The 44,278-nt window shown below is 60.4% G+C and carries 52 protein-coding genes (1 of these 52 cut by a window edge); 31 read left to right on the top strand and 21 right to left on the bottom strand.

Translation table 11 applies throughout. The features are described 5' to 3' along the window. Nucleotides 1–421: 421 nt before the first annotated feature. From dmpG to AC3WJW_RS03230, 4 genes are read right to left on the bottom strand one after another with little or no spacing between them, the layout of a single operon-like run. Complete coding sequence (gene dmpG / locus AC3WJW_RS03245; protein WP_429383326.1) at nucleotides 422–1,456, bottom strand: 4-hydroxy-2-oxovalerate aldolase; 1,035 nt, start codon at nucleotides 1,454–1,456, stop codon at nucleotides 422–424. A 13-nt stretch (nucleotides 1,457–1,469) separates the two neighbouring features. Then, nucleotides 1,470–2,378, bottom strand: a complete 909-nt coding sequence (locus AC3WJW_RS03240; RefSeq protein ID WP_428606739.1) for an acetaldehyde dehydrogenase (acetylating) — start codon at nucleotides 2,376–2,378, stop codon at nucleotides 1,470–1,472. Between the two features lie 18 nt (nucleotides 2,379–2,396). Then, entirely contained in the window at nucleotides 2,397–3,188 is a 792-nt protein-coding gene (locus AC3WJW_RS03235) for a fumarylacetoacetate hydrolase family protein (RefSeq protein ID WP_493725091.1), read from the bottom strand. Next, complete coding sequence (locus AC3WJW_RS03230) at nucleotides 3,185–4,027, bottom strand: alpha/beta fold hydrolase (RefSeq protein ID WP_493725090.1); 843 nt, start codon at nucleotides 4,025–4,027, stop codon at nucleotides 3,185–3,187. The genes AC3WJW_RS03235 and AC3WJW_RS03230 overlap by 4 nt, the downstream gene beginning before the upstream one ends. 270 nt (nucleotides 4,028–4,297) lie before the next feature. Here AC3WJW_RS03230 and AC3WJW_RS03225 point away from each other — a divergent pair, with 270 nt between their 5' ends. Further along, nucleotides 4,298–5,068, top strand: coding sequence for an SDR family oxidoreductase (locus AC3WJW_RS03225; RefSeq protein ID WP_493725089.1), 771 nt, complete (start codon nucleotides 4,298–4,300; stop codon nucleotides 5,066–5,068). A 106-nt stretch (nucleotides 5,069–5,174) separates the two neighbouring features. Next, on the top strand, nucleotides 5,175–5,672 hold the full coding sequence (locus tag AC3WJW_RS03220; protein WP_493725088.1) for an SRPBCC family protein: 498 nt from the start codon (nucleotides 5,175–5,177) through the stop codon (nucleotides 5,670–5,672). 175 nt (nucleotides 5,673–5,847) lie between these two features. Here the strand turns inward: AC3WJW_RS03220 and AC3WJW_RS03215 are convergent, their stop codons facing one another. From AC3WJW_RS03215 to AC3WJW_RS03170, 10 genes are all read right to left on the bottom strand, one after another. After that, complete coding sequence (locus AC3WJW_RS03215; protein ID WP_493725087.1) at nucleotides 5,848–6,282, bottom strand: nuclear transport factor 2 family protein; 435 nt, start codon at nucleotides 6,280–6,282, stop codon at nucleotides 5,848–5,850. Beyond that, the gene (locus AC3WJW_RS03210) at nucleotides 6,279–6,668 is read right to left on the bottom strand and encodes a steroid Delta-isomerase (RefSeq protein ID WP_493725086.1); all 390 of its coding nucleotides are present in this window, start codon (nucleotides 6,666–6,668) and stop codon (nucleotides 6,279–6,281) included. The genes AC3WJW_RS03215 and AC3WJW_RS03210 overlap by 4 nt, the downstream gene beginning before the upstream one ends. Further along, nucleotides 6,669–7,871 (bottom strand): acetyl-CoA C-acyltransferase, encoded by a 1,203-nt coding sequence (locus tag AC3WJW_RS03205; protein WP_493725085.1) that lies wholly within the window; start codon nucleotides 7,869–7,871, stop codon nucleotides 6,669–6,671. Nucleotides 7,872–7,900: 29 nt separating this feature from the next. Next, nucleotides 7,901–8,359, bottom strand: coding sequence for a MaoC family dehydratase (locus tag AC3WJW_RS03200; protein WP_493725084.1), 459 nt, complete (start codon nucleotides 8,357–8,359; stop codon nucleotides 7,901–7,903). A 2-nt stretch (nucleotides 8,360–8,361) separates the two neighbouring features. After that, the gene (locus AC3WJW_RS03195) at nucleotides 8,362–9,144 is read right to left on the bottom strand and encodes an SDR family oxidoreductase (protein ID WP_493725083.1); all 783 of its coding nucleotides are present in this window, start codon (nucleotides 9,142–9,144) and stop codon (nucleotides 8,362–8,364) included. Between the two features lie 13 nt (nucleotides 9,145–9,157). After that, on the bottom strand, nucleotides 9,158–10,351 hold the full coding sequence (locus AC3WJW_RS03190; protein ID WP_493725082.1) for an acyl-CoA dehydrogenase family protein: 1,194 nt from the start codon (nucleotides 10,349–10,351) through the stop codon (nucleotides 9,158–9,160). Further along, nucleotides 10,348–11,520 (bottom strand): acyl-CoA dehydrogenase family protein, encoded by a 1,173-nt coding sequence (locus tag AC3WJW_RS03185; RefSeq protein WP_493725081.1) that lies wholly within the window; start codon nucleotides 11,518–11,520, stop codon nucleotides 10,348–10,350. Before AC3WJW_RS03185 ends, AC3WJW_RS03190 begins: the two co-directional genes overlap by 4 nt. A gap of 150 nt (nucleotides 11,521–11,670) precedes the next feature. Next, nucleotides 11,671–13,080 (bottom strand): ArnT family glycosyltransferase, encoded by a 1,410-nt coding sequence (locus AC3WJW_RS03180; RefSeq protein ID WP_493725080.1) that lies wholly within the window; start codon nucleotides 13,078–13,080, stop codon nucleotides 11,671–11,673. A 3-nt stretch (nucleotides 13,081–13,083) separates the two neighbouring features. Then, complete coding sequence (locus tag AC3WJW_RS03175; protein ID WP_493725079.1) at nucleotides 13,084–13,362, bottom strand: lipid-A-disaccharide synthase N-terminal domain-containing protein; 279 nt, start codon at nucleotides 13,360–13,362, stop codon at nucleotides 13,084–13,086. Then, complete coding sequence (locus tag AC3WJW_RS03170; protein ID WP_493725078.1) at nucleotides 13,359–14,099, bottom strand: glycosyltransferase family 2 protein; 741 nt, start codon at nucleotides 14,097–14,099, stop codon at nucleotides 13,359–13,361. The genes AC3WJW_RS03175 and AC3WJW_RS03170 overlap by 4 nt, the downstream gene beginning before the upstream one ends. A gap of 303 nt (nucleotides 14,100–14,402) precedes the next feature. Between AC3WJW_RS03170 and AC3WJW_RS03165 the strand changes: the two genes are divergently transcribed. After that, on the top strand, nucleotides 14,403–15,047 hold the full coding sequence (locus tag AC3WJW_RS03165) for a YceH family protein (RefSeq protein ID WP_493725077.1): 645 nt from the start codon (nucleotides 14,403–14,405) through the stop codon (nucleotides 15,045–15,047). A 212-nt stretch (nucleotides 15,048–15,259) separates the two neighbouring features. Here the strand turns inward: AC3WJW_RS03165 and AC3WJW_RS03160 are convergent, their stop codons facing one another. Together AC3WJW_RS03160 and AC3WJW_RS03155 are read right to left on the bottom strand one after the other, a co-directional pair. Next, nucleotides 15,260–15,778, bottom strand: coding sequence for a cupin domain-containing protein (locus AC3WJW_RS03160; RefSeq protein ID WP_493725076.1), 519 nt, complete (start codon nucleotides 15,776–15,778; stop codon nucleotides 15,260–15,262). Nucleotides 15,779–15,787: 9 nt separating this feature from the next. Next, nucleotides 15,788–16,606 carry a shikimate 5-dehydrogenase gene (locus AC3WJW_RS03155; protein WP_102701864.1) on the bottom strand — a complete coding sequence of 273 codons (819 nt, stop codon included), beginning with the start codon at nucleotides 16,604–16,606 and terminating at the stop codon, nucleotides 15,788–15,790. Between the two features lie 246 nt (nucleotides 16,607–16,852). Between AC3WJW_RS03155 and AC3WJW_RS03150 the strand changes: the two genes are divergently transcribed. Further along, a complete protein-coding gene (locus tag AC3WJW_RS03150; protein ID WP_218485282.1) occupies nucleotides 16,853–17,218 on the top strand; it encodes a hypothetical protein in 366 nt (121 codons plus the stop codon). 606 nt (nucleotides 17,219–17,824) lie between these two features. Here the strand turns inward: AC3WJW_RS03150 and fdxA are convergent. Next, nucleotides 17,825–18,148 carry a ferredoxin FdxA gene (gene fdxA, locus AC3WJW_RS03145; RefSeq protein WP_007970729.1) on the bottom strand — a complete coding sequence of 108 codons (324 nt, stop codon included), beginning with the start codon at nucleotides 18,146–18,148 and terminating at the stop codon, nucleotides 17,825–17,827. 142 nt (nucleotides 18,149–18,290) lie between these two features. Further along, nucleotides 18,291–20,870: a DNA mismatch repair protein MutS gene (gene mutS / locus AC3WJW_RS03140; RefSeq protein WP_218476639.1), complete on the bottom strand. Its 2,580-nt coding sequence runs from the start codon at nucleotides 20,868–20,870 to the stop codon at nucleotides 18,291–18,293. Nucleotides 20,871–21,080: 210 nt separating this feature from the next. On the opposite strand from mutS, the gene AC3WJW_RS03135 reads away from it, so the two are divergent. The 22 genes from AC3WJW_RS03135 to recX all read left to right on the top strand — a co-directional run bounded on the left by AC3WJW_RS03135 (nucleotide 21,081) and on the right by recX (nucleotide 38,644). Further along, the gene (locus AC3WJW_RS03135) at nucleotides 21,081–21,815 is read left to right on the top strand and encodes a LexA family transcriptional regulator (RefSeq protein ID WP_493725075.1); all 735 of its coding nucleotides are present in this window, start codon (nucleotides 21,081–21,083) and stop codon (nucleotides 21,813–21,815) included. 492 nt (nucleotides 21,816–22,307) lie between these two features. Continuing rightward, nucleotides 22,308–22,658: a phage holin family protein gene (locus AC3WJW_RS03130; RefSeq protein ID WP_007971119.1), complete on the top strand. Its 351-nt coding sequence runs from the start codon at nucleotides 22,308–22,310 to the stop codon at nucleotides 22,656–22,658. Between the two features lie 47 nt (nucleotides 22,659–22,705). Next, nucleotides 22,706–23,230 (top strand): hypothetical protein, encoded by a 525-nt coding sequence (locus tag AC3WJW_RS03125; protein ID WP_493725074.1) that lies wholly within the window; start codon nucleotides 22,706–22,708, stop codon nucleotides 23,228–23,230. Nucleotides 23,231–23,233: 3 nt separating this feature from the next. After that, nucleotides 23,234–23,845, top strand: a complete 612-nt coding sequence (locus AC3WJW_RS03120) for a phage baseplate assembly protein V (RefSeq protein ID WP_493725073.1) — start codon at nucleotides 23,234–23,236, stop codon at nucleotides 23,843–23,845. Nucleotides 23,846–23,856: 11 nt separating this feature from the next. Beyond that, nucleotides 23,857–24,189, top strand: a complete 333-nt coding sequence (locus tag AC3WJW_RS03115) for a phage baseplate protein (protein ID WP_429391195.1) — start codon at nucleotides 23,857–23,859, stop codon at nucleotides 24,187–24,189. Beyond that, entirely contained in the window at nucleotides 24,186–25,181 is a 996-nt protein-coding gene (locus tag AC3WJW_RS03110; protein ID WP_493725072.1) for a baseplate J/gp47 family protein, read from the top strand. Before AC3WJW_RS03115 ends, AC3WJW_RS03110 begins: the two co-directional genes overlap by 4 nt. After that, complete coding sequence (locus AC3WJW_RS03105; RefSeq protein WP_493725071.1) at nucleotides 25,178–25,813, top strand: phage tail protein I; 636 nt, start codon at nucleotides 25,178–25,180, stop codon at nucleotides 25,811–25,813. Before AC3WJW_RS03110 ends, AC3WJW_RS03105 begins: the two co-directional genes overlap by 4 nt. Then, nucleotides 25,814–28,123 (top strand): phage tail protein, encoded by a 2,310-nt coding sequence (locus AC3WJW_RS03100; RefSeq protein ID WP_493725070.1) that lies wholly within the window; start codon nucleotides 25,814–25,816, stop codon nucleotides 28,121–28,123. 53 nt (nucleotides 28,124–28,176) lie between these two features. Continuing rightward, complete coding sequence (locus AC3WJW_RS03095) at nucleotides 28,177–28,605, top strand: phage tail protein (RefSeq protein ID WP_493725069.1); 429 nt, start codon at nucleotides 28,177–28,179, stop codon at nucleotides 28,603–28,605. 91 nt (nucleotides 28,606–28,696) lie between these two features. Beyond that, nucleotides 28,697–28,906: a hypothetical protein gene (locus AC3WJW_RS03090; protein ID WP_493725068.1), complete on the top strand. Its 210-nt coding sequence runs from the start codon at nucleotides 28,697–28,699 to the stop codon at nucleotides 28,904–28,906. 1 nt (nucleotide 28,907) lies between these two features. Beyond that, nucleotides 28,908–30,074: a phage tail sheath protein gene (locus AC3WJW_RS03085; protein WP_493725067.1), complete on the top strand. Its 1,167-nt coding sequence runs from the start codon at nucleotides 28,908–28,910 to the stop codon at nucleotides 30,072–30,074. Further along, entirely contained in the window at nucleotides 30,074–30,580 is a 507-nt protein-coding gene (locus AC3WJW_RS03080) for a phage major tail tube protein (RefSeq protein WP_493725066.1), read from the top strand. Before AC3WJW_RS03085 ends, AC3WJW_RS03080 begins: the two co-directional genes overlap by 1 nt. Nucleotides 30,581–30,671: 91 nt before the next feature. Further along, on the top strand, nucleotides 30,672–31,256 hold the full coding sequence (locus tag AC3WJW_RS03075) for a phage tail assembly protein (RefSeq protein ID WP_493725065.1): 585 nt from the start codon (nucleotides 30,672–30,674) through the stop codon (nucleotides 31,254–31,256). A gap of 128 nt (nucleotides 31,257–31,384) precedes the next feature. Continuing rightward, nucleotides 31,385–33,709 carry a phage tail tape measure protein gene (locus tag AC3WJW_RS03070; RefSeq protein WP_493725064.1) on the top strand — a complete coding sequence of 775 codons (2,325 nt, stop codon included), beginning with the start codon at nucleotides 31,385–31,387 and terminating at the stop codon, nucleotides 33,707–33,709. After that, entirely contained in the window at nucleotides 33,709–34,092 is a 384-nt protein-coding gene (locus AC3WJW_RS03065; protein WP_007971137.1) for a phage tail protein, read from the top strand. Before AC3WJW_RS03070 ends, AC3WJW_RS03065 begins: the two co-directional genes overlap by 1 nt. Continuing rightward, entirely contained in the window at nucleotides 34,085–34,297 is a 213-nt protein-coding gene (locus tag AC3WJW_RS03060) for a tail protein X (protein WP_102699352.1), read from the top strand. The genes AC3WJW_RS03065 and AC3WJW_RS03060 overlap by 8 nt, the downstream gene beginning before the upstream one ends. A 9-nt stretch (nucleotides 34,298–34,306) precedes the next feature. After that, nucleotides 34,307–35,323: a phage late control D family protein gene (locus tag AC3WJW_RS03055; RefSeq protein WP_493725063.1), complete on the top strand. Its 1,017-nt coding sequence runs from the start codon at nucleotides 34,307–34,309 to the stop codon at nucleotides 35,321–35,323. A gap of 41 nt (nucleotides 35,324–35,364) precedes the next feature. Continuing rightward, nucleotides 35,365–35,928, top strand: coding sequence for a glycoside hydrolase family 19 protein (locus AC3WJW_RS03050; RefSeq protein ID WP_493725062.1), 564 nt, complete (start codon nucleotides 35,365–35,367; stop codon nucleotides 35,926–35,928). Continuing rightward, a complete protein-coding gene (locus AC3WJW_RS03045; protein ID WP_493725061.1) occupies nucleotides 35,910–36,446 on the top strand; it encodes a lysis system i-spanin subunit Rz in 537 nt (178 codons plus the stop codon). The genes AC3WJW_RS03050 and AC3WJW_RS03045 overlap by 19 nt, the downstream gene beginning before the upstream one ends. 79 nt (nucleotides 36,447–36,525) lie before the next feature. Beyond that, a complete protein-coding gene (locus AC3WJW_RS03040; RefSeq protein ID WP_104450815.1) occupies nucleotides 36,526–37,026 on the top strand; it encodes a CinA family protein in 501 nt (166 codons plus the stop codon). A gap of 83 nt (nucleotides 37,027–37,109) precedes the next feature. Next, nucleotides 37,110–38,168: a recombinase RecA gene (recA, locus tag AC3WJW_RS03035; RefSeq protein ID WP_007971148.1), complete on the top strand. Its 1,059-nt coding sequence runs from the start codon at nucleotides 37,110–37,112 to the stop codon at nucleotides 38,166–38,168. An 8-nt stretch (nucleotides 38,169–38,176) separates the two neighbouring features. Then, nucleotides 38,177–38,644 carry a recombination regulator RecX gene (gene recX, locus AC3WJW_RS03030; protein WP_007971150.1) on the top strand — a complete coding sequence of 156 codons (468 nt, stop codon included), beginning with the start codon at nucleotides 38,177–38,179 and terminating at the stop codon, nucleotides 38,642–38,644. Nucleotides 38,645–38,689: 45 nt separating this feature from the next. Here the strand turns inward: recX and AC3WJW_RS03025 are convergent, their stop codons facing one another. Further along, entirely contained in the window at nucleotides 38,690–39,808 is a 1,119-nt protein-coding gene (locus AC3WJW_RS03025; protein WP_493725060.1) for an LOG family protein, read from the bottom strand. A 481-nt stretch (nucleotides 39,809–40,289) separates the two neighbouring features. On the opposite strand from AC3WJW_RS03025, the gene AC3WJW_RS03020 reads away from it, so the two are divergent. After that, a complete protein-coding gene (locus AC3WJW_RS03020) occupies nucleotides 40,290–40,484 on the top strand; it encodes a hypothetical protein (protein WP_493725059.1) in 195 nt (64 codons plus the stop codon). Here AC3WJW_RS03020 and AC3WJW_RS03015 read toward each other — a convergent pair whose 3' ends face one another. Continuing rightward, a complete protein-coding gene (locus AC3WJW_RS03015) occupies nucleotides 40,485–40,907 on the bottom strand; it encodes a PA3611 family quorum-sensing-regulated virulence factor (RefSeq protein ID WP_493725058.1) in 423 nt (140 codons plus the stop codon). Nucleotides 40,908–41,095: 188 nt separating this feature from the next. Here AC3WJW_RS03015 and AC3WJW_RS03010 point away from each other — a divergent pair, with 188 nt between their 5' ends. The 3 genes from AC3WJW_RS03010 to AC3WJW_RS03000 all read left to right on the top strand — a co-directional run bounded on the left by AC3WJW_RS03010 (nucleotide 41,096) and on the right by AC3WJW_RS03000 (nucleotide 43,162). Continuing rightward, nucleotides 41,096–41,854 carry a tRNA-uridine aminocarboxypropyltransferase gene (locus AC3WJW_RS03010; RefSeq protein WP_493725057.1) on the top strand — a complete coding sequence of 253 codons (759 nt, stop codon included), beginning with the start codon at nucleotides 41,096–41,098 and terminating at the stop codon, nucleotides 41,852–41,854. A 218-nt stretch (nucleotides 41,855–42,072) separates the two neighbouring features. Continuing rightward, nucleotides 42,073–42,723, top strand: a complete 651-nt coding sequence (gene erdR, locus AC3WJW_RS03005) for a response regulator transcription factor ErdR (protein ID WP_007971156.1) — start codon at nucleotides 42,073–42,075, stop codon at nucleotides 42,721–42,723. Nucleotides 42,724–42,799: 76 nt separating this feature from the next. Beyond that, nucleotides 42,800–43,162 (top strand): diacylglycerol kinase, encoded by a 363-nt coding sequence (locus AC3WJW_RS03000; protein ID WP_015093791.1) that lies wholly within the window; start codon nucleotides 42,800–42,802, stop codon nucleotides 43,160–43,162. Here the strand turns inward: AC3WJW_RS03000 and AC3WJW_RS02995 are convergent. Beyond that, nucleotides 43,159–44,085 (bottom strand): LysR family transcriptional regulator, encoded by a 927-nt coding sequence (locus AC3WJW_RS02995; protein WP_033047456.1) that lies wholly within the window; start codon nucleotides 44,083–44,085, stop codon nucleotides 43,159–43,161. The two genes, AC3WJW_RS03000 and AC3WJW_RS02995, sit on opposite strands and share 4 nt — an antisense overlap. 145 nt (nucleotides 44,086–44,230) lie before the next feature. On the opposite strand from AC3WJW_RS02995, the gene fpr reads away from it, so the two are divergent. Next, on the top strand, nucleotides 44,231–44,278 hold the start of the coding sequence (gene fpr / locus AC3WJW_RS02990; protein WP_003443014.1) for a ferredoxin-NADP reductase. 732 nt of this gene lie beyond the right edge of the window; 48 of the gene's 780 nt are visible here — the first part of the coding sequence; it begins with the start codon at nucleotides 44,231–44,233; its stop codon lies off the right edge, out of view.

The following is a 44,278-nucleotide window of genomic DNA, read 5'->3' as shown; positions in this document are numbered from 1 at the left end:
CTTGCCCGCGAAGAGGCCGGCACAGCCAACATCCATGGTGCCTGACACGCCGCCATCGCGAGCAAGCTCGCTCCCACAATGGGACGGGGCAGCTTCAAATTGATCGGCTAGTCCATTCGGACGAAGCCGCTCACCATCCGCCGCCCTAACCTGTCTCTACAACAATAAAACCGTGTCGAGACCCACCATGCGCAAATCCACTTGTGCTCTATTCATCATCGTCTGTGCAGGCGCGTCCACCAGTCTGTGCCAGCTATTCAAAAACGAAGCCTATCGACCGACCACGGCGTATTTCAGCTGTGCGAGCACGGCGATCAATTGCTATCCACCGCTGGTACGTAATCTGTTGCCTTGAGCGCAGGATTTCACCGGCCATAAAAAAACCACCGAATCATCGGTGGTTTTTTCGTTGCTGCATGGATCAGGTTGGCAATACCCCACGGGCCCGCGACAAGGTCAACGCCAGGTCTTCAATCATGTCCTCCTGCCCCCCCACCGTCCCGCGTCGGCCCAATTCCACCAGCAGCTCCCGCGCCGCAATCCCGTACTTCTGCTCGGCACGCTTGGCGAACAGCAGGAACGAGCTGTAGACCCCGGCATAACCCAACGTCAGCGCATCGCGGTCGAGGCGGATCGGCTGGTCCATCATCGGCACCACCAGGTCTTCGGCCACGTCCATGATCTTGTACAGATCCACGCCGCTGTTGACCCCCATGCGCTCCAGCACCGCGACGAACACTTCCAGCGGCGTATTGCCCGCCCCCGCGCCAAGGCCCGCAACAGACCCGTCGATGCGCGCAGCACCGGCCTCGATGGCGGCCAGGGAGTTGGCGATGGCCATGCCCATGTTGTGGTGGCCGTGGAAGCCGACTTCAGTCCCGGCATTCAGGCCGGCGCGCAAGGCACCGATCTTTTGCGTCACTTCATCAGGCAGCATGTAGCCAGCCGAGTCGGTGCAGTAGATGCAATTGGCACCGTAGCTTTCCATCAGTCGCGCCTGCTCCAGCAGTTTCTCCGGGCTGACCATGTGCGCCATCATCAGGAAGCCGACGGTGTCCAGGCCCATCTTCGCCGACATGCCGATGTGCTGGCCGGACACGTCCGCTTCGGTGCAATGGGTCGCCACGCGAATGGTCGAGACCCCATGCTCATGGGCCATTTTCAGATGATCAAGCGTACCGATCCCCGGCAACAACAGGGCCGAAACCCTGGCCTGTTTCATCTGCGGGATCACCGCAGCGAAGTACTCTTCGTCGCTGTGGGCCGGGAAGCCGTAGTTCAGCGACGCACCGCCCAGGCCATCGCCGTGGGTGATTTCGATCAGCGGCACACCGGCCGCATCGAGGCCGGTGGCCACCGAGACCATTTGTTCAATGCTGATTTGATGCTGTTTGGCGTGCATGCCGTCGCGCAGGCTCATGTCATGCAGACGGACGCTCTTACCTTGCAAATTCATGGCAATTCTCCACTCAACGGACGGGCAGTTGCAGGGTGCCCTTGTGGGCTTCTTCGGCGAACATCTCGGCCGTGCGCAATCCGGCGGCGGTCATGATGTCGAGATTGCCGGCAGACTTGGGCAGGAAATCGCCGAGGCCTTCGACCTCGATGAAGATCGACACCTTGCGCCCGTCGAACACCGGCCCGTTGATCAGCTTGTAGCCGGGCACATAGCGCTGCACCTCGCGAACCATGTCCAGCACCGAGGTGCGGATCGCATCCTGGTTCGGCTCGTCATCGGTCAGGCAGTGGATGGTGTCGCGCATCATCAGCGGCGGCTCGGCCGGGTTGATCACGATGATCGCCTTGCCGCGTCGGGCGCCGCCGATCTTCTCCACCGCACCGGCCGTAGTGCGGGTGAATTCGTCGATGTTCTGCCGAGTGCCCGGGCCGACCGAACCGGACGACACGGTGGCAACGATTTCGCCGTAGCTCACCGGTTGCACCCGAGACACCGCCGCCACCATCGGGATGGTCGCCTGGCCACCGCAAGTGACCATGTTGACGTTCATCGCCAGGCTCGACGCGTGCTCCTTGAGGTTGACCGGTGGCACGCAGAACGGGCCGATGGCCGCCGGCGTGAGGTCGATCATGATCACCCCGAGTTCGTTGAGCTTGCGGCTGTTTTCTGCGTGCACGTAGGCCGAGGTAGCGTCGAAAGCGATGCGAATATCATCGTCGAGCACGTGCGGCAGCAAGCCGTCGACTCCGCCGGCGGTGGTTTTGATGCCCATTTCCCGGGCACGTTTCAGGCCTTCGGATTCAGGGTCGACGCCAACCATCCATACCGGCTCGATCCATTCCGATCGGCACATTTTCATCAGCAGATCGGTGCCGATATTGCCCGGGCCGATAATGGCCGCTCTGAGTTTTTTGCTCATGGGGTCAAACTCCAAAAGTCAGGCGCAGAAAGACACCCGGGCACTGCCCAGGCCATCGATGGTCAGAGAAAAACGGTCGCCGGCTCGCGCCGGTTCCAGTGGCACCAGGGAGCCGGACAAGATGATTTCCCCGGCCTTGAACGGAATGCCGAAGGCGCCCAGGGTGTTGGCCAGCCAGGCCACCGCCGTCAATGGATTGCCCTGCACCGCCGAACCCAGGCCTTCGCTCAGGGGTTCACCGTTCTTGAACACACGCATGCGCAAGTTCGGCAGGTCCAGCTCGCGGGGATCGATCTTGCTGTCGCCCAGTACGAATACGCCGCAGGAAGCGTTGTCAGCGACCGTGTCCTGGATGCGGATGCGCCAGTCGTGAATCCGCGAGTCGACGATCTCGAAGCACGGCATCACGTATTCGGTCGCGGCCAGAACATCGGCCTCGGTGATGCCGGGGCCGACCAGGTCGTGCTTGAGCTTGAAGGCGATTTCGCCCTCGGCGCGGGGCTGGATCAGTTTGTTGGCGGACAGGGAAATGCGGGCATCGTCATCGAACGACATCTGCCGGGTGATAAAACCGAAATCCGGTTGATGCACGTTGAGCATCTGCTGCACCGCCGCCGAGGTCACCCCGATCTTCTTGCCGACGATCTGGTCACCGGCCGCCACCCGACGCTCAATGGCGTACAGGGAAATGTGATAGGCGTCTTCGATGCTGATCGACGGCCAGCGCTCGGTCAGCGGCGCCAGGGTGGAGCCGCTGAGCAGCGCCTGATAAAGCTCTTCGCCGAACTCACGGCGCAATTGCACGCTCATCCGCGGGCCTCCTGAAGAAACGCCAGGCACTGGCGGTTGAAAAAGTCACGGTGCTCGACCTGAACCCAATGCCCGCACTCGCTGAGCATCACGAACCGGATTCTGGAACAGTTTTCGAGCATGGTCCGGGCGCCGGAGGACGGGCAGAACTTGTCGTTCATGCCCCAGAAACCGAGGATCGGGCACTGCAACTGACCCAGGCGCGACGTCATGTTCGGCACCTGCATGGTCGACAGCACGCACACCGGCTGCTGTTGCACCACCACCACGCGCTCGTTGACCGTCTCGTCGCTGATCAGGCTTTCATCGAACAGCTGCAGGGCCAGCAGGCGACGCATGCCCGCCGCATCGTTCAGTTCACCCTTGGCGAAGGCCGCGCCCATTTTCTGGATACCTTCCATCTGCAGGTAATACTGTTCCTTTTCCATCAGGCCACCGGGTGCCATCAGCACCAGCCGGCTGACACGCTGCGGTTGGTCGAGGGCCAGTTTGATCGCGATCGCGCCGCCCAACGAGTTACCGATCAGCACACAACGCTGGATGTCGAGGGCATCGAGCAAACCGCTCAGGGCTGCGACAAAGAAATCCAGGGTGTAGAGGGTGTCGGGCTTGTCCGAGGCGCCGTAGCCCGGCAGGTCGGGAACGATGACCCGGTAACCGGCTTCGGCAAACACCGGGTAGTTCTGCTTGAAGTTGCTGTGACCGCTGGCGCCCGGCCCGCTGCCATGGATGAAAATCACCGGCTCGCCGTTGCCGCCATCCTTCCCGCTTGTATCCACATAGCGCAGCTGCAAACCATCCGGCAGCGTAACGAAGTGCCCTTGCGCTGAAGCGCCCATAAGGTGTCCTCCCGGCCTGTTGTTGTAGTCGGATTATTCAGACGGGCCGGGTGCGCAACATCGTCCGACAGGACTACGCCCTTGTAGGAGCGAGCCTGCTCGCGAAAAACGCCAGGACACCGTGGGGCATCAGGTTTTACGCGTTATCGTTGACGTCCATCGCGAGCAGGCTCGCTCCCACAGAAGGCTCTAGTCTCATCGGACGTTGGACTACCGGGACCACAGACCTAGCATCGACGGCATTCCCGAGCGGCAAAAAAGAGAATTCCCATGCTTGATCCAATGGACTTTCACGGCAAAGTGGTACTGGTCACCGGCGGTGGCAAAGGTGTGGGTCGCGGCATCAGCCAGCGCTTCCTCGACTGCGGCGCCGAGGTGGTGATCTGCGGTCGCGAAGCCCCGCCATCCTTGCCTGCCAGCGGCGGGCGCGAGGCGCTGTTCGTGCCCTGCGACCTGCGTGATGTCGAACAATCCGGGCGCCTGATCGCACAGATCGTCGAGCGTTTCGGCCGCCTCGATGTGCTGGTCAACAACGCCGGCGGCTCACCGAATGCCGACGCTGCCACCGCGTCTCCCCGTTTCAGCGAAGCGATCATTCGCTTGAACCTGATCGCACCACTGAACCTGTGCCAGCAGGCCAACCAGGTGATGCAGGCCCAGGCCGACGGCGGCGCGATCATCAACATCTGCAGCGTCAGCGCCACCCGCCCTTCCCCCGGCACCGCCGCCTATGGCGCGGCCAAGGCCGGTCTGCTGAACCTGACCACCTCGCTGGCGGTGGAATGGGCGCCGAAGGTGCGGGTCAATGCGGTCACCGCCGGGCTGATTCTCACCGAGCAGGCGGCCCTGCATTATGGTGACGACGCGGGCATTGCCCGGGTGGCGGCGACCATTCCATTGCAACGCCTGGCGACCCCGGAGGACATTGGCGATACCTGCCTGTACCTGGCGTCGTCTTTGGCCCGTTATGTCAGCGGCGCGGACATCGCGGTGCACGGTGCCGGCGAGCGACCGGCGTTTCTCGACGCGGCGCAATCCTGAAAAGATCGCAGCCTGCGGCAGCTCCTACACAAGGTAATGCCGTACCTGTAGGAGCTGCCGCAGGCTGCGATCTTTTAACCATTCCATTGAACAAGAGAATTTCGACATGCCCGCAATCGCCAGCCACAGTGTTTTTCTCGATCTCCCGCCACAAGCCGCCTGGACCAAACTGCGCGACCTGAGCCTCGCCCCGCACTACGTACCGGGGCTTACCGGCTGCCAGTTTCACCCTGGGCCAACGGAAGGCCTCGGCACCAGTCGCCGGGTGTTGCGCAAGGGTGGTCAGTATCTGGATGAAAGCGTGGTGCAGTGGCAGGAAGGCACGGGGTTCGTGCTGCGGTTGCACAAGGGCGGCAATGACTCGCCCTTTCCGTTTCGCGAGGCGAGTTTCAGTTATGCCCTGCAAGCCGAAGGCGACACGACGTGCATCACCCTGCAAATGCGTTACAGCCTGCGCGGTGGCAGGTTGGCAGAGTGGTTGCTGGCCAAGGCCTTCAACAAGGTAGTGAGGCAGATTGCCGAGAACCTCAAGGCGTACTACGAAACCGGCCGGACACAGAATCCGGATATGACATTGAGCACATCCAACATTGATGTCGCCTGACACGCCGCCTTCGCGGGCAAGCCCGCTCCCACAGGGGGGTGGGGTTGTACGCTAATGCCAGGTTCACCACAAAAACTGTGGGAGCGAGCCTGCTCGCGATGAGGTCGGCACATCCAACATTAATGCCGTCTGACACACCGCCATCGCGAGCAGGCTCGCTCCCACAGGGGCCACCTCAGGAACGCGCCACTTCCGAGTGAGCGGTAAAACGGGTGGCGACGATCTTCCATTGGCCGGCGATACGCTGGTAACGGTCCTGATAGAAGCCGCCCAACTGCCGCGTCGCCCCGCTCTCGCCATCCAGGTTGAAATACCACAGGGCCCAACGGCCCTGAGCCTGATCCTCGTCCAGCACCTCGATTTCCGGGTTGGCGCCATGATGCAGGTCGATCACCCGCTCATGGCAGGCCAGTTCGCGGTACAGCGCGACAAAACTGTCGCGCTCACGAAAGATCCCCAACGGACCGTAATCGATCAGCACTTCACCGTCGGCAAAGCAATCGGCAATCACCTCGACCTGCTTGAGGTCGCAGGCATTGAGGTAGCGATGCTTGAGCTGGCGGATGTCCTCCAGCGCTTCCAGGCGCGCGATCCGCTGTTCCAGATTCATGCCGCACCTCGCGCCGTCACGTTGACCTCGCTCCAGAAGGCTTTCATCGAGCGGATCTGGCCGTCGGCATTGAACTCCATCATGTCGATCACATGCAGCGAGCACGGTTGCCCGCCCCACTCCATGTCGACCCGGAACGGCATCGCCCCGCAACCGTTGAGCGTCGCGCGCACCGGGCCGGTCCGGGTTGCCGAGACCTTCATCGCCCCCAGTCCTTCACGATAAAAACGCGCGATGGCGTCGATGCCCTGCAACGGCGCCTGGCCGACCGGGTCTTCAACGGTGGCGTCTTTGGCGTAGAGCGCGAGGATGCCTTCGATGTCGCCGGCATCCACCAGCTCCACATAACGCGCCATGGTCGCCTGGATCTGCTGTGCGCTGTTCATTCAGACCACCTCGAACAGGGCGGCGGCGCCCATGCCGCCACCGATGCACATGCTCACCACCACATAACGCAAACCGCGACGCTGGCCTTCAACCAACGCATGGCCGACCATCCGTGCCCCGGACATGCCGAACGGATGGCCGACGGAAATCGCCCCGCCGTTGACGTTCAGGCGCTCGGCGGGAATACCCAGGGTGTCGCGGCAGTACAGCACCTGACAGGCGAACGCTTCGTTCAGCTCCCAGAGGCCGATGTGGTCCATGGTCAGGCCGTGGCGCTTGAGCAGCTTGGGAATGGCGTAGACCGGGCCGATGCCCATCTCGTCGGAATTGCAGCCGGCGACCGCCATGCCACGATAGATCCCCAGCGGTTCCAGGCCACGCTTCTCGGCCATTTTCGCGCTCATCAACACCGAGGCCGAGGCGCCGTCGGACAACTGCGAGGCATTGCCGGCGGTGATGAAACGCCCCTTGTCGCTCCACTGACCGCCCGGCCATACCGGCTCCAGCGCTTTCAGGCTTTGCAGGGTTGTGTCGATACGGTTGCATTCGTCACGCAGCAAGGTGACGGATTCATAACTGGTTTCGCCGGTGGCCTTGTCGAACAGTGCCTTGCGGCTGGCCAGCGGCGCGAGTTCCCGGTCGAATCGCCCGGCGCTCTGGGCCTGTGCGGTACGCAGCTGGCTCTGGTAGCTGTACTCGTCCTGCTCGTCGCGGGAGATGCCATAGCGCGCAGAGACGATCTCGGCGGTTTCGATCATCGGGATGTAGGCGTGCGGGTCCAGTTCGATCACCGAAGCCGACTGGTTGCGATAGAGGTTCTTGTGCTTGTTCTGCACCAGGGAAATCGACTCCAGGCCACCGGCCACGGCGATGTCGATTTCGTCGCACATGATGCCTTTGGCGGCCATGGCGATGCTCATCAGGCCCGACGAGCACTGGCGCTCGACGGCCATCCCGGCAACCGATGCCGGCAAACCGCCGGCAATCGCGCACAGGCGCCCCAGGTTGTAGGACTGCGTACCCTGCTGCGCGGCGGCGCCAATAATCACGTCGTCCACTTCACCCGGCTCGATGCCGGCGCGGCGCACGGCTTCGCGCACCACGTGGCCACCCAGTTGCGGCGCCTCGGTGTCATTGAACGCACCGCGAAAGGCCTTGCCGATCGGAGTACGGGCGGTCGAAACGATGACGGCTTCTTTCATGCTGGATTCCTCGAAAATGCTGTTGAAGGTCAGGCCGGGTAATAGCGACTGATGGTGTCGACCACACAGCCGGGACGTTCCTCGCCGTCGATGTCGACGCTGACGCGGATGGTCGCCTGCACGCCGCCCTTCACTTCCTCGACCGATATCAATTGCGCACTGCCGCGTACCCGCGACCCGACGCGCACCACCGAGGGGAAGCGCACCCGCTCGCAACCGTAGTTGACGCCCATGGCCAGGCCACGGACTTCGACGATCTGCGGCAGGAACAGATTGACCAGCGACAGGCTCAGGTAGCCATGGGCGATGCAAACACCAAACGGGCCATCGGCGGCCTTGAGCGGATCGACGTGAATCCACTGGTGATCGCCGGTGGCGTCGGCGAACCGGTCGATGCGGTCCTGCTCCAGCAGCAGCCAGTCGCTGACGCCGAGTGATTCGCCCACAGCGTCGAACAGCGCCATCGGCGTGTCGAAAATACGTGGCATGGTCACGCCCTCTGGCTGGATACCGACAACACTTCGCCGGTCATGTAGGAGCTGTAGTCGCTGGCCAGGAACATCATCACGTTGGCCACTTCCCAGACTTCGGCGGCACGGCCGAAGGCTTCGTTGGCGGCGAGTTGATCGAGTACCGCCTGAGGCGCGGATTTGCGCAGGAAATCGTGCAGGGCGATGCTCGGGCTGACCGCGTTGATGCGGATGCCGTAGTCGGCGGCTTCGACCGCTGCACAGCGAGTCAGCGCCATGACGCCGGCCTTGGCCGCGGCGTAGTGCGACTGTTCTTTCTGCGCGCGCCAGCCCAGTACCGAGGCGTTGTTGACGATGACCCCGGCACGCCGCTCCATCATTTTCGGCAGCATGGCGCGGGTCATGCGCATGGTGCCGGTGAGCGTCACATCCAGCACCCGGTTCCACTCTTCGTCGCCCATGTCCACCAGCAGGCGCGAGCCGCCGAGGCCGGCGTTGTTGATCAGCACGTCGACGCCTTGCAGGTCGCGCTCGGCGCAGGCAATCAGCTGCTGCACCTGGGTTTCGTCGGCGACGTTGCAGACCTGGCCGAAAACCTGCTGCAGCCCGGTGGTTTCGCGAATTTTCAGCACCGCTTCGGCCAACCGGCCTTCATGGATATCGCTGATCATCAGCGCCCGGCAACCTTCCTCGGCAGCACGCACGGCGGCGGAAAAACCGATCCCGGCACCCGCCGCCGCGGTGATCAGCACCGACTTGCCGCGCAGCAGGCCGCGACCTTCAACATATTGAGGTACAGACATGAACTCTCTCCTTTCAGGCGCGCGGACGCGGCTCTTTGGGCATGCCCAAGGCACGCTCGGCGATGATGTTGCGCTGGATTTCGTTGCTGCCGCCGTACAGGGTGTCGGCGCGGCTGAACAGGTACAGCGACTGCAAACGGGTCAGTTGGTAAGGCGCCGCTTCGAGCAATTCCGCTTCGGCGCCGAGCACGTCCATCGCCAACTTGCCGAGGCTGGCGTGCCAGGTCGACCAGAACAGCTTGTAGATGGTCGCCTCTTTGCGCAGCGAACCGTCCTGGCTACCCGAAAGCATGCGCAGCGAGTTGTAGCGCATGATCCGCAGCCCGCTCCAGGCTTCGGCCAGACGCTGGCGCAGGATCGGATCACGGTCGGCACCGTTGGCTTTAGCGATGGCGATGATTTCGTTGAGTTCGTTCTGAAACTGCATCTGCTGGCCGAGGGTCGACACACCGCGCTCGAAACCCAGCAGCGCCATGGCGATCTTCCAGCCGTCGCCCGGCGCGCCGATGATGTTGGCGGCGTCGGTGCGGGCATCGTCGAAGAACACTTCGTTGAACTCCGAGGTGCCGGTCAGTTGCTCGATCGGCCGCACGGTGATATCCGCCTGGGCCATCGGCACCAGCAGGAATGACAGGCCGCGATGGCCAACGCTGCCAGGTTCGGTACGGGCGATGACAAAGCACCAGTCCGATTCGTGGGCCAGGGAGGTCCAGACTTTCTGGCCATTGATCACCCATTGGCCGCTCGCCTCATCCAGCGTGGCGCGGGTCTTGACGTTGGCCAGGTCGGAACCGGCGCCCGGCTCCGAATAGCCTTGGCACCAAAACGACGTGCCGCTGACGATTCCCGGCAAAAAGCGCTGTTGCTGTTCAACCGTGCCGAACGCGGCAATGGTCGGCCCGGCCAGCCCTTCGCCGATATGCCCCATGCGGCCGGGGCCACCGGCGCGGGCGTATTCTTCGTGGAAAATCACTTGCCGGGTGATCGACAAGCCACGCCCGCCATGCTCCGACGCCCAGCCGACGCAGGTCCAGCCACCCTCGGCGAGTTTGCGTTCCCAGGCTTTGCGCTCTTCGGGAAACATGTGCTCGTCGCCCGGACCGCCGCGAAAACGCAGGGCCTCGAACTCACCGCAAAGGTTGGCGCTCATCCAGTCGGCCACTTCCTGGCGGAAGCGTTCGTCCTGTTCGCTGAAACTGATTTTCATGGCTGCTCTCCAAGAATCACCGCGGCAATGTGCTCGCGATGCCAGGCCGGTAGCCCGAGGAAGCTCTCGCTGGCGCGGGCGCGCTTGAAGTAGAGGTGCGGGTCGTATTCCCAGGTGAAACCGACGCCGCCGTGCAACTGGATCGACTCGGACGCGCAGTGGAAATAGGTCTCGGAGCACTGCGCCTTGGCCAGCGCCGCCGCCAGCGGCAGTTCGGCCGCGACCTGCGGATCACCCTGCGGGTCGAGAACCTCCTGGGCCACGCACGCGGCGTAGTAGCTGGCCGAACGCGCGCATTCGACTTGCAGCATCATGTCGGCGGCGCGGTGTTTGAGGGCCTGGAAACTGGCAATCGGGCGCCCGAACTGCTGGCGCTCCTGCATGTAGGCCACGCTGAGGTCGAGCACCTGCTGCGCGCCACCGGTCTGCTCGGCAGCCAGGCCGATGCAGGCCAGTTGCAGGACGCGCTCAAGGTGCGGCCAGCCGTGACCGAACTCACCCAGCAGCGCGTCAGCTTCAAGGTACAGGCCCTTGAGCTGGATCCGCGCCTGGCGCCGGGTCTGGTCCATGGTCGGCAGCATTTGCCGTTCGATGCCCGCCTGTGCCGCGTTCACGGCAAACAGGCTGATGCCCTTTTCGCCAGTGGTTCCGGGTTGTCGTGCGGCAACGATCAACAGATCAGCGCCATGGCCGTCGAGCACATGCTTGAGGGTGCCGTCGAGGACGAAGCCGTCGCCTTCGGCCACCACCGTTGCCTGGACATCGTCGGCCGACCAGCCGTTGGCACTGCTGAACGCCAGGGTCGCCGTCACGCTGCCATCGGCAATCGACGGCAACCAGCGCTGTTTCTGTTCATCATTGGCGGCCAGCAACAGCGCGGGTGTGGCCATGCAGGCGGTGGCGAAAAACGGCGAGCACAGCAAACGCCGGCCCATCTGCTCGAGCAGGATCGTCAGCTCGACAAAGCCGAGGCCAAGGCCGCCGTAGGTTTCGGGGATATGAATGGCGGGCCAGTACATTTCCTGGCACAACCGCTGCCAGAGGGCTTCGTCGAAACCCCGTTCACTGACCATTGCCGCCCGCACGGCGGCAGAATCCGAGACATCGGCGAGGAAACCCTCGGCCGATGCGCGGATCATTTCCTGTTCGTCGCTGAATGCAAACTCCATCGCGGCGCCTTCTGCTCGTTTGGCGGGGCGCGCGTGGCGCAACACCCCTTTGAGCATGAAGTCTGGCGCCAGCCGGGCGCGGCAGAATCGTTAGCCCTGCCTAGTCCGAACGGGTGATGTGCTGCGGTGACTGCTCAGCCGGGAAGCCGATCAGCGGCAGTCGCCCCCCATGCGCACGAGCAGCGCTGAACGGTGCGGCTTGAGATACGGGTTGATTTCACCGACCTGGCACGACGCCAGGTTCTGCAATTCAGCCGCGAGAGGCTCTTGCAGGAACAGCAGCCCCGCCGGACGGGACCCGGGCTGCAACTGTGCCACCGTCAGCGGCGCCACCGGCCGGCCCATGTAATAGACCAGGCGGATATCCGGCTCACCCAGGGCATAAGCCTTCTGCCCCGGCTGCCGGTCGGCCAGCGTGGCAACCTGCTCAAGACCGCCGACCCGGTGCGACAACACCCGCGCTTCGACGAACATGTAGAACACCACAAACCCGGCCAGCATCACGTAGGGCACAACGGCCAGGGTCGTGCGCCAGCGCCCCTTCAGTTCGTCGAGCAGCGCCGACCAGTGCATCGCCAGCAGCAACGCCATGGACGGATAGACCGGCAACAGGTACTTGCCATGCTTCTCGGTGAACAGGGAAAACACCAGCAGCGGCAACAGACCGCAGCACAGCAACATGCCGGTCTCGCGGCGCGCGCGGATCATTGCCCAGAACTTGCGCGGCTGTACAAACACGATCAGCCAGAACGGGAAGAAATCACCGGCCAGGTACAGCAGATAGGCATACCAGGCCTCGGCGCCCTGCCCGTCGATCTTCTTCACGATGTCTTCGCTGATGATCGAGGCCCAGATGCCCCAGCCCTGGCTCACCGACACCGCCACGTACCAGGAACTGCCCAGCACCAGGGCAATCAGCCAGCCCCAACTGTCACACAGATAAGCCTTGGCCCGGGCATCGCGGTAGATCAAGGCATAGGCCAGGACCGGTGCCGTCACCCACAACAGGCAGACCGGCCCTTTGGTCAGCAGTGCGCAACCCAGCAGTATGTAGCTCAATCGACTCCACAAGGCCCGCCCCTGCAGGAAGATGAACTGCCAGGCCGCCAGCAGCGCGCCGAAACACAGCAGGGTCAACAGCATCTCGATTTCCGAGCGCCGTGCGAACAGGCTGAACGCACCGTTCGCGGCCAGGAACACCACGGCGAACAATCCGACCTGCCGCCCCGCCTGCCGGACGCCGTACAGATAGGTGCCAACACAGCACAAGGCGGCGGCCAGCGCTGAAGGCAGGCGCACGCTCCACTCGGACAGGCTGCCCAGCACCGCCGTTGAAACCAGGCCCGCCCAATAGAAAAACGGCGGCTTGGAGAGATACAAGTCGCCGTTCATGTAAGGCAGCAGCCAGCTACCCGCCTCGCGCATTTCGCGCACGGTAACGGCGCGGCGGGCCTCGTTGACACTGAGGAACGGCACGCTGCCCAGCCCCCATAAAAACAGCAACGCAATGGCAATAGCGACAAGCCACGTAATATTTCGGGTCGATAACGATCCGCGCATGACCTACTCCTTCAGGCTTTTACTTTTGGCGATCAACTGCAGGTTGCGAAAATAGACAAGGGAGCCGAAGGCCTGTCCGGCGATGAACACCGGGTCCTCGCGGTAAATGGCATAGGCCAGCAACAAGGTGCTGCCGACGATGCTCAGGTACCAGAAGCTCACCGGGATCACGCTGCATTTCTTGTACTCGCTGTACAGCCACTGCAGGATAAACCGCCCGGTAAAGGCGATCTGGCCGACAAAACCGACGGTCAGCCAAAGGGCTTCGCGGGAGAGATTCATCCTTCTATCTCCTGGGCAATGGTGTTCAGCCGCGTGCGCTTGATCAGCCACCAGACGCCGATCAGGTCAAGAATCCCCACCAGCGCGCGGTCGAGGTTGCCGTAGTTCGACACCCCGGCCGTGCGCGGCCGGTGGTTGACCGGGTGCACGATCATGCGCCCGTTGTGACGCTGGATCAGCGCCGGAATGAAGCGGTGCATGTGGTCGAAGTACGGCAGGCGCAGGAACGCCGCGCGCTCGATCAGTTTCAGGCCGCATCCGGTGTCCGGGGTGGCGTCCTTGAGCAAGCGGCGGCGCAGGTTGTTGGCGAACCGCGAGGCGTAGCGTTTGCTCGCGGTGTCACGGCGATTGACCCGGTGCCCGGCGACCAGTTGCACATCGACCTTGCCCGGTTCGCCGCGCACCAGCGCCAGCATGCCAGGGATGTCCGCCGGGTCGTTCTGGCCGTCGCCATCGAGGGTCGCCAGCCATTGTCCGCGCGCCTCGCGGGCAGCGTGGTACAGCGAAGTGCTCTGCCCCAGCGACCGCTCGTGATGGAGGATGCGCAGGGTGTTCAAGCCGTCGTGGCGGATCTGCCGCAGCTCCTGCAGGGTCGCATCGGTGCTGCCGTCGTCGACGACGATGATTTCGTACGATTCATCGGCCAGCGCCACGCAGATTTCCTCAATGAGCGGCTTGAGGTTGTTCGCTTCGTTCTTGGCGGGAATCAGTACGGATACAAAAATGTCATGGCTCATGGAATCACTCTCGCCTTTATTGGATTTCTTTTATCAGAGGCGAATCAAGGTGTCGTAGACCGGCCGACTCGATGCAGTACTCAGCTTTTCACGGCGATGACGCCAACAGTGCCCCGTCCTGTGGACACACTCGCGCGACCTCGCACACGGTGCCCGGCCTTTTGTAAAAATCGCGTCAATATTCCATGCACTTTTTGTCATCATTGCCCTGACGACACAGCGAATTCTGTTGCCATTGGCGCCTGCCCATCTAAAGTGCACCCACGCAAGTGAAAAACATGAATCAGCTAAGGATGCAGAACCATGAGCACTGAGCAAGAGACGACTTTCGACGAACCGCGGCTCAACAGTACGGAAATTCGCATTCTGGGTTCGTTGATCGAGAAAAAGGCCACCAGCCCGGAAACCTATCCCCTGACCCTCAATGCCCTGGTGATCGCCTGCAACCAGAAAACCAGCCGCGAGCCGGTGATGAATCTGACGCCGGGCCAGGTCGGCCAGAGCCTGCGCGCGCTCGAAGGGCGCGGCTTCGCCAGGCTGGTGATGGGCAGCCGTGCCGACCGTTGGGAACACAAGGTCGACAAGGCCCTGGAGCTGGTGCCGGCGCAGGTGATCCTGACCGGGCTGATGTTTCTGCGCGGCCCGCAGACCGTCAATGAACTGCTGACCCGTAGCGGCCGCATGCATGAATTCGAAGACGCCGAACAGGTCGTGCATCAACTCGAACGCCTGATTGCCCGGGGCCTGGCCGTACTGATACCGCGTCAAGCCGGCCAGCGCGAAGACCGCTATACCCACGCCCTGGGTGATCCGGCGGATATCGAGGCGATCATGGCGGCCCGGCAGAACCCGGCCGAACGTGGCAGCAGCGGGGTTTCGGTAGAACGGATCGAAGAACTGGAAGCGCGGATTGCGGCGCTGGAAGAAAGACTGGCTCGGCTCGAATAGCTGGGAGGTTTGCCAGGCACAAAACCTGTGAGCTGGCTGGCATGTGTGATTGACACAGAACCTGTGGGAGCGAGCCTGCTCGCGAAAGCGGTTTGTCAGCCACATCAATGCTGGATGAGCCGACGCTTTCGCGGGCAAGCCCGCTCCCACAGGGATCGGTGGACTGGCTGATATGTGTGATTGACACAGAACCTGTGGGAGCAGGCTTTGAGTTACTCCCCGTCCCAGTAATCCACCCCATCCGCCTGCCGGGCCACCGCGACAAATCCCGATGCATTGCCCTCGGCATCGACATTGAAGTCATCCATCACGGCATATTTGCCGGAATCCGGGTATTCGCAGATCTCCGGCGATTGCTGGGTGCTGACGGCCAGATACCGCAACTCGCCGTTGCTGGTATTGATGATCTGATGGGCCTTTTCAGGCCCCCCCGGTGGACAGGCGATCACATCGCCGGCGCGGATTGGAAAACGCTCGTCTCCCAGGCGGACCTGCCCTTCCCCGGCCACGACATAGAACATTTCCTCATTGACCCGATGGCTGTGAAACGGACTGCCGCGCATGCCCGGTTCCAGCACATACAGGCGATATCCCAGCTTTTGCGCCCCCAGTTGCTGACCGACACGGGCCAGACGCTGCTGATAGCGACCGGCGGTTTCACCGGTCGGTGCAAACGCTTCGGGCAGCGGTTCAAGCTCGACGGTGTTCAAATTGAGAATGGGGGGATGCATGGACACCTCCTAGCTGCGGGCAAACGCCACGGCCTTCTGGAATTGCTCATCCGTCGGCCGTACACCGGTATAGAGCACAAATTGCTCCAGCGCCTGGATCGCGATCACTTCCAGCCCGGTGATGACCCGCTTGCCTTCGGCACGGGCACGCACGATCAACGGTGTTTCCGAGGGGATCGCCACCACATCGAAGACGGTGTCTGCTTTTTCGATCACATCGCCCTCAAAGGCCAGTTGCTCGGCCTCCGGCCCTCCCGTCATGCCGATCGGGGTGACATTGACCAGCATCTGCGGGCGACGACTGCCCAGCTCTGCCTGCCACTCATAGCCCAACGACTGCGCCAGCGCCTGCCCGGCGCGCTCGTTGCGGGCCACGATCAGGCCGTTCTCATAGCCGCCATCGCGCAAGGCACTCGCCACGGCCTTGGCCATGCCGCCGCTGCCGCGCAGGGCAAAGGTCGAGTCCTTGGGCACCTGGTGTTTTTCCAGCAACTGGGCCACGGCGATGTAATCGGTGTTATAGGCCTTGAGATGACCGTCGGTGTTGACGATGGTGTTGATCGATTGAATGGCGGCGGCAGAGGCGTCGAGTTCATCCACCAGGGCAATGCAGGCTTCCTTGAACGGCATCGACACCCCACAACCACGAATGCGCAGGGCGCGAATGCCGGCGACGGCGCCCGGCAGGTCCTGGCTGGCAAAGGCCTTGTAGTAGAAGTTCAGGCCCAGTTGTTCATACAGATGATTATGAAAACGCAGGCCAAAGTTCCCGGGGCGCCCTGAAAGGGACATGCACAGCTGGGTGTCTTTGTTGGGGTTCATCTGCATGGCAAAGCTCCTTCAAATGCACTTTTCGGATGGACGGGATTAGCCGTCCATCGGGATCTGATCGATCATGAAAGCCTGGACGCACAGGCTTGAACAGGTCGGTAAGAAAGTCGGTACAGACCTTACACAAAATTTACCTGGCGGCCGTGCTGTTTTTCGAAAAAAAGCTGTCTTAGAAGTATCCCCGCGACAATCCCTGGGTCTATTGCAGACACAGGCGCCGGGCTGAAGAACCGAGGAACTATCATGATCCGTAAAATCCCCACAGTAGCCTTGCTGATCGGCGCCCTCGCTATCGCGGGACAGGCGCAAGCCCATGGTGGTGGTAATTACTGGCAGGGTCCGGCGGTGTTTGGCGCGATCGTCGGTACTGCCATCGTAGGTTCGGCTCTGATCAACGCCAACCGCCCGGTCTATGTCGCGCCGCAACCGGTCTACGCCCCACCGCCTCCGGTTTATTACGCGCCACCGCCCCCGGTTTACTACCAGCCGGCCCCGGTCTACGTGCAGCAACCGATCTACTACCGCCCGGCCCCGGTGTACTACGGGCCACCCCGTGGCTACTACGGCCCGCCACGCGGCTACTACGGCCCGCCACACGGCCGCTGGTAACGAACTCATCAAGCCCCGCTGAACCAGCGGGGCTTTTTTTATGGGACTTCACGGAATCCCGGGGCACCTGTAGGAGCTGCCGAAGGCTGCGATCTTTTGATTTTGCTTTTGCTTTTGCGATCTGGAGATTGCTGAAGATCAAGATCAAAAGATCGCAGCCTTCGGCAGCTCCTACAGGGGAACACGTGCACCACCAAACAACGAGGCCGAGCGTTAGCTCGCCTCGCGGTGCTATTGCGGTGCACGTCCCCCTCGAGAGGCCGATCGCGGCGGGCTTTGTAGGAGCGAGCTTGCTCCGGGCGGCGTTCCGACGAAAAACCTGAGAGCGCCGCGGGGTGTCAGGCTCCCCGAATCATCGTTGACCTCCATCGCGAGCAGGCTCGCTCCTGCAGGCTCCCCGCCGTAAAGGCGGAAGCATAAGCGGCCTTTACCAGCAGAAATGGATAGGCACACCACCAACAAAATCCGCCAGGCATGAGGCCGCCATCGCCAGAAAACCGGCTCATACAGTTATCGGTGTTCCCCGGCATTGCGTGAACAACCTTTTTTTGCCCGCAGAAAAGCAAAAAGGCCCTTGTGGGGCCTTTTTCGCGAACGCGGGGGTAATCAGCGTTCGAGGTCTGCGATCTTGCCTGGCTTGCCATCCCATTCTGCGGAATCGGGCATTGGATCCTTGCGTTCGGTGATGTTTGGCCAGATATCGGCCAACTCAGCGTTCAGCTCGATGAAGTTCTCCATGCCGGCCGGAACCTCATCTTCGGAGAAGATAGCCACGGCAGGGCATTCAGGTTCGCACAGCGCGCAATCGATGCACTCATCCGGGTGAATCACCAGGAAATTCGGGCCTTCGTAAAAGCAGTCCACCGGACAGACTTCTACGCAGTCGGTGTACTTGCACTTGATGCAGTTGTCGGTGACGACGAAGGTCATTTCTAATTTTCTCCTCAGGCGCGGCTTGCTGCGCCCCTTCTCGTAGGGGTCGCCAGGTTCGGGAGCGATAGTCTGCTGGCCAGGCTATTAGCCAGCAGCATCCCAAACCGCGCGAGATTCTAACAGCTTGCAAGCCGCTGCGTTAGATCCGTGTCTTTAGTGTATAGAGCAATTCGAGCGCACGGCGTGGTGTCATGTCGTCCAGATCAAGCTTGGCCAGGTCATCCAGCACCGGGTGCGGCAGACTGGCGAACATATCGCTTTGCTGTGGAGCCGCCGGTTTACCTTTGGCAGGTGCTGGCGACTCGTGGGGCAGGGCGGTGTCTTCCAGGCGGCTCAAATGCTCGCGGGCGCGGGTAATGACTTCAGTCGGTACGCCTGCCAGCTGTGCCACGGCCAGGCCATAACTCTGGCTGGCCGGTCCCGGCAGCACGTGGTGCAGGAACACGATGCGTTCATTGTGCTCGGTGGCATTGAGGTGCACGTTGGCCACCAGCGGCTGTGCCTCCGGCAGGACGGTCAGTTCAAAGTAGTGGGTGGCGAACAGCGTGTAGGCACGCAGATGCGCCAGGCGTTCGGCCGCCGCCCAGGCCAGGGACAGGCCGTCGAAGGTGCTGGTGCCGCGCCCGACTTCGTCCATCAGCACCAGGCTGCGCTCGGTGGCGTTGTGCAGAATGTTCGCGGTTTCGCTCATTTCAACCATGAAGGTCGAGCGCCCGCCGGCCAGGTCATCGCTGGAACCGATCCGGGTGAAGATGCGGTCGACCAGCGACAATTCGCAACTGGCCGCCGGCACGAAGCTGCCGATGTGCGCCAGCAGCACAATCAAAGCGGTCTGACGCATGTAGGTCGATTTACCGCCCATGTTCGGGCCGGTGATCACCAGCATGCGCGTGTTGTCGTCCAGGCTCAGGTCGTTGGCCACGAACGGCGTTGTGAGTACTTGCTCGACCACCGGATGGCGGCCCTGGCTGATGCGCATGCACGGTTCGCTGACGAAGCGCGGGCAGTTCAGATCGAGGTTCAGTGCACGCTCGGCCAGGTTGCTCAAGACATCCAGTTCGGCCAGGGCACCGGCGGTGTCCTGCAAGGGTGGAAGCTGGGCGATCAGGTCTTCGAGCAGGGCTTCGTACAGCATCTTCTCGCGGGCCAGGGCGCGGCTCTTGGCTGACAATGCCTTGTCTTCGAACGCCTTGAGTTCCGGCGTAATGAAACGCTCGGCGCCTTTGAGCGTCTGGCGGCGAATATAGTCGGCCGGTGCCGATTCCGCCTGCTTGCTTGGCAGCTCGATGAAGTAACCGTGAATGCGGTTGTAACCGACCTTCAGGTGCGACAGGCCGGTGCGTGCCTTTTCCCGTGCTTCGAGGTCGATCAGGAATTGTCCGGCGTTTTCGCTGAGCGATTGCAGTTCGTCGAGTTCGCTGTCGTAGCCGGTTTTCAGTACGCCGCCGTCCCGAATGACCGCTGGCGGGTTGTCGATGATGGCCTTCTCCAGCAGTGCCGCCAGTTCCGGGTAAGTGCTGGTGATGCTGGCGAGTTGCTGCAGGTGCGGGGCTTCGAGCTCCGTCATTGCCACTTGCAGTTCGGGCAGTGCGCCGAGGGCGTCACGCAAGCGGGCGAGGTCGCGCGGGCGAGCGTTGCGCAGGCCGATCCGCGCAAGAATTCGCTCGATGTCACCGATTTCCTTGAGCTGCGGTTGCAGTCTTTCGAAGCGGTAACCGTCGAGCAGGCAGGTGATCGAGGTCTGGCGCGCCAACAGCACTGTCAGATCGCGTAACGGGCGATTCAGCCAGCGGGTCAACAGGCGGCTGCCCATGGCAGTCTGGCAACGGTCCACCACCGATTGCAGGGTGTTGTCGCGGCCGCCGGCCAGGTTGGTGTCGAGCTCCAGGTTGCGACGGCTGGCGCCATCGAGCACCACGGTGTCGTCCAGGCGTTCATGACGCAAGCTGCGCAAGTGGGGCAGGGCGGTGCGCTGGGTTTCCTTGGCGTAGGCCAGCAGGCAACCGGCGGCGCCGATGGCCAGCGTCAGGTTTTCGCAGCCAAAGCCTTTGAGGTCCTGGGTCGAGAATTGCTGGCACAGGCTTTTGAGCGCCGAATCACGCTCGAAATCCCACGGCGCACGGCGACGCACACCACGGCGTTTTTCCGCTGGCAAATCCTTGGGCCAGTCATCCGGGATCAGCAGTTCCACCGGGTTGACCCGCTCCAGCTCCGCCAGCAGGTTTTCCCACCCCTTGATTTCCAGCACGCTGAAGTTGCCACTGGTGATGTCCAGCACCGCCAGGCCGAACAGGCGCTCATCACCCAGAACGGCAGCGATCAGGTTGTCCCGACGCTCGTCGAGCAGGGCCTCGTCACTCACCGTCCCCGGCGTGATGATGCGCACGACCTGCCGCTCCACCGGCCCTTTGCTGGTGGCCGGGTCGCCGACCTGCTCGCAGATCACCACCGACTCGCCAAGCTTCACCAGTTTCGCCAGGTAACCCTCGGCGGCGTGGTAAGGAATCCCGCACATCGGAATCGCCTGCCCCGCCGACTGCCCGCGGGCGGTCAGGGTGATGTCCAGCAACTTGGCGGCCTTCTTCGCGTCTTCATAGAAGATCTCGTAGAAGTCGCCCATGCGGTAGAACATCAGCTGGTCCGGGTGCTGGTTTTTCAGGCGCCAGTACTGCTGCATCATGGGGGTGTGGGAGGACAGGTCGGAGACGGCTTTATTCATCGGATTGTCAGGAAGCTCGTTGAAAGAGGTGGGGCAAAAGCGGGGCAATGGCCGGGCTTTTCCGCGATGGGCGCAAGGTTACCATGGGCGCTCTGCCCGACGCAGGCATCGCGGCCGGGTGACATCTTTTACGATGCAAAAAACAGGTTATGCATCGATCATGCAATTCGGCATTTGTCTTCTGCGAAAATAACCAGCACTATGCGCGTTATGCACAAACGCAACGTATCTACTGTCTTAAGAGCATTGCTCGATCAACACGGGATCTCCCCCACGGAGCTTCACCGTCGTACCGGCGTGCCTCAATCCACGCTTTCGCGCATTCTCAGCGGGAAGATCGTCGATCCTTCGGATAAACATATTTCGAAGATCGCCGAGTACTTCTCCGTGAGCACCGACCAATTGCGAGGTCGCGCGGACGTCGCGCCTGCCGCCAATGCCGGGCGCGCTCCTGTGCATTCGGAACTCAAGGATATAAGCCTGTGGGACGACGATACCCCTGTCGATGACGACGAGGTGTCGGTCCCCTTTCTTCGCGAGGTTGAATTGGCCGCAGGATCGGGAAGATTCGTCATCGAAGAAAGCGAGCGCTCTAGCCTGCGCTTCGGCAAACGTAGCCTGCGCCATAACGGCGTACAGTTCGACCAGGCCAAGTGCGTGACAGTGCGGGGCAACAGCATGTTGCCGGTACTGCGTGACGGGGCGACGGTCGGGGTCAATGCCGGCAAGTGCGGCATCGGCGATATCGTTGATGGCGACCTTTATGCAATCAATCACAACGGACAACTTCGGGTGAAGCAGCTGTATCGCCTGCCGACCGGGATTCGCCTGCGCAGCTTCAACCGCGACGAACATCCGGACGAGGACTACAGCTTCCAGGAAATCCAGGAAGAGCAGATCGTCATCCTCGGTCATGTCTTCTGGTGGGGCATGTACGCCCGCTGACAACCGCTCTACTCGATAAAACCCGCTCACGAGCGGGTTTTTTTTCGCCTGCCAAAAACGCGTCATGACCTGTGTGGCCGGGGCTTTCATGCGCTGGTGCAAAACAAATGCATAAATAAATGCATTTGTGCATTGACTGTATATGCATCCATGCATATTCTTTGTCTCAAGCCGCTCGACAAAGCAGCTCGAAACGAAGCTCTTTAGTTCCACCACACAGGCAGCGATGAACCGGCCTTAACGGTTCAGAGGGTTGGCAACTGACCCGGGTGTGCAGCGTAAAGCACCAGAAGCAGTTATCCGGCGGGCAGGGACCGCGGTCGGAGGAACAATTTGAATCGATCCGTACCGCGCCAGTAGTGCCGAAAGATCAACGCGAAGGACCGCATTACTGAAAAGCCCGGCTCACACCGGGCTTTTTGGAATGCCTACCTGAAAAGGAAAGCGTTTGACCCTTACACAACATTCATCAATCACCCCGGGAGGCGTGACATGACAAACGAGCAACAAGCGTTGCTGGACATGCCGATCTGGCTCGTCATCGTCCTCGCCTTGCTGGGCGGGGTGTCCGGCGAAATGTGGCGCGCCGACAAGGAGGGCGCCCGCGGCTGGTCATTGCTGCGACGCCTGGCCTTGCGCTCCGGGGCCTGCATGATCTGCGGGGTCTCGGCAATCATGCTGCTGTATGCCGCCGGCGTGTCGATCTGGGCGGCGGGGGCTTTTGGTTGCCTGACGGCGATGGCCGGGGCGGATGTGGCCATCGGGCTTTATGAGCGTTGGGCGGCCAGGCGAATAGGCGTCTGTGAAGTGCCAGCCCGTGATTCTCGTCCCGACCAACAGTGAAATGGCCGGCTGATCGAGCTCGCCGAAATAAGAACAGGACGTCCAATATGCCCTCCATCATCGAAAAACCTTCACAGTTTCTGGCTGCCATTGCCTTGGCGCTGAGCAACTCGGCACTCGGTATAAACGTCGGAAGTCATGAGGACTTCACGGAAGTCGGCGAACGACCGTGGGTCCTGATCACCATTGAGCGTGACGCACCTGGCTGCCCTGCCAGTGATGGGCGTATCGCTCATGTATTGACGATCTCGCTGCAAGTGATTGCGCAAGCCATGCAGGCTGGCTCCGGATTGGCCGCTTGTGATTTGGCCAGTGCACTCAAGGATCTGGCCACGGATAACCGCTGGGGGCTGCCGAAGGATCAATGCGACCTGCCGCTGAACCTCGACGCCATTCCTTCAATCCTCATCAGCGAAACACGGCAATACCCGACCTGGACCCTGTCCTTTAGCCAGGCGCTATACCTCGGTCCGCTTCTGCTGGATGACCCGCTGGGCACTCCGAAGTTTGCCCGTACCTGGGAAGTCCCGAACATCGACGACCCGGACCAATACAAGGAACTGGAGGGCTGAGCCATGTTCGATGCGCTTTTACGTCTACAGCTTGGCCCGATCATTGAGCGTCTGGCTGAGATGGAGACCGACTTTGAGGATCTTTACCGGCGTACTGACAGTCTGTGTCGCGTTGGTGTGTGCCAGGAGGTCGATCCGGTCGGCAACACTTGCAGAGTCAGGCACGGTGAACTGCTGACGCCGGCCATCCGCTTTTTCAACCCCAGTGCGGGGGGGCAAAGTGAGACGCGAATACCGTCCGTTGGCGAGCAATGCCTGTTACTCAACCACGGCGGTGGTGAAAGCAGCGCTCAATCCGTTGCGTTATTCGGGCTGAACAGCAATCAGTTTCCCCCCGTCTCGACACAGGCATCGCTGACGCGTCGCCTCTATCGGGACGGCGCTGAAAGCAGCTACGACGACGTCAGTCATACCCTGTACTGGAAAAACGGCCTGGCGCTGCTGACCGCCTCTCGCGAAGTGCTCGAGTTGGAAATCGGCTCGGCGCGAATGGCGATGACTTCTGAATCCATTGAACTGCAACTGGGTGCGACTGGGATGCGACTCGACGCTTCCGGTGTGCACCTGAGCGGCCCCTTGGTAGATCACCAGGGTCGTGTCATCAGCACTGCATAAAGAGTTTTCCCATGATTGGAATCGATCGTAATACAGGCACGGCGGTCGACGACTGGCCTCAATTTGTGCAGCGCGCAACCCGCGCGCTGACTACGCCGTTGGGTACACGTCAGAAGCGCCCTTTGTATGGCTGCGCCATCCCGGATTTATTGGGGCAGAACCTCGGTGACGACTTGTTGATCCTGGCCCAGAGCCATGCCGCGCAAGCGTTTTACAACCATCAGAACGGCATCGGAGATTTCCAGCCAGATGTCATTGTCGCCAGTCGCCAGGGGGCGGGGTTGATGCTGCGTTTCTCTGGCACTTGGAAAAACCGTAATCAAACCTTCGAGGTGGTGACATGAGCATGTTGATACCGGGGCAGAACCAGTTGTCGGAGCCGGCAATCGTCGCCGTCGACGCTTTTGAGGATCTGCTCGCAGAGTTCAAGACGTTTGTCGTCGAGTACGTGGGGGCCCGCTCCCCCGAGAGTGCGGCAACGCTCAAGCTCAGCCTTGAGAATGAAAGCGAACTGCTGACGTTGGCGTTAGAGGCGTTTTGTGTGCGTTTGCAACTTCACGAACGCAAATACAACGCACGGATCAAGCAGATGCTGGCGTGGTGGGCTACCGGCAGCAATCTCGATGCCCGCCTCGCAGACATGGGCCTTGAACGCCAATTGCTGGATCCGGGCGACCCGGTGGCGTTTCCGCCGGTGGCCCCAGTGTATGAGAGCGACGACGATGCCCGGTTGCGTTACTACCTGGCACCCCACGCACCGGCCGCCGGTTCGCGGATGCAGTATCGCCGGGAAGTGTTCACCCTCGGCGAGCGGCCAGCAGTGAAGGTGGAAACGGCAACCGCTGGTGAGGTCACTGTCACGTATAGCTTCACCCCGGACGGCTATGCCGCGCAGATCAAGGACGGTAATGGACGACGCACTGCTCCCGGCGAAGTAATGGTCACGGTGCTTTCGCGGGAGGGCGATGGTACGGCCAGTGACGATTTGCTCGAGGGTGTACGCCAGCATTTTTCCCGCCCTGATGTGCGACCGGAGACCGATCGGGTCACCGTCCAGAGCGCCCGTGTCCGGAACTACAAAATCCGCGTGGTTGCCAGGATCAACGCCGGCCCTGATTCGGGGCTGACGAAAGCCGCTGCACAGCAGCAGTTGCAAGTTTATGCCGACAGTTGCCATCGCCTCGAAGGACGGGTCGATCCGAGCTGGATCGACTACACGCTGCATAACGCCGGGGCGGTTCAGCTGGAGATTCTGGAACCCCTCGAGTCGATTGCGACGACGGCCTTTGAGGCGCCTTATTGCACGGGTGTCGAGGTGGAGGTACTCACCCTATGAGTGATCCAACGCCTCGTATGAGCCTGTTGCCGGCCAACAGTTCACCGTTGGAAAGAGCCCTCGATCTCGGCTTCAGTGTTTTGCTTGAACGCATTGCACCGCCGTTCCCCGAATTGATGAACCCTGCTGCGACGCCCTTGGCGTTTTTGCCTTACCTCGCGGCGGACCGGGGTGTCAGCGAGTGGAACGCTGAGGCAGTAGAGCTGGAAAAACGTTTGACGGTGGGTCTTGCCTGGCCCACCGCCCGGCAGGCCGGCACGCGGCAGGCGCTGGAAAACGCCGCCAAGGGCTTGCGCTTGATGCCTGAGGTGCGTGCCTGGTACGAACAGACGCCACCGGGTACGCCCTACAGCTTTTCCGTCAGGGCTTTTACCGATCAACCCTACAGCGAAGAGATCGACGCACGTCTGGATCGACGCCTGGCGGACGCCAAAAGCGAACGCGACAGCGTGTCGGTATCGGTCGGCTTGAGTGCCTTTGGCAGCCACGTCATCGGCGCGACGACCGTCTGCGGGGAGCTGGCGACGGTTTATCCGATTGTCATCGAAGGGCTGGAGGCATCAGGTGAAGCCTTTATGGCCGCCGGCCTCTACACCGTTGAAACATCCACTATTTATCCTCAGGGGGCCTGAATGGCTGACTATTACACCCTGCTCACCAATGCAGGGATTGCTTACGAAACCGCCTGCAAGGCCGCGGGCGTTCCTATCAGGCTGTCGCAGATATCGGTCGGTGACGGCGGCGGCACGGTCTACAACCCGGCGGCGACCGCCACGGCACTCAAACGTGAAGTGTGGCGCGGACCACTCAATGCATTGTTCCAGGACGAAAAAAATCCGAGCTGGTTGCTGGCCGAGGTGACCATCCCGTCGGAGGTGGGTGGCTGGTATGTGCGGGAAGCGGGGCTGTGGACGGACACCGGCATTCTTTACGCGATCGTCAAATACCCGGAGTCGTTCAAGCCTATTCTGGCGACCTCAGGTTCAGGGAAAGAGTTTTACATTCGCTCGATTTTCGAGACCAGCAATGCTTCGCTGGTGACGCTGTTGATTGACGATACAGTGGTTAAAGCGACGCGAGCCTGGGTCGCGGACTATGTAGCGGCAGAGCTGAACAAGCTTGATGCCAAACAATCGGTACGAGTAGCAACCACAGCCAACATCGCTTTGACTGGTGCTCAAATGATCGATGGTGTGGCTGTTGTCGCGGGCGATCGTGTCCTGGTCAAGAGTCAGACCCTGGCAAAGGACAATGGCATTTGGGTCGCGGCTGTGGCGGGCTGGACCCGTGCAAAGGACGCCGATTCAAGTGCTGAAGTAACGTCAGGGCTGACGGTCTCTGTTGAGCAGGGGAGCAGCAATGCCGATACGATCTGGCAACTGGTCACCGATGGCGTGATTGTTCTCGGCACCACGGCCCTGACCTTTCAGAACGTGACCCAAGGGTTTGCACCGATCGACTCGCCAGCGCTGATCAGCCCTACAGCGAATACGCCGGCGCAATTCGACAACTCGCAGTTGCTGATCAACTCGGCCTATCTGAGACGTCGCGGCGTGGAGTTTGGCGAATACACCAACTACTCCACGTCCACGGTCATGACCCTGGCGGACATCGGTAAAGTTGCGTCCTTTGCGGTTGTTGGAACGGCGACAGTGACCCTTCCTGTCGGCGGAGGTGTCGTTCCGCGAGGTGCGATTGTCTACCTCGTGTGCGGGCAGGGAGCCCTCACCGTCACTTCGGGCCCTGGCGAGATCATCGATGCGGTGAACTATCTGGGGAACATTTCGCTCGTGCAAGGAGATACGGCGGAGTTTGTCCGGGTTGGCAATTTGTGGCGTTTGATTGGCGGCTCTGTCTCACTCAAGTATGCCGGCATCATGTCGGGTCCGAACTGGACAACGCAATCGTTGTTCGACGACTCCAAAGCGATCGCCACGACAGAGTTTACCCGGCGCAGCCAGGGTAACTATCGCGGCTTTACCAGCCTGACCGCAGCCACGACGCTAACCACCGCGGCGGTCGGGACGATCGTAACGGTGATCGGGGCGTTCCAGGTCACGCTGCCTGCGGCCAATGCGCTTCCGGCTGGCGGCGCGATCAACTTTCGCAACATTGGCAGCGGGGTGGTCAACGTGGTTTGTGCCGGGGCTGACGCGATCAATGCCGGTAATGGCGCGCAGGTCGCGAGCATTGCTGTGCAGCCGGGTGCGACCCTGGAAGTGGTCAGTAACGGCGCGACGGCCTGGTGGGCGGATGGATCGGCTCAAATGCAGTACGGGCGAGTATTCGGCTATACCCCGGATCAATTCGACAACAGCAAGTTGTTGGCCACTACTGCGTTTGTCCAGCAGGCACTTGGCAATTTGCCTGGCGATCCGACCTTGATCGCTGGACATACAGTGCTAACTGCCTCACAGGCTGGAGGGCTATTCATCGTTGGTGGAGCCTGGCAATCAACCCTTCCTGCCCTGACAGCAACGCCCAATGGGGCGGTGTTCCATTTTCTGTTCACCTCAAACGGCGCCCTGATAAAAGGGAATGGCTCTGAGATTATCCAAGGCCTTACGGGCGGGAATCTGTATTCCCCGTTGATCGGAGAAAAGGTCAGCATAGTTAAGCGAAATAATGCGTGGTACTTGGGAGGTGGAGGGCTTGGCGCAGAAGCTTTCGCCGTCAATCCTGGTTATAGCGGTTACCAGAAGCTGCCGAGCGGGTTGATTATCCAGTGGGGCGAAACTGCGCCGGCCACGACTGGGGACCTGGTGAATATCTTGCCTATTGCGTTCCCGAATGCTTTCAGAAAGGTACTGATCAGCCAGGGATATACAGCGGGGAGCAACAATGTTGGTTACGCATGTGCAGGCTTTTTGACGCAAGGTTCCTTCGTGTGGCGCGGCAGTCTTCCTGGGAATAGCTGTCAATACATTGCCATTGGCAACTAGTCCGACTGCCCGATGTGTGATTTTGTTTATAACTGCCCATTGAGAGGCAACGTATGACCATTTTTTCGAGCAAATCGACTCGCAGTTTTTTCGACAATGCCATCAGCCTTGCTCTTCCTGACGATGCTGTTGAGATCTCGCACGATCTGCATGCCAGTCTTCTTGAAGGGCAAGTCGCAGGCCAGATAATTGACTTTGATGTTGAGCCGCCTGTGCTGGTCGACTCGCCGCCAGCTTCGCCTGAGGTGTTGGCGGCTGTTGAGAGGCAGTGGCGCGATGAGCGTTTGCTGGCGACCGATGGTTTCGTGTCGCGGCACCGCGACGAACTGGAAGGCGGGTCTGCTACCACGCTGACCCTTGAGCAATACAGCGGGTTGCAGCAATACCGTCAGGCAATGCGTAAATGGCCGGAGGCGGGCCAGTTTCCGATGCTCGATCACCGTCCGCTACCACCGGATTGGCTGGCTGAAAAACTCATATGACGCCCCGCACCGCCGGGGCGTTTTCTATTCCGGCAAACAACACCCAACAGCCCCTTTCCCAAGGGGCTTTTTCGTTTATGGAGAAACGCAAATGACAGAACGCCAAACGTACACCGTGCTCCGTCCATTCCCCATTGGGGGTGGGCACTGGTCAAGCATCGGCCAGGAAATGAAATTGCTCGATGTGGAGGCCAGCGCGTTGCGCAGCGCCGGTCGCCTTGAACGGAAGAAAAACGAGGCGGACGAATCGACCGCCGAATCCAACCCGGCCAAAAAGGCCGCCACCAAGAAGGCTGAATAATATGGCTGAGGTTCTGAACTTCGAACACAACGGCATTAGCGTCAATGCCACCGAGTCCCCCGAGGCCATGGGTGGCCTGGGTGATAACGTCATCGGTCTGATCGGCACCGCGCCGAAGGCCGATCCGCTGATTCCGCGCAATGCGCCATTTCGCATCAACAGCTTCACCACCCAGGCACTGCTCGACCCAACCGGAGCCGAAGAAGGCACGCTGTTCCATGCGGTTTTCCAGATCCTGAAAGTGGTCAAGGTGCCAGTCTACGTGGTCATCGTCGACGAGGGCACAACCCCGGCCGACACGCTGAACAACGTGATCGGCGGCGTCGATCCGCTGACGGGCCGCAAGCTCGGTCTCGCTGCACTCAGCGGCGTGCCAGAAGACCTGACCATCATCGGTGCACCGGGTTTTACCAGTACCAAGGCGGTCGCCAGTGAGTTTGCCTCATTCGGCAAGCGCATCAAGGCTCGTGTGGTGCTCGACGGCAAGGATGCCGCCGTTGCCGATCAGGTGACTTACAGCCAGGAACTGGGCGGTGCGGAACTTGGTTTCGATCGATGCCTGCTGGTGCACAACATGCCATCGGTGTACTCCAAGGCGGCGAAGAAAAACGTGTTCCTGTCGCCTTCGAGCCTGGCCATCGCTGCACTGGCCAAGGTCAAGCAATGGGAAAGTCCGGGCAACCAGGTGACCTTCGCCGAGGACGTTTCCCGGGTCGTGGAATACAACATCCTCGACAACTCCACCGAAGGCGATCTGCTCAACCGCTATGGCATCAGCTACTACGCCCGCACGGTCCTCGGTGGCTTCTCGCTGCTGGGTAACCGCTCCATCACCGGCAAGTTCATCAGCTATGTCGGCCTCGAAGATGCGATCAGCCGCAAGCTGGTGGCAGCCGGCCAGAAGGCCATGGCGAAAAACCTGACCAAGTCGTTCATGGATCAGGAGGTCAAGCGCATCAATGACTGGCTGCAAACCCTGGTCGCCGACGAAACCATTCCAGGCGGCAGTGTCTACCTGCACCCGGAATTGAACAGCGTCGAGAAGTACAAGAACGGCACCTGGTACGTGGTCATCGACTACGGCCGCTACGCGCCGAACGAACACATGGTTTATCAACTCAATGCCCGCGATGAAATCATCGAGCAGTTCCTGGAGGACGTTCTCTAATGTTTACCAACCGCGTAAGACAGGCCATCGCGGCCACCCTGCAAGGCTTGCCGTTGTCGGCGACTGTGGAGGAGTTCACCCCGCCGAAGATCGAGTTCGAAGTGGAGCCGATGGCAGGCGGCCGCTTTATCGTCGAGGAAATGGTCAGGGGCGGCAAAGTGCTGGGTGCCAAACTGGTCCTGCAAGGTGCCGGGCCGGAAATCATGCTGGCACTGGGCGTGAAGATGGGCGAAGACATCCTGCTGAATGTGCGTGAAGCCGGTCAGGACCAGGACGGCAATACCTGGTTCACCTACCACACGGTCGGCGGCAAGCTGAAGTCCCTGGAAGAAGGCAAGCTGAAGATGGGCGAAAAACCCCTCACCACGCTGGATTTGTCCTGCCGCACCTATACCCGTCTGGAAAACGGCATTCCGGTGATCGACATCGATGTGCGCACCCAGAAGTTCATGCTCAACGGCCTCGACATCCTGGGCGACGCCCGTCGGGCGGTATTGCTGCCGTAACACCTCGCTGAACTTCCCCCATGCCGCCTTCACCCGTCGGTTCGCCGACCTGCTGCGGGCGGCTTTCCTGATTCTTCAAGGAATTCATGCCATGTCATGGACACCCCCCAAACATATCCTGTTGTCGCCGATCACCGGTGACGAGGGTGCGCAGATCGCGCAAATCCAGCTCAAGCCGTTGTACTACGCCGCGCAAAAAGAAGCCCTGGCCCGTGCCGGTGATGATGAGGACGACCAGTTCTTCGAGCTGGCATTGCTGGCCACCGGGCTGTCGGCCAAGGAACTCGACCAACTCAAACGCCCGGACTACGTGAGCATCGCGCAATACGTTCATCAAATGTCGACCTTGCCGTCCTCGCACTTCCTGGCACAAGGCGAAGACGCGGCAAAACCGTCGACCTCCCCCGATGAAGTGACCCTGCTGCAACCCCTCGCGGCAGCGGGGCGCACGCTGGCTTCATTGACCCTGGAAATGCCGGTGCTGCGCGCGACCAAGGCGATGAAGAAACTCAAGACGGCCAAAGAACGCGCCGAGTTCATCACTGCCCACTGCACCGGCCTGATGCTTCCCGACCTGGCCTCGCTGACCGTGCCCGACTGGACCCAGCTGCAGGTGCGCATCGACGATTTTTTAAACAAACCGGCGGACTTCTTTCGGAGCGCGACATCGAAGTAATCCTCGATGTGGTGCCGCTCATTTACCCGGTAAGTGAGGCGGAGATTCTGGAGTGGGACGCTGGCAAGGCATTACGCCGCTACGACATCGCGATCACTCGCCTTGGCGTGAAACAGGAGTAGAGCGGGATGGCGGACGAAAAGTATTCGCTAAGAAACGCGGCCATCAATCCAGGGGGGCTGGCGTTCGGTGATATCAGCCTGGATGCAGCCGTAGAGGCGAGTCTTTCGCCAGTGCAAGTCATGGGCGTGTTTGCTGCGCAACAAATGTCCACTTTTGGTCTGACGCTGGAAGCGCTTGGGCAAAAAATCAGCCTGCTGACGACGGCTATCGAGTCATTGAGACTGAAACTGTCATCTCAGCATTCGTTGTCGCAATCTCCTGGTGCCGATGCCAAAAATGAGTCGGTCAGTGAGCAAGCGGATCCAGACAAGCCTGGTGGCCGTATTGAACCGCCGGATCTGCTCAAACCGATGATAGAGATTGACTCGGCCATGGCCGATCTGAGGCAAGCCGCCCGGTTCAACCCGAACCAGAGCAAGGAGGTGCTGCAATCAACTCTGATCATGAGCACCGCTCCGCTGGTGGCAGCCGGCGGGACGAGTCTGGTTGATCTGCTGAAGATTGAGAGCCTGGCTGCCAAGGCAGGGATTGTCAGTACTCTGCCCAATGCCTCGGACCGTCAACTTGTACTGCATAGTTTCGCCAGTGATGCTGCGGTCACCGCAACGGCGTTCAAAGTGCCGGCCATGGAAGTCGCAGAGATGATGGTCGGTTGGCGAAACTCCATGAAGCTCACGAGTGAGGCGTCCTTTGATCTGGCGGACGCCATCAACCATTTGGGCAAGAGCCCCGGGGATGCCACGGCGGCCGACATCGGTGGCGTCTTGCAGCGTGACGGCGGTGCTGCTACGGCGGCAGGCCTGACACCCGCTCAAGCCGCTGCACTGACAGCGGCGTTGTTGAATACCGGAACGCAAAAGGCCGATGCTGGCGCCGCTCTCAGTCATATCGTTACCGCGATGGGCAAGGGCGACAAGGTGTCCGCGGCCGAGCGTACGGCATGGCAGCAGCTGAATATTGCCCCCGCAGTCGTGGCCAGCGAGTTGCGCCAGGACGGTCAAGCACCGGGCGTTGTAATGTCGGTGCTTGCCGCATTGAACAACCAACCTGCCGAGGTACGCACATCGTTGGCGACCACGTTGTTTGCCGACAGTGGTGAAGCGGCGTTGCGCCTGTCGAACAGTCTTTCCGAGGTCAACCAGGCTTTCTGGCAGGTGTTGGATAATCGCCAGTACGCCACGTCGGAGCTGGGCAACGGGGGCGCGGTTAAGCAGGATGCGCTGGCACAATCCAGGACCCAGCAGGGCCAGTGGAATCTCTTCAATGCGCGTAACGAGCGTCTGTCCATGGTCGCCAGCAGTGAGCTGACGCCCGTGGCGGATAGTGCACTGACCTCTCTCGGTTCTCTGACGGATCGTCTGACTGAACTGGCTGAAGCCTTTCCGAAAACCGCAGCAGGCATCGTGGTTGTAGCGGCGGCGGTAAAACCTTTGATCAGCGCGTTGTTCAAGGCTGTGGGGGATGAATTAGTCAACCGGGCGGCCAAGCGTGTGCTGGATGGCGCGGCTGCGAGACTGCCTCGCCGATTGGGTAGACTGATCTCCGAGGACGTTGGAAAAGCTGACCGCGCGGAAGAGACAGTCAAGTCGGAAAAGTCGGAAAAGACAGTCAAGTCGGACCGGTCGGAGAGGTCGGACAAATCGGAACAGTCGGAAAAGACAGTCAAGTCGGACAGCCCGGACAAGCTGGACAAACCGGATGTGAAGGCCGGGAATCGACGTTCCGAAGCCGTTGGGGAACCTGGGGAAAACATCGGTAAACAAGGTATTCGCTCAGTCACGGTTCGTCGTTTAACTGGAGCGACGGCTTCATTGCGCCCGGTCTCTCGCAATGCACCAGGCGCATTGAAGTTTTTGAGTGCGGCCGCCGATGTGGTTGAAGGCGTGCTTGCCGGTGATAAACGAATGGTGACGACAGGGCTGGGCGCGGCAGGTGGCGGTTGGGCGGGAACTACCGCTGGCGCGTCTTTGGGGGCCTCTTTGGGCAGCGTTGTTCCGCTGCTCGGCACGGCTATAGGCGGAGTTGTCGGGGCGTTGGTAGGCGGCTGGATTGGAAGTGAATCGGGCGAATGGCTGGGTGAAAAAATTGCCTCCAACACCGATCGGCTCGCGGCCCCGGATCAAGTCAGTAAAAGCATCAGCGATTCCCAGACAACCCATCAGCAAAACTCCATGACCGCAAACATCTACATCAACGGTCAGGATCAGGCCAGTGCCAGCCAATTGGCCAACCTGGTGGTTCAGCAAATCACCGGACAATTCGGGCTGATGACCCTGCCTGACTCACTCGCGATGCGAAGCGACGCGGCCCTGACCGATGGAGGTACGTAATGCGCCAGCAAATGGTCCTGGGCAGTTTCATTTTCGGCCTGTCCAGAAATTTTGCCTACAGCACCCTGCTTCGCAAGTCGGACGGTGGCTGGACGAACATCGATATCCTCACCAGCAAGCCCAAAACCACGCAGACCGGCCAGGGCCTGCAAACCCTGACGATCACCGGCAAGTCGATGTACGCGACCGCCATGGATCGACTCGATGAATTGCGCGCCTTGCAGGCCTTGCGCACGCCGTTGCCATTGGTGGATGGCATTGGCCGTAACTGGGGCCTGTGGCGGATCAGCAGTCTGTCGGAAACCCAAAACAACATCATCGATGACGGCACCGCGATGGTGGTCGACTGGGTGATTGAATTGATGGAGTTCGCCAATGCGTAGGGTTCGAAGCATCGCCGGTGATTCGGTGAATCTGTTGTTGTACCGTGAGCTTGAGCGTTGTGACGACGCTGCCGAGGAAGCGCTGTGGCGTCTTAATCCGGAGCTTGCCGAGCACGCTGCGGTACTGCCGGCAGGGGTGTGGGTTGTTCTGCCGGAGGTGGACTCAAAACCCGTTTCACCCACACCGGTTTCGGCCTGGGATTAAGGAGGCGGCATGTCACTGGGATTCACGCCAGCGGTGGAAATCTACGGCGCCAATGCGGTGCTGCTCAACGAACGCTTGCTCAATTGGCAACATGTCGACGCGGCGGGCATCGAGTCCGATCAACTGACACTCTCGATTGATCTGCAAGGTCTTGAAGGGTTGCCCGACCTGGGCGGAAAAATCGGCCTGCGGGTGGGTTATCTGGAGTCGGGGCTGGTGGATAAGGGAGAGTTCGTCATTACCCGGCGTACGCCAACCCTGTTCCCCTTGCGCCTGACGCTGGTGGCCACGGCTGCGCCGTTCAGTGCGGCGGATCAAACCGGGTTCAAACAGCGTCGATCGGTCAGCCACGGGCCTACGACCCTGGGAGCGCTGTTTCGACAATTGACCTCCAGGCACGGATTTTCCCCGCGCGTGGCCCCGGATCTGGCGCTGATTAAAATTGCGCACATTGATCAGTCCAATGAAACGGACATGGGGTTTTTGACCCGGTTGGCCTACCTGCACGACGCTGTCGCCAAACCGTTCAACGAATTGTATGTGCTGGCGCGGCGGGGGCAGGTGAAATCGCTGTCGGGCAAGATTCTGGCGCCGGTAATACTGTCAGTGACCACCAACAATCATCCGGGAGACAACGCCTTTGTCTCTGCGACCCTGGATGAAACTGCCCGCGCCAAATACCAGGGTTGCAAGATAAGTTGGTGGGACGCAGCGGCGGGTCAAGAGCGAGTGGAGGAGAGCGGCATTGCGCCGTTCAAGACGCTGCGCAAGCGCTGTCAGGGAGCCGATGAGGCTCGAGCTGCCGCGGAAGGTGAAGTGCGCCGGATGATGCGCGAAACGCTCAAGGTAAACATTGTTTGCCCGGGCAATCCGGCATTGGGCGCAGAGGGACTGGTGGTGCTGGATGACACTTGGCCTGACTTCATGCGAGGGCGCTGGTCGATCGACAAGGTCACCGCCAGTGGAAGTCGAAAGGACAGCTATCGTTGCACGATTGCAGCGACTTGCCTGGCTTCTGCTTCGTAACACCGTGACTACACCGTTTATCAATCAATTGAGGTCAAACCATGCCGCTGACTGAACGGCAACTTCTCAAAATCATGCCAGGCGCCCGCACCCAAGCGGGCGTTTTTATTTCTGTTCTCAAAATTGCCATGGCTAATCACCGCATCAATACGCCCAAACGCATCGCTGCGTTCCTCGCGCAAGTCGGTCATGAGTCCGGGCAGTTGCAGTTCGTGCGGGAGTTGGGCAGCGATCAGTACCTGAGCCATTACGATACGGGTGCCCTGGCTGTTCGCCTGGGCAATTCCGCAGAACCTGACTGCGACGGCCAGAAGTACCGTGGACGCGGTTTGATTCAGGTCACCGGTCGCAACAACTACCGTCAGTGCAGCCTCGGCCTGTTCGGCGACGAACGCCTGCTGACCGCGCCTGAACTGCTCGAGCAACCGCAATGGGCTGCCGAATCCGCTGCGTGGTATTGGGCGCAAAACGGTCTGAACGAATTGGCCGATCGCGACCAGTTCAACAGCATCACCCGCCGCATCAACGGCGGTTTGAACGGGCTACAGGATCGCTTGCAGCTATGGGCGCGGGCGCGGGCAGTGTTATGTCAGCCTTCGGTTTGATTTCGGCGCCTTACCAAACGGCCGTCAGTGTTGTTTTACTGGTGGTGCTGGCGGGCGGCTCGGCGGCGCTGGCCTGGCGTATTCAGGATTGGCGCTATGCGGGGCAACTGGAGGAACAGGTCAGGTTGCACCATGAAACGCTGAATCAACTGACCCTGGTTGCCCAAACCCAGAGGCAGGCGGAGCAGGACAAGCGCCTCTCCCTGGAGCAGCAATTGTCCACCAGCGAAAAAAAACATTACCGAGTGCTAAGCGATGTTCAACGTGATCAGGATCGCCTGCGCGACCGTCTTGCCACTGCTGATCTGCGCCTGTCAGTCCTCCTCGGTGCAGAGGATGTTGCCCCCGACCGCGCAGTGCCAGGCACCTCCGGCCCCGGCGGCGTGGATCATGGCGCCGTACGCGCCCGACTTGACCCGGCGCATGCTCGACGAATTATCGCCATTACCGACGCCGGCGACCGCGGATTGATTGCCTTGCAGGCTTGTCAGGCCTATGTCAGAGCACTTGCGCACTAACATTTTGATCGGGCCTGTCGCTTGCAAGTGCGGTCTGCTGGTGTACGGTTAACCCATCCCGCCCCATCAGGAGATGACCGTGAAAGTAATTACCCAGCTCGCCGCTGACCTTGGCAGGCAATTGCAGATACTCAATGCCCACGTTTCCACGGCCGAGTCCTGCACCGGAGGCGGGATCGCCGAGGCGATCACCCGTATTCCGGGCAGCTCGGCGTGGTTCGAGGCCGGTTACGTCACCTATTCCAATCTGCAGAAGAACCTGCAACTGGATGTTCCTGTGGAGTTGTTCACCACGGTGGGGGCGGTCAGTCGCGAGGTGGTCGAAGCGATGGCCAGGGGTGCGCAGGAGAAAAGTCGCGCGTATTTTTCCGTGGCGGTCAGTGGTGTAGCCGGGCCGGACGGAGGCTCGCCGAGCAAACCGGTGGGGACGGTTTGGCTGGCCTGGGGCGTGGGCGAGCGAGTGTTCAGCGAGTTGCAACACTTCGCCGGTGACCGCGACGAGGTGCGCCGACAAACGGTGAAGGCCGCGCTAGAGGGGCTGCTGCGCTATACCGCGGCAGAAATCTCAAATCAGGGGTAGGCGATCCGGAATCGCTGTGGAATAATACTGGCTACTTATACAGGTGTTGGCCGTCAGGCCTTATTGATTACGTGAGGACTTTAATGGACGACAACAAGAAGAAAGCCTTGGCTGCGGCCCTGGGTCAGATCGAACGTCAATTCGGCAAGGGTGCCGTAATGCGTATGGGCGATCAGGACCGTCAGGCGATCCCGGCCATTTCCACTGGCTCTCTGGGTCTGGACATCGCTCTCGGCATCGGCGGCCTGCCAAAAGGCCGTATTGTTGAAATCTACGGTCCTGAATCTTCCGGTAAAACCACGCTGACCTTGTCGGTGATCGCCCAGGCTCAAAAAGCCGGCGCGACCTGCGCATTCGTCGACGCCGAACACGCCCTCGACCCTGAGTACGCCGGCAAGCTGGGCGTCAACGTCGACGACCTGCTGGTTTCCCAGCCGGACACCGGCGAGCAGGCCCTGGAAATCACCGACATGCTGGTGCGTTCCAACGCGGTTGACGTGATCATCGTCGACTCCGTGGCCGCGCTGGTGCCAAAGGCTGAAATCGAAGGCGAAATGGGTGACATGCACGTGGGCCTGCAAGCCCGCCTGATGTCCCAGGCGCTGCGTAAAATCACCGGTAACATCAAGAACGCCAACTGCCTGGTGATCTTCATCAACCAGATCCGCATGAAGATCGGCGTGATGTTCGGCAGCCCGGAAACCACCACCGGTGGTAACGCGCTGAAGTTCTACGCATCGGTTCGTCTGGACATCCGTCGTACTGGCGCGGTGAAGGAAGGTGATGAAGTCGTCGGTAGCGAAACCCGCGTCAAGGTCGTGAAGAACAAGGTGGCTTCGCCGTTCCGTCAGGCCGAGTTCCAGATTCTTTACGGCAAGGGCATCTACCTCAACGGTGAGATGATCGACCTGGGTGTTCTGCACGGTTTCGTCGAGAAGTCCGGCGCCTGGTATGCCTATGAAGGCACCAAGATCGGTCAGGGCAAGGCCAACTCGGCCAAGTTCCTGGCGGACAACCCGGAAGTCGCGGCAAAACTGGAGAAGCAACTGCGTGACAAGCTCCTGTCCCCGGCATCCGTAGCAGACGCCAAAGCCTCTGCGGTCAAAGAGACCGAAGACGACCTGGTTGACGCTGATATCTGATCGAAGCGATGACCGCCGTACTCGATACACTCGTCGCGGTGCGGCGAACCGCAATGGACCTGCTCGCACGACGCGAGCACGGTCGTGTCGAGCTGACGCGTAAACTGCGTCAGCGCGGCGCCCTCCCTGAAATGATCGAAACAGCACTCGACCGGTTGACGGAAGAGGGGTTGTTGTCTGAAACCCGCTACCTCGAAAGTTTCGTTTCCTACCGCGCCCGTTCCGGATATGGCCCTTTACGCATTCGTGAAGAGTTGAGCCAGCGCGGCCTGCAACGCATCGACATTGAACTCGCCCTGCGTGAGAGCGGTATCGACTGGCAGGAGCAGTTGGCCGACACCTGGCGACGTAAATTCTCCGGGCAATTGCCGGCAGATGTCCGGGAGCGAGCCAAACAAGGCCGATTCCTGGCGTATCGGGGGTACTCCATGGAAATGATCAACCGCTTGTTCAGCGGTCGAGGGATGGACGACTGAACTGAAACGGCCCGCTATTTCGATAGCGGGCCGTTTTTTTATGCATCACGTCACCTTTGACGGCTCCCGCGTGCGTTGTTGTGCCTGGGATTTTGATTGTGCCCAGTTTTCCGGCAGGTTGATGTAGTCCACAAGTTCGCGCAGGCGGCCATGATTGCGGGCGTTGAAGTTGAAGACCAGTCGCGCCAGATGGCTGAATTCGGCTTCGTCGTGTTCCTCGCCGCTGTAAGTATGCTGATGGAAATGATCGCTCAGGCACAGGTCGGCGAAAGCCTCCTGCATGTGTTCGAGTGCCTGGTCGTTGAGTGAGTGATTCATGCGAATCAGGAACTGATGCTTGAGCCAGCGACTGGAGTGGAAGTTGCTGTAGAACTGGTTGATGTGCTCTACCGCTTCTTCGACGTTGTAGACCAGTCTCACCAGCTTCATGTCAGTGGGCAGGATGTAATGGTTTTCCTCCAGTTGCTGGTGAATGAAGTCCAGTGCGCCTTGCCAGAACTTACCGCCCGGCGCGTCGAGCAGCACCACGGGCACCAATGGGCTCTTGCCGGTCTGGATCAGCGTCAGCACTTCCAGGGCTTCATCCAGCGTGCCAAAGCCGCCCGGGCACAGCACCAGGGCATCGGCTTCCTTGACGAAGAACAGCTTGCGGGTGAAGAAGAAATGGAAGGGCAGCAGGTTGGTCGTGCCGTCGACAGTGGGGTTGGCATGCTGCTCGAAGGGCAGGGTGATGTTGAACCCCAGGCTATGTGTCAGGCCGGCTCCCTCGTGGGCAGCGGCCATGATGCCGCCACCGGCACCGGTAATGACCATCATGTCCGAGCGCGCCAGAGCGGCGCCGAGTTCCCGGGCCATCCTGTAGAGCGGATGTTCCATGGGGGTACGGGCCGAGCCGAAAACAGTGACCTTGCGCCGTCCCTTGAATTGTTCGAGCACGCGGAAAGCCTGTTCCAGTTCGCGCAGGGCTTGCAGGGTGATTTTGGCGTTCCAGCGGTTGTGGTCTTCCTGGGCCATGCGCAGCACGGTCAGGATCATGTCACGGTAGATCGGGATGTTCGGGCTGTTGGGTGAAATCAGCTTGAGTTGTTCTTCGACCTTGCTGAGGAGGTCGTGGCCGCTTTCTTCGAAATGACGGCTCAGGAGGTCATTCGGTTGGTAAGGCATTCAACTTCTCCTTCTGCACAGAACCCTCGGCCCGACAACGTACGCCGGTGCCACGACACTTCATGTGTCGCTGTCTGCCCAGGCCCATGCCTGGGCGATCTACTTGACCCGAATGGCATCGGATCATCCAAACAGGTTCTGTTTTTCCCTTGGATGAAAGAAACAATCGCACAACACGACAAGCGACGGCCAGCCCCTTTCCAGCCCTGAAAAAGTGAAGGTGGATACCTGAAATCTAGACCTTCACAATGATTTGCGCTGATTGATCATTGCGCCACAACGTCTTTGCTGGCAACCGCTTATTGACGATTTGCAAGGTGGTTTCACCGCTCGTCTGAACAGGCGTCGCCTGTGCCGCACTCTGATTTACTAAGTTACAGGTGCCACACGACAACTTTGCGTCAACGGCAGGGCGCACGGTACATGCAGTTCAAGGATTCAATCGCTCAAACATGAGTGAAGTGCAGGGAGGCGGGAAACCATGGCCAGAGTCGTTCTGGAGGTCGATACGCAACTGTATCGATTGTTGAAGTCATCAGCCGAGGCCAATCAATTGAGCCTCGAAGAGGAGTGCTGCCGGCGTTTGCGTGGCGGCGAACGCCGTTCGCATTACTTGCAGGCGCTGCTGGCAGAATTGCGCGCCGAAGATGAACAGCGGCGCGCCAATTCCCGGTGATTACTTTTTCTTCTTGGCCGGTTGCAGGCAATCCGATTCCTGGAAGCTGGCGGAGCCGACCGGACGGTTGGTCTTCACCTCGGTGAAGTCGTAACGCATGATCGCGCCCTTCGCCATCAGCTTGCGAAACCCTTCGTTTCTGCAGACAGAAGCGCCCAGCTGGAAGTACACCGCTTTGGGGTCTGCACGCATCTTGTCGGCGTGGCTGCTCTGCACACTCAGGTGGTTGATCAGCTGTTTGCCTTCAACGGTGTAGCCTTGATCGAGTATGTCTTCGTTGATCGCTCGTGGAGTGCCGACGCTGCTCTGGGTGGCGACGTTTTGCAGCATTCTGTTCAGTTCCGTGTCTTTCAAGGACGCAGCCTGGGCATTGAGGGACGACGCCAGCAAAATGGCCGCGGTAGGAACGATAAGGCGCAGCATGAAACTCTCCTGGTTCAGTGATGGGGGTTTGACCCGTCACGTGACTGTGCGTTCAGTGGCGGCGAATTATAGGGGAGGCGGGCTGGACGGTACAGGCTTGCGCCGGGCGGTCTGGTAAACTGCTGGCACTTTTTACCCTGTCGAGTGTGTTTCGTGTCGAGTTTCCTTCTCTGTGGGCGTTGCCCGCTATGAGCCCCACCCCCGCGCGCTTTGCCTTGAATGCCGTAGCCCGCTTGCGCGATCAGCGTGAGGAGGAGGGTATCAAGCCGATTCAGGCCCGCGGCTGGCGCGCGCCGCGTTGCCGTGACTGCCGGGTGATCGAGAGCCACTGTTTGTGCGCATGGCGTCCGCAGGTCGCGACCCGCTCCGGCGTGTGTCTGATCATGACCAACAAGGAGGTGTTCAAACCGAGCAACACCGGTTGGCTGATCGCCGATGTGGTCCCTGACAACCACGCCTTCATCTGGTCCCGTACGGAGGTCGATCCGAAGTTGCTGGCGCTGTTGTCCGATCCGCAATGGCAGCCGTACCTGGTGTTTCCGGGTGAATATGTCGAGCCTGAGCGGGTGACAAACAGTGTGGATGTCGATGGCACGAAGCGTCCGTTGTTCATTCTGTTGGACGCGACCTGGACGGAGGCGCGGAAGATCTTTCGCAAGAGTCCCTATTTCGATCGATTGCCGATCCTCAGCCTGCTGCCCGAAAAACTCTCGCGCTATCGGTTGCGCCGCTCGACCCGCAGTGAGCATCTGTGCACGGCTGAAGTGGCGGCGCTGTGTCTCGACCTTGCGGGCGATGTCGACGCAGCCTCGGCGCTGGATGCCTACTTTGATGTGTTCAGCCAGCATTACCTCGACGCCAAACATCAGCTGGACATGAACGTTTCGACCCCGGCGCATGCCGAGTTGATGCCCTATGTCCAGTCGGTCACTCCATTGGTGGGCTGATTGTCGCTCATACTGCAATAAACTGTACCGGGCATGCGGCTTGACCACCCCGGCTTCGCTGGGCATGCTTGGCGCCGATCAGGGTGCGGCCAGCGTTTGCAATGGCGTTTCTTGCGTTGAACGTGCCTGGTCAATGCAGCTCCATGGCTGTGCCTTGAGGTGCTTTGGCGAGGTCCGAATGCATCGGGCGTCTCATGAAAAACAGGATCATTTGAAAAATGGCCACATACGAAATCCTGATTGCCGATGACCATCCGCTGTTTCGTAGTGCCTTGCATCAAGCGTTGACCCTGGGCCTTGGCCCGGATGTCCGTCTGGTGGAGGTGGCGAGCATTGCCGAACTGGAAGTCCGCCTGACAGAAAAGTCCGACTGGGATCTGGTACTGCTGGACCTGAACATGCCGGGGGCCTACGGTTTTTCCGGGCTGGTCCTGCTGCGCGGTCAGTACCCGCAGATTCCTGTGGTCATGGTCTCGGCCCAGGAAGAGCCGACCATCATGGTCAAGTCCCGTGAGTTCGGCGCCAGTGGTTTCATTCCCAAATCCAGCGACTTGAGTGTGATCCAGAAAGCCGTGCGTGCGGTCCTCGATGGCGATGTGTTCTGGCCACCGCAGGCGTTCGAAGCGGTCAGCGTTTCGGCAGAGGCCAAGGCGGCCAGCGAAGGCCTTGCCAGTCTGACACCGCAGCAATTCCGGGTGCTGACCATGGTCTGCGAAGGCTTGCTGAACAAGCAGATCGCCTACGAGTTGAGTGTTTCCGAGGCGACTATCAAGGCGCACGTGACCGCGATTTTCCGTAAACTGAATGTGCGGACCCGGACCCAGGCTGCGCTGCTCTTGCAACAACTTGAGTCAACTTCCAGCCATTAAAGGCTGGCAACTTCACGCTTTTTTGACTTTGGTTGAACTAGCTTTCCCACTTCCTTTTTTGTCAGTTGCCCACTCTATGTCACCTTTCAAAGGCCAGACCGGTCTGAAACGAATCCTCAATGCCTCCGGTTATTCGCTGGACGGCCTGCGCGCAGCCTTCACCGGCGAAGCCGCCTTTCGGCAACTGGTATTGCTCAACGTCATCCTGATTCCCTTGTCGTTCTTCCTGAATGTCAGCCGGGTCGAACAGGCGTTGTTGATCGCGGTCTGCCTGTTGGCGTTGATCGTCGAGTTGCTCAATTCGGCGGTGGAAGCGGCCATCGACCGCATATCCCTTGAACGGCACCCGCTGTCCAAGAATGCCAAGGACATGGGCAGTGCCGCCCAGTTCGTGGCATTGAGCATGATTGCCCTGGTGTGGGCGGTCATCCTGCTCTAAGCGATCGTCGGCAGCACGATCTCGTCGCTGCGCTGAACCCCGGCGGTGAAGGCGCGGCACAGATCGAGGAATTCGCGCATCGCCGAGGTCTGATATTTCTGTTTATGCCAGATGAAATAAAACTGTCGTGCCAGGTCAAGATCCGGCGTTTCGACAGGCACCAGGCTGCCGCGACGGAATGCGTCGCGCAAAGCCAGCCGGGAAATGCAGCCAATCCCCAAACCTGACTCCACCGCGCGCTTGATCGCTTCGGTGTGCTCAAGCTCCAGACGGATATTCAAAGAAGAACGGTGATGACGCATGGCTTGATCGAAGGTCAAACGTGTGCCGGAACCCTGTTCGCGCAAGATCCACGCTTCGTGGCTCAACTCGTCCATGGTGGCCGTGCCGCGCTTGGCCAGCGGATGCTGAGGGGCGCAAAACACCACCAGTTCGTCCTCGACCCAGCTTTGTACTTCGATGTCCGGGTGACTGCAGTCGCCTTCGATCAGACCCAGGTCAATTTCATAGTGAGCCACCTGCTGCACAATGTTGGCAGTATTCTGCACGTGCAGCTTCACCTGGCTTTCCGGATGGCGCTGCATGAAGCTGCCGATCAGCAGAGTGGCCAGGTAATTGCCGATGGTCAGGGTCGCGCCTACGGCCAGCGAGCCGAAACCGGACTTGCCGTTGAGCAGGTCTTCGATTTCCTTGGCCTGGTCCAGCAGGGCGACCGCCTGCGGCAATAGTTGTTTACCGAGGGCGTTCAGACTCAGCCGTTTGCCCGCGCGGTCGAACAGTTGGCAGCTGCACTGGCGCTCCAGTTCGGTGATCGAGGTGCTCGCCGCCGATTGCGAGAGGTTGAGCAGGCCCGCAGCACGGGACACGCTTTCCTGCTGGGCGACGGCGACGAATACTTGAAGTTGACGGAGAGTAAATCGCATATCGATATAACCGATAACCCTTATCTTAATAATCCATTTAACAGATATTGTCTCTGCCTTTAGAATGCGATGCAATTGCGCAGAGCTGGCTTTCTTGCAGAGCACACCGAACACGCGCAGACCAATCTCCAGGAGTCCCACGTACATGAGCAACATGAACCACGAGCGTGTCCTCAGTGTTCACCACTGGAAC

Source organism: Pseudomonas sp. GW821-FHT07G06 (assembly GCF_058986625.1).
Note: the sequence above shows the minus strand (reverse complement) of the source record. Positions and strands in the feature narration are given on the sequence as shown.

Bases quoted from the DNA above. Each gene is read 5' to 3' on its own strand.
- dmpG (WP_429383326.1), bottom strand. From the start codon at position 1,456: ATGAATTTGCAAGGTAAGAGCGTCCGTCTGCATGACATGAGCCTGCGC.
- AC3WJW_RS03240 (WP_428606739.1), bottom strand. From the start codon at position 2,378: ATGAGCAAAAAACTCAGAGCGGCCATTATCGGCCCGGGCAATATCGGC.
- AC3WJW_RS03235 (WP_493725091.1), bottom strand. From the start codon at position 3,188: ATGAGCGTGCAATTGCGCCGTGAGTTCGGCGAAGAGCTTTATCAGGCG.
- AC3WJW_RS03230 (WP_493725090.1), bottom strand. From the start codon at position 4,027: ATGGGCGCTTCAGCGCAAGGGCACTTCGTTACGCTGCCGGATGGTTTG.
- AC3WJW_RS03225 (WP_493725089.1), top strand. From the start codon at position 4,298: ATGCTTGATCCAATGGACTTTCACGGCAAAGTGGTACTGGTCACCGGC.
- AC3WJW_RS03220 (WP_493725088.1), top strand. From the start codon at position 5,175: ATGCCCGCAATCGCCAGCCACAGTGTTTTTCTCGATCTCCCGCCACAA.
- AC3WJW_RS03215 (WP_493725087.1), bottom strand. From the start codon at position 6,282: ATGAATCTGGAACAGCGGATCGCGCGCCTGGAAGCGCTGGAGGACATC.
- AC3WJW_RS03210 (WP_493725086.1), bottom strand. From the start codon at position 6,668: ATGAACAGCGCACAGCAGATCCAGGCGACCATGGCGCGTTATGTGGAG.
- AC3WJW_RS03205 (WP_493725085.1), bottom strand. From the start codon at position 7,871: ATGAAAGAAGCCGTCATCGTTTCGACCGCCCGTACTCCGATCGGCAAG.
- AC3WJW_RS03200 (WP_493725084.1), bottom strand. From the start codon at position 8,359: ATGCCACGTATTTTCGACACGCCGATGGCGCTGTTCGACGCTGTGGGC.
- AC3WJW_RS03195 (WP_493725083.1), bottom strand. From the start codon at position 9,144: ATGTCTGTACCTCAATATGTTGAAGGTCGCGGCCTGCTGCGCGGCAAG.
- AC3WJW_RS03190 (WP_493725082.1), bottom strand. From the start codon at position 10,351: ATGAAAATCAGTTTCAGCGAACAGGACGAACGCTTCCGCCAGGAAGTG.
- AC3WJW_RS03185 (WP_493725081.1), bottom strand. From the start codon at position 11,520: ATGGAGTTTGCATTCAGCGACGAACAGGAAATGATCCGCGCATCGGCC.
- AC3WJW_RS03180 (WP_493725080.1), bottom strand. From the start codon at position 13,080: ATGCGCGGATCGTTATCGACCCGAAATATTACGTGGCTTGTCGCTATT.
- AC3WJW_RS03175 (WP_493725079.1), bottom strand. From the start codon at position 13,362: ATGAATCTCTCCCGCGAAGCCCTTTGGCTGACCGTCGGTTTTGTCGGC.
- AC3WJW_RS03170 (WP_493725078.1), bottom strand. From the start codon at position 14,099: ATGAGCCATGACATTTTTGTATCCGTACTGATTCCCGCCAAGAACGAA.
- AC3WJW_RS03165 (WP_493725077.1), top strand. From the start codon at position 14,403: ATGAGCACTGAGCAAGAGACGACTTTCGACGAACCGCGGCTCAACAGT.
- AC3WJW_RS03160 (WP_493725076.1), bottom strand. From the start codon at position 15,778: ATGCATCCCCCCATTCTCAATTTGAACACCGTCGAGCTTGAACCGCTG.
- AC3WJW_RS03155 (WP_102701864.1), bottom strand. From the start codon at position 16,606: ATGCAGATGAACCCCAACAAAGACACCCAGCTGTGCATGTCCCTTTCA.
- AC3WJW_RS03150 (WP_218485282.1), top strand. From the start codon at position 16,853: ATGATCCGTAAAATCCCCACAGTAGCCTTGCTGATCGGCGCCCTCGCT.
- fdxA (WP_007970729.1), bottom strand. From the start codon at position 18,148: ATGACCTTCGTCGTCACCGACAACTGCATCAAGTGCAAGTACACCGAC.
- mutS (WP_218476639.1), bottom strand. From the start codon at position 20,870: ATGAATAAAGCCGTCTCCGACCTGTCCTCCCACACCCCCATGATGCAG.
- AC3WJW_RS03135 (WP_493725075.1), top strand. From the start codon at position 21,081: ATGCACAAACGCAACGTATCTACTGTCTTAAGAGCATTGCTCGATCAA.
- AC3WJW_RS03130 (WP_007971119.1), top strand. From the start codon at position 22,308: ATGACAAACGAGCAACAAGCGTTGCTGGACATGCCGATCTGGCTCGTC.
- AC3WJW_RS03125 (WP_493725074.1), top strand. From the start codon at position 22,706: ATGCCCTCCATCATCGAAAAACCTTCACAGTTTCTGGCTGCCATTGCC.
- AC3WJW_RS03120 (WP_493725073.1), top strand. From the start codon at position 23,234: ATGTTCGATGCGCTTTTACGTCTACAGCTTGGCCCGATCATTGAGCGT.
- AC3WJW_RS03115 (WP_429391195.1), top strand. From the start codon at position 23,857: ATGATTGGAATCGATCGTAATACAGGCACGGCGGTCGACGACTGGCCT.
- AC3WJW_RS03110 (WP_493725072.1), top strand. From the start codon at position 24,186: ATGAGCATGTTGATACCGGGGCAGAACCAGTTGTCGGAGCCGGCAATC.
- AC3WJW_RS03105 (WP_493725071.1), top strand. From the start codon at position 25,178: ATGAGTGATCCAACGCCTCGTATGAGCCTGTTGCCGGCCAACAGTTCA.
- AC3WJW_RS03100 (WP_493725070.1), top strand. From the start codon at position 25,814: ATGGCTGACTATTACACCCTGCTCACCAATGCAGGGATTGCTTACGAA.
- AC3WJW_RS03095 (WP_493725069.1), top strand. From the start codon at position 28,177: ATGACCATTTTTTCGAGCAAATCGACTCGCAGTTTTTTCGACAATGCC.
- AC3WJW_RS03090 (WP_493725068.1), top strand. From the start codon at position 28,697: ATGACAGAACGCCAAACGTACACCGTGCTCCGTCCATTCCCCATTGGG.
- AC3WJW_RS03085 (WP_493725067.1), top strand. From the start codon at position 28,908: ATGGCTGAGGTTCTGAACTTCGAACACAACGGCATTAGCGTCAATGCC.
- AC3WJW_RS03080 (WP_493725066.1), top strand. From the start codon at position 30,074: ATGTTTACCAACCGCGTAAGACAGGCCATCGCGGCCACCCTGCAAGGC.
- AC3WJW_RS03075 (WP_493725065.1), top strand. From the start codon at position 30,672: ATGTCATGGACACCCCCCAAACATATCCTGTTGTCGCCGATCACCGGT.
- AC3WJW_RS03070 (WP_493725064.1), top strand. From the start codon at position 31,385: ATGGCGGACGAAAAGTATTCGCTAAGAAACGCGGCCATCAATCCAGGG.
- AC3WJW_RS03065 (WP_007971137.1), top strand. From the start codon at position 33,709: ATGCGCCAGCAAATGGTCCTGGGCAGTTTCATTTTCGGCCTGTCCAGA.
- AC3WJW_RS03060 (WP_102699352.1), top strand. From the start codon at position 34,085: ATGCGTAGGGTTCGAAGCATCGCCGGTGATTCGGTGAATCTGTTGTTG.
- AC3WJW_RS03055 (WP_493725063.1), top strand. From the start codon at position 34,307: ATGTCACTGGGATTCACGCCAGCGGTGGAAATCTACGGCGCCAATGCG.
- AC3WJW_RS03050 (WP_493725062.1), top strand. From the start codon at position 35,365: ATGCCGCTGACTGAACGGCAACTTCTCAAAATCATGCCAGGCGCCCGC.
- AC3WJW_RS03045 (WP_493725061.1), top strand. From the start codon at position 35,910: ATGTCAGCCTTCGGTTTGATTTCGGCGCCTTACCAAACGGCCGTCAGT.
- recA (WP_007971148.1), top strand. From the start codon at position 37,110: ATGGACGACAACAAGAAGAAAGCCTTGGCTGCGGCCCTGGGTCAGATC.
- recX (WP_007971150.1), top strand. From the start codon at position 38,177: ATGACCGCCGTACTCGATACACTCGTCGCGGTGCGGCGAACCGCAATG.
- AC3WJW_RS03025 (WP_493725060.1), bottom strand. From the start codon at position 39,808: ATGCCTTACCAACCGAATGACCTCCTGAGCCGTCATTTCGAAGAAAGC.
- AC3WJW_RS03020 (WP_493725059.1), top strand. From the start codon at position 40,290: ATGGCCAGAGTCGTTCTGGAGGTCGATACGCAACTGTATCGATTGTTG.
- AC3WJW_RS03015 (WP_493725058.1), bottom strand. From the start codon at position 40,907: ATGCTGCGCCTTATCGTTCCTACCGCGGCCATTTTGCTGGCGTCGTCC.
- AC3WJW_RS03010 (WP_493725057.1), top strand. From the start codon at position 41,096: ATGAGCCCCACCCCCGCGCGCTTTGCCTTGAATGCCGTAGCCCGCTTG.
- erdR (WP_007971156.1), top strand. From the start codon at position 42,073: ATGGCCACATACGAAATCCTGATTGCCGATGACCATCCGCTGTTTCGT.
- AC3WJW_RS03000 (WP_015093791.1), top strand. From the start codon at position 42,800: ATGTCACCTTTCAAAGGCCAGACCGGTCTGAAACGAATCCTCAATGCC.
- AC3WJW_RS02995 (WP_033047456.1), bottom strand. From the start codon at position 44,085: ATGCGATTTACTCTCCGTCAACTTCAAGTATTCGTCGCCGTCGCCCAG.